At 44.1% G+C, this 57,671-nt stretch carries 54 protein-coding genes (1 of these 54 running past the window's edge); 25 read left to right on the top strand and 29 right to left on the bottom strand.

Annotated elements, in window-relative coordinates:
* From sucD to sdhC, 8 genes are all read right to left on the bottom strand, one after another.
* A protein-coding gene (sucD, locus tag F0229_RS17925; RefSeq protein WP_004734209.1) for a succinate--CoA ligase subunit alpha crosses the window boundary here: on the bottom strand, nucleotides 1-435 show its 5' end (the start). 438 nt of this gene lie to the left of the window's left edge; the window shows 435 of its 873 coding nt (coding positions 1-435); the start codon lies at nucleotides 433-435; the stop codon falls past the left edge of the window.
* The gene (gene sucC, locus F0229_RS17920; protein ID WP_010436793.1) at nucleotides 435-1,601 is read right to left on the bottom strand and encodes an ADP-forming succinate--CoA ligase subunit beta; all 1,167 of its coding nucleotides are present in this window, start codon (nucleotides 1,599-1,601) and stop codon (nucleotides 435-437) included. Before sucC ends, sucD begins: the two co-directional genes overlap by 1 nt.
* Nucleotides 1,602-1,807: 206 nt before the next feature.
* Nucleotides 1,808-3,016 carry a 2-oxoglutarate dehydrogenase complex dihydrolipoyllysine-residue succinyltransferase gene (odhB, locus tag F0229_RS17915; RefSeq protein ID WP_017056410.1) on the bottom strand — a complete coding sequence of 403 codons (1,209 nt, stop codon included), beginning with the start codon at nucleotides 3,014-3,016 and terminating at the stop codon, nucleotides 1,808-1,810.
* Nucleotides 3,017-3,037: 21 nt separating this feature from the next.
* On the bottom strand, nucleotides 3,038-5,854 hold the full coding sequence (gene sucA / locus F0229_RS17910; protein ID WP_017061946.1) for a 2-oxoglutarate dehydrogenase E1 component: 2,817 nt from the start codon (nucleotides 5,852-5,854) through the stop codon (nucleotides 3,038-3,040).
* A gap of 97 nt (nucleotides 5,855-5,951) precedes the next feature.
* On the bottom strand, nucleotides 5,952-6,665 hold the full coding sequence (locus F0229_RS17905) for a succinate dehydrogenase iron-sulfur subunit (protein WP_010436773.1): 714 nt from the start codon (nucleotides 6,663-6,665) through the stop codon (nucleotides 5,952-5,954).
* A 12-nt stretch (nucleotides 6,666-6,677) separates the two neighbouring features.
* Nucleotides 6,678-8,444, bottom strand: a complete 1,767-nt coding sequence (sdhA, locus tag F0229_RS17900; protein WP_017061947.1) for a succinate dehydrogenase flavoprotein subunit — start codon at nucleotides 8,442-8,444, stop codon at nucleotides 6,678-6,680.
* Nucleotides 8,445-8,792, bottom strand: coding sequence for a succinate dehydrogenase, hydrophobic membrane anchor protein (sdhD, locus tag F0229_RS17895; RefSeq protein WP_171733381.1), 348 nt, complete (start codon nucleotides 8,790-8,792; stop codon nucleotides 8,445-8,447). It lies immediately after the preceding gene.
* Nucleotides 8,786-9,178, bottom strand: a complete 393-nt coding sequence (gene sdhC, locus F0229_RS17890) for a succinate dehydrogenase cytochrome b556 subunit (protein WP_017061948.1) — start codon at nucleotides 9,176-9,178, stop codon at nucleotides 8,786-8,788. Before sdhC ends, sdhD begins: the two co-directional genes overlap by 7 nt.
* Nucleotides 9,179-9,595: 417 nt before the next feature.
* Here sdhC and F0229_RS17885 point away from each other — a divergent pair, with 417 nt between their 5' ends.
* Nucleotides 9,596-10,885, top strand: coding sequence for a citrate synthase (locus tag F0229_RS17885; RefSeq protein WP_171733380.1), 1,290 nt, complete (start codon nucleotides 9,596-9,598; stop codon nucleotides 10,883-10,885).
* 253 nt (nucleotides 10,886-11,138) lie between these two features.
* On the opposite strand, the gene F0229_RS17880 is transcribed toward F0229_RS17885, so the two are convergent.
* Nucleotides 11,139-11,897: a Nif3-like dinuclear metal center hexameric protein gene (locus F0229_RS17880; RefSeq protein WP_136973706.1), complete on the bottom strand. Its 759-nt coding sequence runs from the start codon at nucleotides 11,895-11,897 to the stop codon at nucleotides 11,139-11,141.
* 90 nt (nucleotides 11,898-11,987) lie between these two features.
* Here F0229_RS17880 and F0229_RS17875 point away from each other — a divergent pair, with 90 nt between their 5' ends.
* The gene (locus tag F0229_RS17875) at nucleotides 11,988-12,746 is read left to right on the top strand and encodes a DUF1853 family protein (RefSeq protein ID WP_017061951.1); all 759 of its coding nucleotides are present in this window, start codon (nucleotides 11,988-11,990) and stop codon (nucleotides 12,744-12,746) included.
* A gap of 122 nt (nucleotides 12,747-12,868) precedes the next feature.
* Here the strand turns inward: F0229_RS17875 and pgm are convergent, their stop codons facing one another.
* Nucleotides 12,869-14,515: a phosphoglucomutase (alpha-D-glucose-1,6-bisphosphate-dependent) gene (gene pgm, locus F0229_RS17870; RefSeq protein ID WP_017061952.1), complete on the bottom strand. Its 1,647-nt coding sequence runs from the start codon at nucleotides 14,513-14,515 to the stop codon at nucleotides 12,869-12,871.
* A 92-nt stretch (nucleotides 14,516-14,607) separates the two neighbouring features.
* Complete coding sequence (seqA, locus tag F0229_RS17865) at nucleotides 14,608-15,147, bottom strand: replication initiation negative regulator SeqA (RefSeq protein WP_017061953.1); 540 nt, start codon at nucleotides 15,145-15,147, stop codon at nucleotides 14,608-14,610.
* 93 nt (nucleotides 15,148-15,240) lie between these two features.
* Here seqA and F0229_RS17860 point away from each other — a divergent pair, with 93 nt between their 5' ends.
* The 3 genes from F0229_RS17860 to fldA all read left to right on the top strand — a co-directional run bounded on the left by F0229_RS17860 (nucleotide 15,241) and on the right by fldA (nucleotide 16,921).
* Nucleotides 15,241-16,002, top strand: a complete 762-nt coding sequence (locus F0229_RS17860) for an alpha/beta fold hydrolase (RefSeq protein ID WP_017061954.1) — start codon at nucleotides 15,241-15,243, stop codon at nucleotides 16,000-16,002.
* Between the two features lie 108 nt (nucleotides 16,003-16,110).
* The gene (locus F0229_RS17855) at nucleotides 16,111-16,329 is read left to right on the top strand and encodes a DUF2788 domain-containing protein (protein WP_004737900.1); all 219 of its coding nucleotides are present in this window, start codon (nucleotides 16,111-16,113) and stop codon (nucleotides 16,327-16,329) included.
* Between the two features lie 58 nt (nucleotides 16,330-16,387).
* Nucleotides 16,388-16,921, top strand: a complete 534-nt coding sequence (gene fldA, locus F0229_RS17850) for a flavodoxin FldA (RefSeq protein WP_010436745.1) — start codon at nucleotides 16,388-16,390, stop codon at nucleotides 16,919-16,921.
* A 96-nt stretch (nucleotides 16,922-17,017) separates the two neighbouring features.
* Here the strand turns inward: fldA and F0229_RS17845 are convergent, their stop codons facing one another.
* Nucleotides 17,018-17,524: a DUF4442 domain-containing protein gene (locus tag F0229_RS17845; RefSeq protein WP_017061955.1), complete on the bottom strand. Its 507-nt coding sequence runs from the start codon at nucleotides 17,522-17,524 to the stop codon at nucleotides 17,018-17,020.
* A gap of 207 nt (nucleotides 17,525-17,731) precedes the next feature.
* On the opposite strand from F0229_RS17845, the gene fcrX reads away from it, so the two are divergent.
* Nucleotides 17,732-18,178, top strand: coding sequence for a ferric iron uptake transcriptional regulator FcrX (gene fcrX, locus F0229_RS17840; protein WP_017061956.1), 447 nt, complete (start codon nucleotides 17,732-17,734; stop codon nucleotides 18,176-18,178).
* A gap of 161 nt (nucleotides 18,179-18,339) precedes the next feature.
* Here fcrX and glnS read toward each other — a convergent pair whose 3' ends face one another.
* Nucleotides 18,340-20,007 carry a glutamine--tRNA ligase gene (gene glnS, locus F0229_RS17835; RefSeq protein WP_017063407.1) on the bottom strand — a complete coding sequence of 556 codons (1,668 nt, stop codon included), beginning with the start codon at nucleotides 20,005-20,007 and terminating at the stop codon, nucleotides 18,340-18,342.
* Nucleotides 20,008-20,306: 299 nt separating this feature from the next.
* Entirely contained in the window at nucleotides 20,307-21,857 is a 1,551-nt protein-coding gene (gene nagE, locus F0229_RS17830) for an N-acetylglucosamine-specific PTS transporter subunit IIBC (RefSeq protein WP_032545860.1), read from the bottom strand.
* A gap of 475 nt (nucleotides 21,858-22,332) precedes the next feature.
* Between nagE and nagA the strand changes: the two genes are divergently transcribed.
* The 4 genes from nagA to asnB all read left to right on the top strand — a co-directional run bounded on the left by nagA (nucleotide 22,333) and on the right by asnB (nucleotide 28,262).
* Entirely contained in the window at nucleotides 22,333-23,469 is a 1,137-nt protein-coding gene (gene nagA, locus F0229_RS17825) for an N-acetylglucosamine-6-phosphate deacetylase (protein WP_017062193.1), read from the top strand.
* Nucleotides 23,470-23,471: 2 nt separating this feature from the next.
* Nucleotides 23,472-24,686, top strand: coding sequence for an ROK family protein (locus tag F0229_RS17820; RefSeq protein ID WP_017062194.1), 1,215 nt, complete (start codon nucleotides 23,472-23,474; stop codon nucleotides 24,684-24,686).
* Between the two features lie 83 nt (nucleotides 24,687-24,769).
* The gene (locus F0229_RS17815; protein WP_017062195.1) at nucleotides 24,770-26,356 is read left to right on the top strand and encodes a cation:proton antiporter family protein; all 1,587 of its coding nucleotides are present in this window, start codon (nucleotides 24,770-24,772) and stop codon (nucleotides 26,354-26,356) included.
* 235 nt (nucleotides 26,357-26,591) lie between these two features.
* A complete protein-coding gene (gene asnB / locus F0229_RS17810) occupies nucleotides 26,592-28,262 on the top strand; it encodes an asparagine synthase B (RefSeq protein WP_017062196.1) in 1,671 nt (556 codons plus the stop codon).
* Nucleotides 28,263-28,341: 79 nt separating this feature from the next.
* On the opposite strand, the gene rfaH is transcribed toward asnB, so the two are convergent.
* Entirely contained in the window at nucleotides 28,342-28,848 is a 507-nt protein-coding gene (rfaH, locus tag F0229_RS17805; protein WP_017062197.1) for a transcription/translation regulatory transformer protein RfaH, read from the bottom strand.
* 501 nt (nucleotides 28,849-29,349) lie between these two features.
* On the opposite strand from rfaH, the gene F0229_RS17800 reads away from it, so the two are divergent.
* A complete protein-coding gene (locus tag F0229_RS17800) occupies nucleotides 29,350-30,735 on the top strand; it encodes a peptide MFS transporter (RefSeq protein WP_171733379.1) in 1,386 nt (461 codons plus the stop codon).
* A 90-nt stretch (nucleotides 30,736-30,825) separates the two neighbouring features.
* On the opposite strand, the gene hemH is transcribed toward F0229_RS17800, so the two are convergent.
* The 3 genes from hemH to htpG form a co-directional block, all read right to left on the bottom strand.
* Entirely contained in the window at nucleotides 30,826-31,788 is a 963-nt protein-coding gene (gene hemH / locus F0229_RS17795; protein ID WP_171733378.1) for a ferrochelatase, read from the bottom strand.
* Between the two features lie 277 nt (nucleotides 31,789-32,065).
* Nucleotides 32,066-32,710, bottom strand: coding sequence for an adenylate kinase (gene adk / locus F0229_RS17790; RefSeq protein ID WP_017062200.1), 645 nt, complete (start codon nucleotides 32,708-32,710; stop codon nucleotides 32,066-32,068).
* A gap of 389 nt (nucleotides 32,711-33,099) precedes the next feature.
* The gene (gene htpG, locus F0229_RS17785) at nucleotides 33,100-35,004 is read right to left on the bottom strand and encodes a molecular chaperone HtpG (protein WP_171733377.1); all 1,905 of its coding nucleotides are present in this window, start codon (nucleotides 35,002-35,004) and stop codon (nucleotides 33,100-33,102) included.
* A gap of 271 nt (nucleotides 35,005-35,275) precedes the next feature.
* Between htpG and F0229_RS17780 the strand changes: the two genes are divergently transcribed.
* From F0229_RS17780 to F0229_RS17770, 3 genes are all read left to right on the top strand, one after another.
* Entirely contained in the window at nucleotides 35,276-36,187 is a 912-nt protein-coding gene (locus F0229_RS17780; protein ID WP_171733376.1) for a transcriptional regulator, read from the top strand.
* Nucleotide 36,188: 1 nt separating this feature from the next.
* A complete protein-coding gene (locus tag F0229_RS17775) occupies nucleotides 36,189-36,704 on the top strand; it encodes a regulatory protein ToxS (protein WP_050653752.1) in 516 nt (171 codons plus the stop codon).
* Nucleotides 36,705-36,839: 135 nt separating this feature from the next.
* Complete coding sequence (locus F0229_RS17770; protein WP_017062204.1) at nucleotides 36,840-37,160, top strand: SelT/SelW/SelH family protein; 321 nt, start codon at nucleotides 36,840-36,842, stop codon at nucleotides 37,158-37,160.
* 24 nt (nucleotides 37,161-37,184) lie between these two features.
* Here F0229_RS17770 and yfcE read toward each other — a convergent pair whose 3' ends face one another.
* Genes yfcE through F0229_RS17745 form a run of 5 tightly spaced genes read right to left on the bottom strand, consistent with a single transcriptional unit; the run spans nucleotide 37,185 to nucleotide 40,047 of the window.
* Nucleotides 37,185-37,730 carry a phosphodiesterase gene (yfcE, locus tag F0229_RS17765; protein ID WP_017068995.1) on the bottom strand — a complete coding sequence of 182 codons (546 nt, stop codon included), beginning with the start codon at nucleotides 37,728-37,730 and terminating at the stop codon, nucleotides 37,185-37,187.
* A gap of 47 nt (nucleotides 37,731-37,777) precedes the next feature.
* Entirely contained in the window at nucleotides 37,778-38,185 is a 408-nt protein-coding gene (locus F0229_RS17760; protein WP_171733375.1) for a CBS domain-containing protein, read from the bottom strand.
* Complete coding sequence (locus F0229_RS17755) at nucleotides 38,182-38,532, bottom strand: P-II family nitrogen regulator (protein WP_017062207.1); 351 nt, start codon at nucleotides 38,530-38,532, stop codon at nucleotides 38,182-38,184. Before F0229_RS17755 ends, F0229_RS17760 begins: the two co-directional genes overlap by 4 nt.
* Nucleotides 38,522-39,316, bottom strand: coding sequence for a DUF1538 domain-containing protein (locus tag F0229_RS17750; RefSeq protein ID WP_017066002.1), 795 nt, complete (start codon nucleotides 39,314-39,316; stop codon nucleotides 38,522-38,524). The genes F0229_RS17755 and F0229_RS17750 overlap by 11 nt, the downstream gene beginning before the upstream one ends.
* Nucleotides 39,313-40,047: a DUF1538 domain-containing protein gene (locus F0229_RS17745; protein WP_017072437.1), complete on the bottom strand. Its 735-nt coding sequence runs from the start codon at nucleotides 40,045-40,047 to the stop codon at nucleotides 39,313-39,315. Before F0229_RS17745 ends, F0229_RS17750 begins: the two co-directional genes overlap by 4 nt.
* Nucleotides 40,048-40,336: 289 nt before the next feature.
* Here F0229_RS17745 and F0229_RS17740 point away from each other — a divergent pair, with 289 nt between their 5' ends.
* The 6 genes from F0229_RS17740 (at nucleotide 40,337) to F0229_RS17715 (ending at nucleotide 45,452) form a co-directional block, all read left to right on the top strand.
* The gene (locus F0229_RS17740; RefSeq protein WP_171733374.1) at nucleotides 40,337-41,251 is read left to right on the top strand and encodes a TIGR01777 family oxidoreductase; all 915 of its coding nucleotides are present in this window, start codon (nucleotides 40,337-40,339) and stop codon (nucleotides 41,249-41,251) included.
* A 43-nt stretch (nucleotides 41,252-41,294) separates the two neighbouring features.
* Nucleotides 41,295-42,122, top strand: coding sequence for an SDR family oxidoreductase (locus F0229_RS17735; RefSeq protein WP_017061923.1), 828 nt, complete (start codon nucleotides 41,295-41,297; stop codon nucleotides 42,120-42,122).
* Nucleotides 42,123-42,518: 396 nt separating this feature from the next.
* Nucleotides 42,519-43,373, top strand: a complete 855-nt coding sequence (locus F0229_RS17730; RefSeq protein WP_017061924.1) for a co-chaperone YbbN — start codon at nucleotides 42,519-42,521, stop codon at nucleotides 43,371-43,373.
* A gap of 197 nt (nucleotides 43,374-43,570) precedes the next feature.
* Nucleotides 43,571-44,500 (top strand): SPFH domain-containing protein, encoded by a 930-nt coding sequence (locus F0229_RS17725; protein WP_017063395.1) that lies wholly within the window; start codon nucleotides 43,571-43,573, stop codon nucleotides 44,498-44,500.
* Nucleotides 44,501-44,503: 3 nt separating this feature from the next.
* Complete coding sequence (locus F0229_RS17720) at nucleotides 44,504-44,953, top strand: NfeD family protein (RefSeq protein WP_017061926.1); 450 nt, start codon at nucleotides 44,504-44,506, stop codon at nucleotides 44,951-44,953.
* Between the two features lie 319 nt (nucleotides 44,954-45,272).
* Entirely contained in the window at nucleotides 45,273-45,452 is a 180-nt protein-coding gene (locus F0229_RS17715) for a hypothetical protein (protein ID WP_017061927.1), read from the top strand.
* 76 nt (nucleotides 45,453-45,528) lie between these two features.
* Here F0229_RS17715 and cueR read toward each other — a convergent pair whose 3' ends face one another.
* The 5 genes from cueR to zipA form a co-directional block, all read right to left on the bottom strand.
* The gene (gene cueR, locus F0229_RS17710; protein WP_017061928.1) at nucleotides 45,529-45,921 is read right to left on the bottom strand and encodes a Cu(I)-responsive transcriptional regulator; all 393 of its coding nucleotides are present in this window, start codon (nucleotides 45,919-45,921) and stop codon (nucleotides 45,529-45,531) included.
* A 93-nt stretch (nucleotides 45,922-46,014) separates the two neighbouring features.
* On the bottom strand, nucleotides 46,015-46,821 hold the full coding sequence (locus F0229_RS17705; RefSeq protein WP_017068999.1) for a DUF2057 family protein: 807 nt from the start codon (nucleotides 46,819-46,821) through the stop codon (nucleotides 46,015-46,017).
* Nucleotides 46,822-46,919: 98 nt separating this feature from the next.
* Nucleotides 46,920-48,062, bottom strand: coding sequence for a porin (locus F0229_RS17700; protein ID WP_171733373.1), 1,143 nt, complete (start codon nucleotides 48,060-48,062; stop codon nucleotides 46,920-46,922).
* A 525-nt stretch (nucleotides 48,063-48,587) separates the two neighbouring features.
* The gene (ligA, locus tag F0229_RS17695) at nucleotides 48,588-50,600 is read right to left on the bottom strand and encodes an NAD-dependent DNA ligase LigA (RefSeq protein WP_171733372.1); all 2,013 of its coding nucleotides are present in this window, start codon (nucleotides 50,598-50,600) and stop codon (nucleotides 48,588-48,590) included.
* Between the two features lie 92 nt (nucleotides 50,601-50,692).
* Entirely contained in the window at nucleotides 50,693-51,736 is a 1,044-nt protein-coding gene (zipA, locus tag F0229_RS17690; RefSeq protein ID WP_065583817.1) for a cell division protein ZipA, read from the bottom strand.
* Nucleotides 51,737-51,965: 229 nt separating this feature from the next.
* On the opposite strand from zipA, the gene cysZ reads away from it, so the two are divergent.
* The 5 genes from cysZ (at nucleotide 51,966) to crr (ending at nucleotide 56,967) form a co-directional block, all read left to right on the top strand.
* On the top strand, nucleotides 51,966-52,724 hold the full coding sequence (gene cysZ / locus F0229_RS17685) for a sulfate transporter CysZ (RefSeq protein WP_029235129.1): 759 nt from the start codon (nucleotides 51,966-51,968) through the stop codon (nucleotides 52,722-52,724).
* A 237-nt stretch (nucleotides 52,725-52,961) separates the two neighbouring features.
* The gene (gene cysK / locus F0229_RS17680) at nucleotides 52,962-53,930 is read left to right on the top strand and encodes a cysteine synthase A (RefSeq protein ID WP_017061934.1); all 969 of its coding nucleotides are present in this window, start codon (nucleotides 52,962-52,964) and stop codon (nucleotides 53,928-53,930) included.
* Nucleotides 53,931-54,232: 302 nt separating this feature from the next.
* A complete protein-coding gene (locus F0229_RS17675; protein WP_004734263.1) occupies nucleotides 54,233-54,490 on the top strand; it encodes an HPr family phosphocarrier protein in 258 nt (85 codons plus the stop codon).
* Nucleotides 54,491-54,626: 136 nt separating this feature from the next.
* Nucleotides 54,627-56,351, top strand: coding sequence for a phosphoenolpyruvate-protein phosphotransferase PtsI (ptsI, locus tag F0229_RS17670; protein WP_017063391.1), 1,725 nt, complete (start codon nucleotides 54,627-54,629; stop codon nucleotides 56,349-56,351).
* A gap of 106 nt (nucleotides 56,352-56,457) precedes the next feature.
* Nucleotides 56,458-56,967 carry a PTS glucose transporter subunit IIA gene (gene crr / locus F0229_RS17665; RefSeq protein WP_004737851.1) on the top strand — a complete coding sequence of 170 codons (510 nt, stop codon included), beginning with the start codon at nucleotides 56,458-56,460 and terminating at the stop codon, nucleotides 56,965-56,967.
* A gap of 485 nt (nucleotides 56,968-57,452) precedes the next feature.
* Here the strand turns inward: crr and F0229_RS17660 are convergent.
* Nucleotides 57,453-57,671 (bottom strand): flagellin (locus F0229_RS17660; protein ID WP_253659224.1); only part of this gene is annotated, 219 nt, incomplete at its 5' end.

Raw genomic sequence — 57,671 nt, 5'->3', positions numbered from 1 at the left:
CTTCTTGTGGATGTGACCAGGCATGATACCAATCTTACACTCGTCTGGAGTGATAAGACCTGGACAGTTAGGACCGATCATGCGAACGCCAGTTTCTTCTAGCTTCACTTTAACGTCGATCATATCTGTTGTAGGGATACCTTCAGTGATCGTTACGATCAGTTCGATACCTGCATCAATCGCTTCTAGGATTGCATCTTTACAGAAAGGAGCTGGTACGTAGATAACTGTTGCTGTTGCGCCAGTTACTTCTACCGCTTCACGTACTGTGTTGAATACTGGAAGGCCTAGGTGAGTTTGACCACCTTTACCAGGTGAAACACCACCAACCATTTGCGTACCGTATGCGATAGCTTGGTCTGAGTGGAATGTACCTTGACCGCCAGTGAAACCCTGACAGATTACTTTAGTGTCTTTGTTAATTAATACAGACATTATTTAGCCTCCGCAGCAGCAACAACTTTCTGAGCAGCATCTGTTAGAGATTCAGCTGCAATGATATCAACATCAGAATTAGCAAGTACTTCGCGACCTAGGTCTGCGTTTGTACCTTCTAGACGAACAACTACAGGAACTGTTACGCCGACTTCTTTAACTGCACCGATAATACCTTCAGCGATCATGTCACAACGAACGATGCCACCGAAAATGTTTACGAGTACTGCTTTAACATTGTCATCAGAAAGGATGATCTTGAATGCTTCAGCTACACGTTCTTTTGTCGCGCCGCCGCCTACATCAAGGAAGTTTGCTGGCTTGCCGCCGTGTAGGTTTACGATATCCATCGTACCCATCGCAAGGCCTGCACCGTTAACCATACAGCCAACGTTACCATCTAGTGCTACGTAGTTCAGTTCCCACTGTGCTGCGTGTGCTTCGCGCTCATCTTCTTGAGATGGATCGTGCATTTCACGTAGTTTAGGCTGACGGTACATCGCGTTTGAGTCGATGTTGATCTTGCCGTCTAGACAAAGCAGGTTGCCTTCGCCAGTAATTACAAGCGGGTTGATTTCTAGTAGAGCTAGGTCGTACTGAGAGAACATTTGTCCAAGACCCATGAAGATCTTAACGAACTGTTTGATTTGATCGCCAACTAGACCAAGTTTGAACGCAAGTTCACGGCCTTGGTAAGCTTGAGGGCCTACTAGAGGATCGATCGCTGATTGGTGAATCAACTCTGGAGTTTCTTCAGCGATTTTCTCAATGTCCACACCGCCTTCAGTTGACGCCATGAATACAATTTTACGCGTTGCGCGGTCAACAACAGCACCTAGGTAAAGTTCGTTAGCAATGTTTGATGCTTCTTCAACTAGGATCTTTGTTACAGGCTGACCATTAGCGTCTGTTTGGTAAGTCACTAGGTTTTTACCTAGCCACTTTTGTGCAAACTCTTTAACGCCTTCTTTGGTGTCATGTAGCTCTACGCCGCCCGCTTTACCGCGGCCACCAGCATGTACTTGACACTTAACGACTTTCTTGGCTGTACTGATACGACCTGCAGCTTCGAAAGCTTCTTGTGCAGTATCACATGCGAAACCTTCTGGTACAGGCAAACCGAATTCTGCAAACAGCTGTTTGGCTTGGTATTCATGCAAATTCATTTTGATATTCCGTTTATTTTCCCTTAAGGGATTATTATTTCCATAACGACACAGTTTCCTGTGTTACGTCTGTAGGGTCTTCTCAAAACAACTGCTGTCCATTTTCTAATGGCTTTACAGTTCAATTGAAGGCCAGACGTTGAGCAGCCTAGCCTTTGAAACTTTTTACGTCTAGCTAACGGGGTTAACTAGACGTTTTAGCGATACTAAACGTCTAATAGCAGACGTGCAGGATCTTCTAGAAGCTCTTTGATGGTCACTAGGAAGCCAACTGATTCACGGCCATCGATTAGACGGTGGTCGTAAGAAAGCGCTAGGTACATCATTGGTAGAATCTCTACCTTGCCATCAACAGCCATTGGACGGTCTTGGATTTTGTGCATACCCAAAATTGCCGCTTGAGGTGGGTTGATGATTGGCGTAGACATTAGAGAACCAAATACACCACCGTTTGTGATAGTGAAGTTACCACCCATCAGTTCATCAACCGTTAGCTTGCCGTCACGGCCTTTGATTGCTAGCTCTTTGATGCCTTTTTCGATATCAGCGAAACCTAGTGTGTCACAGTCTTTAAGTACTGGAGTCACTAGACCACGTGGCGTAGATACCGCCATGCTGATGTCGAAGTAGTTGTGGTAAACGATATCTGTACCATCAATAGAAGCGTTCACTTCAGGGAAACGCTTCAGTGCTTCTGTTACTGCTTTCACGTAGAAAGACATGAAGCCAAGACGCGTATCGTGACGTTTCTCGAATTGGTCTTTGTACTGCTTACGAAGGTCCATGATTGGCTTCATGTTCACTTCGTTGAAAGTAGTCAGCATTGCTGTGCTGTTTTTCGCTTCTAGAAGACGGTTTGCAACTGTCTTACGCAGGCGAGTCATAGGCACGCGTTTTTGGCTGCGAGCCGCTGCTGGCGCTTCAACTGCTGGTGCAGATGCTGCTGCCGGAGCCGCTTTCGCTGCTGCTAGGTGTGCGTCGATGTCTTCACGAGTAATACGACCACCAACACCAGTGCCTTTAACGTCAGCTGGTTGTAGGTTGTGCTCAGCAAGCAGGCGACGAACAGCTGGGCTTAGTGCGTCGTTGTTCTCTTCTGTTAGCGCAGCTTTATGGCGCTTATCAGGAGATGCTTCTGTATCTTCAGTGGTGTCTTTCGTTGGTTCACCAGCGACAGCACCCGGCTTGATTTTAGCCAAAAGCTGCTTAGAAAGTACCGTAGCACCCTCTTCTTCGATGATAGCTTCCAGAACACCCGCTTCAGGAGCCGGTACTTCTAGAACTACTTTATCTGTTTCGATATCTACAATGACTTCATCACGTGCAACCGCTTCGCCCGGTTTTTTGTGCCAAGTAGCAACTGTTGCATCAGCCACAGATTCAGGTAAATCTGGAACCAGAATTTCAATTGTCATGTGCGTATTTTCCTTTTACTTCTAGTTCTTAAGTAGGGTCAAAGCGTCGTCAACTAACGCTTTTTGTTGTTTCAAGTGTACTGACATATAGCCAACAGCTGGTGATGCTGATGCAGGACGACCTGCGTATTGAATATCAGCACCTACTGGGATAGCAGCTCGGAAATTATGTTGGCTACTGTACCAAGCACCTTGGTTTTGTGGCTCTTCTTGACACCAAACGTAATCGACTACATTTGTGTACTGTGCGATGGCAGCTCTCACGTCCTCATAAGGGAACGGGTAAAGTTGCTCAATACGTACAATAGCGACATCGTCTTGCTCGTTCTTACGTCTTTGGTCAAGCAGGTCAAAGTAAACCTTACCTGAACAGAACACGACGCGTTTTACGTTCTCAGGAGCCAGATCATCAATTTCTGCGATAGCTGGTTGGAACGTGCCTTCTGCCAAATCTTCAAGAGAAGAAGTACACAGAGGGTGACGAAGCAATGACTTAGGTGACATTACAATCAGTGGACGACGCATTGGTCGAACAACCTGACGGCGAATCATGTGGTAAACCTGAGCTGGTGTTGAAGGAACAACAACCTGCATGTTTTGTTCAGCACATAACTGAAGGTAACGCTCAAGACGTGCAGAAGAGTGCTCCGGGCCTTGGCCTTCATAACCGTGAGGAAGCAGCATAGTTAGACCACATAGACGTGCCCACTTTTGCTCACCTGATGAAATGAATTGGTCGATAACAACTTGTGCACCGTTTGCGAAGTCACCAAATTGAGCTTCCCAAAGGGTTAGACCGCTTGGCTCTGCTGTCGCGTAACCATACTCAAATGCGAGTACCGCTTCTTCAGATAACACAGAGTCAAACACTTGGAATGGCCCTTGTTTATCATGAATGTTCGCAAGAGGAACATACGTGCTTGCATCTGATTGATTGTGCAGTACTGAGTGACGGTGGAAGAACGTACCACGACCTGAATCTTGGCCTGAGATACGAATACGCTTACCGTCGTCAACAAGTGTTGCGTATGCCAGAGTTTCAGCCATACCCCAATCGACTTGTTTCTCACCATTCACCATGGCAGTACGATCGTTGTACAGTTTATTGACTCGGCTTTGCAGCTTGTGGCTGTCCGGGTATTGACAAAGTTTGGTACCAAGCTCTTTCAGGCGCTCGATATCAATCTTGTTATCCCACTCGATGTTCCAGTCGTGACCTAGGTAAGGAGACCAGTCTACTGAGTGAAGTGCCATTGGACGCCACTCTTTAACCACAACTTCACCGTGATCAAGTGCATCACGATATTCGTTAACTAGCTGAGTTGCTGTATCAATACCAAACTCACCGCGCTCCATTAGCACGTCAGCGTAAAGCTTACGTGGTGTTGGGTGCTTCTTGATTTTTTGGTACATCAAAGGCTGTGTTGCATTCGGCTCATCGGCTTCATTGTGACCGTGGCGACGGTAACAAACCAAATCAATAACAACATCACGCTTAAACGTATTACGGTAATCCAATGCAAGACGCGCAACAAACGCAACCGCTTCTGGATCATCAGAGTTAACGTGGAAAATCGGAGCCTGAACCATCTTCGCGATATCGGTACAGTACATCGTAGAGCGTGTATCGCGAGGGTTAGACGTTGTAAAACCAACTTGGTTGTTTACAACGATACGAACCGTACCACCTACACAGAAACCACGAGCTTGAGACATGTTAAACGTCTCTTGTACTACACCCTGACCAGCGATAGCTGAGTCACCGTGGATAGTAATTGGAAGTACACGGCTACCATCATTATCACCAAGGCGATCTTGACGTGCACGTACTGAACCGATAACTACCGGGTTTACGATTTCTAAGTGAGATGGGTTAAATGCTAGTGCTAAGTGAACGTTGCCGCCTGGCGTTGCGAAGTCCGCAGAGAAGCCTTGGTGGTATTTCACATCACCAGTACCCCACGTGTCATCGTGCTTGCCCGCAAACTCGTCAAACAGGTCTTGTGGCTTTTTACCAAGCACGTTGACCAACATGTTTAGACGACCACGGTGAGCCATACCAACAACAACTTCACGCATGCCTTGTCCGCCAGCATGACGAATAATTTCTTTCGTCATTGGGATAAGAGCATCACCACCTTCCAACGAGAAGCGTTTTGCGCCTGGGAATTTCGCACCAAGATAGCGCTCAAGACCTTCAGCAGCAGTTAGCTCTTCTAGGAAAGCTTGCTTTTCTTCTTTGTTGAAAGAGGGTTGACCAGATACAGACTCTAAACGTTGTTGGATCCAACGCTTTTGCTCTGTATTTGTCATGTGCATGTATTCAGCACCAATAGAGCCACAATACGTTTGCTTTAGAGATTTGTAGAGATCTTTAAGCACCATCGTCTCTTGGCCAATGGCGTAAGAGCCGACGTTGAACGTCTCATTGAGGTCATCTTCGGTAAGAGTGTGGAAAGAAGGGTCCAGTTCATCAACTGTCGCTCTTTTCCATAAACCTAGGGGGTCTAGATTTGCTGCTTGATGCCCTCGGAATCGATAGGCATTAATAAGTTGCAGAACCTTTACTTGTTTCGCATCGACATCTGGATCACTAACTTGGACACTGTAATGCTTTGTTTCTTGAGCGAGTCGACGGAAGTATTCACGAACACGAGAGTGTGGTTGTTCCACTGTCTCTGAAGCTTGCACAGGCAGTTCTTCAAAAACACTTCTCCATTCGTCACTTACCGAATCTGGGTCACTTAGATACAGTTCATAGAGTTCTTCTACGTACGTTGCATTGGCGCCAGCCAAGTGTGAAGACTCGAGCCATGCCTTCATCACGCCGTTGTGCATATTTTCCCTTAACCAGTAGTTTTCACGTTTGCTGCGGTCTATGCCGAGCTATTAAAAGGCCGCCCCAAAACTTCTAGGGCGGCAATTTTTATATAACTTAAACCGAACGATTCACTAGCATGGTCTTGATGTGACCAATAGCTTTCGTCGGATTTAATCCCTTAGGACAAACACTTACACAATTCATGATGCCATGGCAACGAAAAACGCTAAATGCATCATCAAGATCGGACAAACGTTCGTCTGTCGCTGTATCTCGGCTATCAATTAGCCAACGGTACGCTGCAAGCAGGCCTGCTGGTCCGATGAATTTGTCAGGGTTCCACCAGAATGATGGGCATGACGTTGTACAACATGCACACATGATACATTCGTACAATCCATCTAAATGAGCACGCTCATCAGGGCTTTGTAAGTTTTCACGAGCCGGTGGCACATTGCCATCAGACACTAAGAATGGCTTCACTTTTTCGTAGTTATCGTAGAACTGAGTCATGTCTACAATCAGGTCACGAACAACGGGTAAGCCAGGCAGTGGGCGAATCACAATCTTGTCTTGGCCCGAAAGCGCAGACAATGGCGTGATACACGCTAGGCCATTTTTACCGTTCATGTTCAAACCATCCGAGCCACATACACCTTCACGGCATGAGCGACGGAATGAGATTGTTGGATCTTGCTCTTTCAACAGAATAAGCGCATCCAAAAGCATCATGTCTGAACCTTCATCCACTTCTAGAGTGTATTCCTTCATATAAGGTTTCTGGTCGACATCTGGATTATAACGATATAAAGAGAAATTCAGTTTCATGGTCATATCTCCTTAGTACGTACGTGCTTTTGGTGGGAACGCTTCACGATGGATAGGTTCCATGTTTACACCACGCTTAGTCATGCTCTCTGACTCTGGGTTGTAAAGTGAGTGGCATAGCCATTGCTCATCATCACGGTCAGGGAAATCGAATCGAGCGTGTGCGCCACGGCTCTCTGTACGGAAATTTGCAGCAACAGCCGTTGCGAATGCCGTTTCCATCAAGTTTTCAAGCTCTAGACACTCGATACGTTGAGTGTTGAACTCTGTAGACTTATCAGATAGGTGTGCATTTTTCAGACGCTCGCGAATCGCTTTTAGCTCTTCTAGGCCTTCAGCCATTGCTTTGCCTTCACGGAATACTGAGAAGTTGTTCTGCATACATTGCTGAAGATCTTTACGGATTTGCGCTGGATCTTCGCCGTCTGTGCTGTTTTCCCAACGGTTGTAACGCTCTAGTGAACGCTCAATGTCAGCTTCAGTTGCAGGTTTCGCTTCGTCTTGCTTCTTCAGTGTCTCACCTAGGTGTAGACCTGTCGCACGACCAAATACCACTAAATCAAGCAGTGAGTTACCACCTAGACGGTTGGCACCATGTACTGATACTGATGCGATTTCACCACAAGCAAAGAGACCTTGGATTTCAACATCGTTGCCGTCTTCGGTTTGCTTAATAGCTTGACCAGAAACTTGTGTTGGAACACCACCCATCATGTAGTGACATGTAGGGATTACTGGGATTGGCTCTTTCACTGGATCAACGTGAGCAAAGGTACGAGAAAGTTCACATACACCAGGAAGACGAGATTCAAGTGTCTCTTTACCTAGATGATCAAGCTTAAGCTTAATGTGTGGACCCCAAGGGCCATCGCAACCGCGACCTTCACGAATTTCAACCATCATTGAACGAGCAACAACATCACGACCCGCTAAGTCTTTAGCGTTTGGTGCGTAACGTTCCATGAAGCGTTCGCCGTCTTTATTGAGAAGGTAACCACCTTCACCACGACAACCTTCCGTTACCAATACACCTGCACCAGCGATACCCGTCGGGTGGAACTGCCACATTTCGATGTCTTGCATAGGAACGCCAGCACGAATCGCCATACCAACACCGTCACCAGTGTTAATGTGTGCATTGGTTGTTGATGCGTAGATACGACCAGCACCACCAGTCGCAAGGATTGTTGCCTTCGCTTTGAAGTAGCAAACCTCGCCCGTTTCCATACAAAGCGCGGTAGTACCTAAAATTGCACCATCTTCGTTTTTAACAAGATCCAGTGCATACCACTCAGAGAAAACCGTCGTTTTGTGTTTAATGTTTTGTTGGTAAAGCGTATGAAGCAGTGCGTGACCAGTACGGTCGGCTGCAGCTGCGGTACGAGCCGCTTGCTCACCACCAAAGTTTTTAGATTGACCACCGAAAGGACGCTGGTAAATAGTACCGTTCTCAAAACGAGAGAAAGGCAGGCCCATTTTTTCGAGTTCGATTACCGACTCAGGACCGTTTTTACACATGTATTCGATAGCGTCTTGGTCACCGATGTAATCAGAACCTTTTACTGTGTCATACATATGTTGTTCCCAATGGTCTTCATGCGCGTTACCAAGAGCAACAGTGATGCCGCCTTGCGCTGAAACCGTATGAGAACGAGTAGGGAAAACTTTAGAAAGCAATGCACAAGAAAGGCCTTGCTCAGAAATTTGCAGTGCGGCACGCATACCTGCACCACCAGCGCCGATCACTACGGCATCAAACTCACGAACAGGAATAGTCACTTACGCACCCCACAAAATAAACAGACCAGAGAAGAAATATCCAAGAAGAACTGCAACAACACCGACTTGAAGACCACCACGCAGTTTTGCGCATTTGATGTAGTCAGTTAGTACTTGCCATAGGCCGATCCACGCGTGAACCAAAACAGAAGTAAGCGCTAACATGGTGAAGACTTTAGTGAAGGTTCCACCAAAGAATTGCGTCCAAGATGCGTAAGAGATATCACCAGAGAAAGCACAAAAGCTAACTAGGTAGATAGTGTAAAGCGTCATAATGATGGCAGTAGCACGAATCAATAGATAATCGTGGACACCATTACGACCAAAAGTAAAAACGTTGTTTACCATACTAAGATCCCCGCTAGTAGAGACAATACCGCTGTTGCTGCGAATGCAACCTTAGCGCTCTTCGCGCCAGATTCCAGCTCTTCAAAGTGACCAAGGTCCATAAGAAGGTGACGAATACCACCAGCAATGTGGTAAGCCAAAGCGGTTAAAATGCCCCACAGAATAAACTTCACGAAGAAACCATCGACAATGTCGCTAGCTTCGGCAAAGCCTACTGGGGATGAGAGGGAAATGGATAGTAACCAAAGCAAAATTCCAATCGCAACAAAAGTTATCACCCCAGACACACGGTGTAGGATGGAAGCTATTGCTGTGATTGGAAAGTGGATGGTCTGTAAATCTAAATTAACAGGTCTTGTCTTTCTTTCTTTCACGGGCTTGCTCACTCAGCTCCATTGAGCATTATGGTCATTAAATAACCTTATGATATTGTTATGGACAAAATTTGATTGTAAACCTTCAAAATTTAACATTAACTTAACAAATAACTGAAGTTGAGCCTTAGATAATTGTAAAATAATTGTTAACTGCTCGATTAAGAAAGACACCTCACATTTCTTCTTAGCCTTGCATTTATAAGGTTTTAACCAAACTTTTCAGCGTCACTATACGACTGGCAACATTCTAATACAATTGATGTAACAAATAATGCTACACAGACCAGATTTTTAACGAATTTAATGTAAAAAACACTAACAAGTGCACACAAAGCTTCAGAAAAATTGACTTTCCCACGTAAGACCAGTAAAAAAATGGCACATAAACATCCTGGACGGATTAAATAATAAACAAAGGAGATTGTTATGGCGGATAAGAAAGCTACCCTTCACATTGAAGGTCAAGCGCCAATCGAGCTGCCGATTACAGAAGGTGTACTTGGTACTCCAGTGATCGATGTTCGTACACTAGGTTCTAATGGTTTTTTCACTTTTGACCCTGGTTTTCTTGCCACTGCATCCTGTGAGTCTCAAATCACTTTTATTGACGGTGGAAAAGGCATTCTTTTACATCGTGGTTATCCAATCGACCAACTTGCCAATAACGCTGATTACTTAGAAGTATGTTACATACTTCTTTACGGTGAAGCCCCATCTCGAGCTGAGTACGAAAAGTTCAAGACTACCGTGACACGTCACACTATGGTGCACGAGCAAATCGCTAGTTTCTTCCACGGCTTCCGTCGTGACGCTCACCCTATGGCTGTAATGTGTGGTGTTGTAGGCGCTCTAGCGGCGTTCTACCACGACTCACTTGATGTCAACAACGATACACACCGTGAAATTGCGGCATACCGCCTGATTTCAAAAATGCCAACACTGGCTGCAATGTGTTACAAATATTCAATCGGTCAGCCGTTTATCTACCCACGTAACGACCTAGGCTACGCAGAAAACTTCTTACACATGATGTTTGCAAACCCATGTGAAGAGTATGAAGTGAACCCTATCGTTGCTCGTGCAATGGATAAGATTTTCACTCTACATGCTGACCACGAACAGAACGCTTCTACGTCTACAGTGCGTCTTGCTGGTTCATCTGGTGCTAACCCGTTTGCGTGTATCGCAGCAGGTATCGCATCACTTTGGGGCCCAGCTCACGGCGGTGCAAACGAAGCTTGTCTGCGCATGCTTGAAGAGATCGGTAGCGTAAATAACATTGAAGAATACGTTGCGAAAGCAAAAGACAAAGATGACCCATTCCGTTTGATGGGCTTCGGTCACCGTGTTTACAAGAACTACGACCCACGTGCAACAGTAATGCGCGAAGCGTGTCACGAAGTGCTTAAAGAGCTAAACATCCAAGATCCACTTCTAGACGTAGCGATGGAACTTGAGCGTATCGCTCTTTCTGATGAGTACTTTGTTTCTAAGAAGCTATACCCGAACGTAGATTTCTACTCAGGTATCATTCTGAAAGCAATCGGTATTCCAGTATCTATGTTTACAGTAATCTTCGCGATGTCTCGTACCATCGGTTGGATTGCTCACTGGAACGAAATGCACAGCGATCCGACGAACCGTATCGGTCGTCCTCGTCAGCTATATACTGGTGAAGAACAACGTGACTTTAAAGCACTTCACGAACGTGAATAGTTGCTATAAATCATAATGTTAAAAGGGGTTAATGTGAGAACATCAACCCCTTTTCTTTTGTACGCTCTCAACCCCGTCATCCTCAAGAATGCGAAGTGAACGAATAAAATAATATCGTCATCCCCAAGAACGAGGGACGAATGAGTTGGGGATCTCCTTAAGCGAGCAGATAAACTATACAGGTTACCTGCTCAATTCTAGAGAACGACGCATACACTCGACTCGTATCGTACCCCTTATCTCGCATCTGCTCTTAAACTGGGTTATCGATATCGATAAACTCAACATCCAAGCAGTGCTCTTTTGCTAACCACTCACCTAGTGCCTTCACGCCGTAGCGTTCTGTCGCATGGTGACCTGCAGCAAAATAATGGATGTCTTGCTCGCGGGCCGAGTAAGTTGTGCGCTCAGAAATTTCACCAGAGATAAATGCGTCGATACCTTGAGAGGCTGCAAGTTCAATGTAATCTTGACCGCCGCCAGTACACCAACCTACCGTTTCAATCATTTTATCTGCGTTTTCAGGAGCAATATGTAGCGGCTTACGATTCAGTACTTGATCAATTTTTGCCGCAAACTCAGCACCGGTCATCGGTGTCTTTAATCTACCAAACATAGCAACCGATTGTGGGTGCCCTTCCAAGCCACCTTCTACTTCAATATCAAGCAGTTCAGCGAGTTTGGCGTTGTTACCAAGTTCAGGATGGATATCGAGAGGTAAGTGATAACCCAAAAGGTTAATGTCATTCTTTATCAGAGTGCGAATGCGTTTGCCCTTCATGCCACGAATTGCCTCTGACTCACCTTTCCAAAAGAAACCGTGATGAACCAACAAAGCGTCTGCGTTCAGTTCTACCGCTTTATCAATCAAGGCTTGAGAAGCTGTTACACCAGTAACGATTCGCTTCACTTCTGTCGCGCCTTCAACTTGAAGACCATTAGGACAGTAATCTTTAATCTGCTGTGGCTGCAGTTTTTCGTTAAGTAGCTTTTCTAATTGTAAGTTAATCATTTTTCTTTCCAGCTTACCTTTATAATAACGTCGTTATATCAATTTACGGGTAGAATGTCGAAAGCCCCACGATGAGTTTATGAGGAAGAGATGACAGCACTGCAACGTTTTTACCAATGGGTCATCGACTCACCGCCATTACTAGAAATCAAGCCACCGGTTTCGGATCTCAGTGCATTCTCTAGCAACCATGCCATCGACTCATCACATACTTATGAGGGTAATCCTAGATTAGGTTTCCTCTACCAATATCTATGCGAGCAAGTGATCGCTGCCTCGCCGAATTACTCGATAAAGCACGACGAGATTCAGATCAATGTGGAAGGCAGAACTCTCGGTGCAATCGACTTTATTCTTAAAGAAGAGAGCAGCCAAAAGCTGGAACATTGGGAAGTGGCGATTAAGTTTTATCTGCTCCACGAACAAACATGGTTTGGACCCAACTCTCACGACCAATTGGATAAGAAACTCGACAGGATGCTCAGCCACCAACTCGAAATGTCCTCTTCTGCCGCCTTTGTTGAGCAATATCCAGAAATCGATGTCGACTCAAAACACTTACTGATGCAAGGTCGTCTATATACCAACCCTTTCTTAGAGCAAAACATACCGACAAAATGCTTGGGCTATGACATTAACCCAAGCCAAGTAAACGGCTTTTGGTGCTATCAAGACCAGGCTCATTTAATCAGTGAACCACTGTATCCACTCACCAAAGAGCAATGGGCAGCAGGGACGGATGATTTCAGCAGTCAGCCGATCACCGAGTTCGGTGATCGCTTCGTCCATGGGCAAACAAAGTCGGGGCAATTCTGGTTTGTGATGCCACAAAGTTGGCCACACGGTTAGTCGTCTGAGCTAACTCAGTTACCTTTTCCCGCTTATACGTAACTAACACAAACAAAAAGGGTTGATGCTTTCACATCAACCCTTCTTCTATTTACTTAGCAACTCTAGTAATCGAGATTCGATTATAGGCCAGCGGCTGCAAATACTTGGTTAACAATCTCTTGAGCTTCTGCTTCGATTGCTTTCAGGTGCTCTTCACCCTTAAAGCTTTCACAGTAGATCTTGTAGATGTCTTCAGTGCCTGATGGACGCGCAGCAAACCAGCCGTTCTCAGTTGTCACTTTCAAGCCACCAATCGCAGCACCGTTACCTGGAGCGTGTGTTAAGCGTGCAGTAATTGCATCACCAGCCAACGTCTCAGCAGAAACCATCTCTGGAGATAGTTTCTTCAGCACGTCTTTCTGTGCACCATTTGCTACCGCTTGAATACGGTTGTACTTAGATTCACCGTGTTTAGCGGCAAGTTCTTCGTAGTATTCTTGTGGGTTCTTACCTGTCACTGCTGTGATCTCAGCCGCAAGCAAGCAAAGAATCAGGCCGTCTTTATCTGTTGACCAAGGCGTACCGTCTTTACGTAGGAAAGAAGCACCTGCGCTCTCTTCGCCACCAAAACCAAACTGGCCGTTGTATAAGCCATCAACGAACCATTTGAAACCAACTGGCACTTCACAAAGTTCGCGACCTAAGTCAGAAACTACGCGATCGATTAATGCACTTGATACTAGTGTCTTACCAACAGCAACGTCTTTACCCCAACCTTCACGGTTACGGTATAGGTAATCAATACAAACCGCTAAGAAGTGGTTTGGATTCATCAAACCTTTAGGTGTCACGATACCGTGGCGATCGTAATCTGGGTCGTTACCAAATGCTAGAGCGTACTCGTCTTTAAGCGCCAGTAAGCCTGCCATTGCGTATGGAGAAGAACAGTCCATACGAACTACGCCATCTTTATCTAGAGACATGAATTGGAATGAAGGGTCAACCGCTTCACTTACCAGAGTAAGATCTAGATTGTACGCTTTACCAATTTGACGCCAGTAATCAATACCGCTGCCACCCAGTGGATCAACACCAATCTTGATGTTTGCTTTCTGGATCGCTTCCATATCCACGACGTTAACCAAATCAGCGACGTATGGCGCGACTAGGTCAACTTCTTTTACTAGCTCAGACTGTTTAGCCTGTGCGATAGGCGTACGCTTAACACCTTGCATTTGCTCAGCAATGATCACGTTCGCACGGTCTTCAATCGCTTGAGTCAGTTCAGCTTCAGCTGGGCCACCGTGTGTCGGGTTGTATTTAATACCGCCGTCTTGAGGTGGGTTATGTGAAGGCGTGATAACAATGCCGTCGGCTTTTTTGTCATTCACTAGGTTGTGCGTAAGAATCGCGTGCGAGATACCAGGTGTTGGAGTAAAGCCGTTGTTTTCTTGAATAATAACTTCAACACCGTTCGCTACAAGCACTTCGATAACCGTAGAGAACGCAGGCTCAGATAGAGCGTGAGTATCTTTACCTAAGAAAAGAGGGCCAGTTGTACCTTGCTCGGCACGAACTTCAGCAACCGCTTGTGCAATTGCTAGAATGTGGTTTTCGTTAAATGTTGATTTGTCTGCTGTACCGCGGTGACCTGAAGTACCGAAAAGTACTTTATGATCTGGGTTCGTAGCATCCGGTTGCTGTAAGAAATAGTTAGCAACTAAAGCCGGGATATTATGAAGATCTTCCTGCTGAGCTTTCTGCCCAGCACGAGGGTGCATAGCCATTTTTCGACATCCTTATATATAAAATTTTAAAACAAAAAAACCTCATAATATCTTCTTATCCATGGATATTATGAGGTTTAAATCAGATTTCGTTAAATTGAACCTGTTACTTTTTCTATCAATTCTGCTTGGAAATTCATGCGGCTCATAAGCTGCTCAACCATCTGTCTTTTTCGGCTTGTATTGTTATTAGTAATAACCCAAAAAGGACTTTGTGGAATAGCTTTAGGCTTAGTCGTGTTGCCGTTTGCTAGCAACGTCGCTTCGTTATCTGCAAAGTAAACGCGCTTACGGCCTTTTACTTGAGTTGCTTCTGAAAAGCTTAAAGGGTCGATTTTATGCAGTGTTGATAACACAAGCATGAAACGATCAATGGCTTTCTTTAGTGATGCAAACTCATCTGATATTAGTAGTGAGCGCATTTCTTTAACGCCATCGAACTTCTCTGGAGTAAAGCCTACCTCTTTGCTAACAACGATACCTTTTGGCTCAACGATCTCTTCGATCGGAGCCATGCCTTGGCTATCAACCTGTAACAAGCGGCGCAGAATATCTGAAGCGCTTTCGCCAATACGTTCTGTCTGACCCGCAATAAAACGGTATAGGTCCTCATCAACCTCAATTGTTTTCATTCGCTTTTCACAATCTCAATGTTTAAACTCTGGGGGATTATAGCGAGATCCGCGCGGATACTCTACGTCAAACCCACCATGAATAAGATAAAAATGTCAGTACAGCTCAACTATAAAATTGAAGGTGAGGGTCACACCATTGTTTTGATCCATGGATTATTCGGTAATCTGGACAACCTTGGCTTGCTCGCTAGGGATCTAAAAGCCGATCATCAGGTACTTAGTATCGATCTCCGCAACCACGGTCAATCCTTCCATAGTGACACTCATAACTATCAAGCGATGGCACAAGACGTGGCTCAACTGCTGCATGATCTTAAGTCAGAAGACGTCACTGTGATTGGTCACTCGATGGGTGGCAAAGTAGCGATGGCACTGACACAACATCTTGCGCTGCATAAATTGATTGTCTTGGATATGGCTCCGGTCGCGTACACTCAGAGTCGCCACGACAACGTATTCGCAGGCCTGCAAGCCGTGATAGAAGAAGAGCCGACTTCACGCTCAGATGCACTCAAGGTTCTCGCAAAACATATCGAGATCGATGGCGTTCGCCAGTTTTTAACCAAATCTTTGTTCAAAACAGAGCAAGGCATCATGGAATGGCGCTTCAATGTTGCTTCGTTATTGAGCAACTACCCACATATTATTGGTTGGGAACCGATCGAGAAAACCTCGGTCAAAACCTTGCTCATTAAAGGTGGGGATTCAGATTACCTCACCGCAGAACATCAAGCAGCCGTTCAGCAGCAATTTTCTAACGCAAAAGCGCATGTCATTGCCAACACAGGTCACTGGCTGCATGCTGAAAAACCAGCAGAAGTACTTAGAGCAATTAGAAAATTCATCGCTTAACTGCGCTTTTTCGTGCAGATAAATGAGAGCTGTGTAATTACTGCAGATTAACTTTATCTCACAACAGTGATATAGTGCGCCCAAGCAAAATTGGTATATAAGGTTCCCATGCTTTACGACTACATGAACATCATCGAATCTGTTGGTTTAGATCTCCTGTTTGCCGCGATTTTCTTTTTAATCGGTATGGCAATTAAGGACGTTCTCAAGCAGGGAAATGTTCCTCCATTTGGTCGTCGCATCGTATGGTTAGTACTTTTCCTTGGCTGTGCGGGTTTTATCGCCAAAGGGATAATCCAACTAAGCTGGGAAGGAACTGGGATCTAACGATTCTCTTCCGAACTTTATTACACCGACAACAGACAAAATGAAAGGTAATGATTCTATGGCAAGTGTAGGTCTCTTCTTTGGTAGCGATACAGGTAACACTGAAGCTGTTGCTAAGATGATTCAAAAGCAATTGAGCAAACAGCTCGTTCACGTTCAAGACATTGCAAAAAGCAGCAAAGAAGATATCGATAACTTCGATCTACTGCTGCTTGGTATCCCTACGTGGTACTACGGCGAAGCACAATGTGATTGGGATGACTTTTTCCCAGAGCTAGAAGCTATTGATTTCTCAACTAAGCTTGTTGCTATCTTTGGTTGTGGCGACCAAGAAGATTACGCAGAATACTTCTGTGATGCTATGGGTACTATCCGTGACATCGTTGAAGCGAAAGGCGGTACTATCCTAGGTCACACATCAACTGAAGGCTACGAATTCGAAGCATCGAAAGGTTTAGTTGAAGGCGATGACAGCCAATTCGTTGGCCTATGTATCGATGAAGACCGTCAACCTGAGCTAACTGATGAGCGCGTATCTAACTGGGTTAAACAAATCCACGAAGAGATGTGCCTAGCAGAGCTAGAAGACTAATTCTCTAGTGGTTGTTAATTGTTACAGTTAATAACCATTATGTAGATATGAAAAAACCTCCTTATAGGAGGTTTTTTGCTATTTAAAATCTATTAATTAGCACTCAGCCTCTAATGCTTCATCATCATCTCTAAATTGCGGCTTCTTTCTTACATAGAGGGTGCGTTGAATTTCTGAAACCACATTACCCTGCTTATCTTTCACGTGAATAATAAATTCGGGGAAGCACTTTTCACCGAGTTGCGTCTGACGATAGATATCGTCAAGCTGCCCTTGCCTTATCTCAAAATCTGCATACAAGTCCGATTGCCCCGGCTTGATGAAGTTAATGCTCGCTTCTTTATCCCAAACATAATATCGTTCACCTAAAATTCCCATTAACATCAATGAGTAAACGGGATCGGTAAGAGAAAAGATACTGCCGCCATATTGAGTACGATTGGCGTTCTTATTCCACCAGCGTAGCTTAAGTACTGTCTTAACAACCCTAAAGTCAGTGCTAATGTGGGCTATTCGAATACCCGCTCCCCAAAAGGGAGGCCAAATATTAAGAGCAAATTTTACAATGTTGGGTTTATATATTTTTGCGAGTTGCTTATTCATAACAACATTCCATGTTCATATCAGAAACACCGTCACCTTGACTGGTCGTACCTCCACTATAAGTGAGATACTTCCAATTTACAAAACAGATTGTGATGTCAGTAAGTAACCCTTTGAAGTTCGTGGTTTATTGTTATGCCTGACTAAACTATAATGGTATTAATATTGAATTCTGTTAATTGCTGCAGATCATCAACAGGAAAGTATATGTCAGACAATAATCAAGCGCTAAAAGATGCAGGTCTTAAAGTGACCCTTCCACGGCTCAAAATTTTAGAAGTATTACAACAGCCAGACTGCCAACATATTAGTGCTGAAGATTTATATAAGAAGCTTATCGACCTAGGTGAAGAAATCGGTCTTGCAACCGTTTATCGAGTACTTAACCAATTCGATGACGCTGGCATTGTAACTCGTCACCACTTCGAAGGCGGCAAGTCTGTATTTGAACTTTCTACACAGCACCACCACGACCACCTTGTATGTTTAGATTGTGGCGAAGTGATCGAATTCTCTGATGACATCATCGAAGAAAGACAGAAAGAGATTGCTCAGCGTTACAACGTGCAACTAACAAACCACAGTTTGTACTTGTACGGCAAAAGCATTAACGGAGATTGCAAAGGCAATCCAGACGCGCATAAAGCGAAGTAGTAATACAGAACGCTGGCTTAGGCCGGCGTTTTTTATATGGTCACTACATAAGACGATTAATCGCAACTTATTCTATAATTGACGACTTTATTCAGATACAAAAAACCGGCTCTAAGCCGGTTTTTTATTGGGTCGTTTTTAACAAACTAAATACTCAAGCATTAAGCTTCAGTTTTACCCCATGTGTCACGTAGACCAACCGTGCGGTTGAAGACTAGTGCATCTGCTTTAGAGTCTTTCGAATCCACACAGAAGTAACCTGTACGTTCAAACTGGTACGCTTGCTCTGCCACACCTTCTGCTAAGCTAGGTTCAACAAAACCATTTAGCGTAACAAGTGATTCAGGGTTTAGCGTTGCAGCGAAGTCATCAGCAGCGGCTGGGTTTGGCACTGTGAATAGACGATCGTACAAACGAATCTCAGCAGGCAGTGCTTTATCAGCAGATACCCAGTGGATAACGCCTTTCACTTTGCGGCCATCTGCAGGGTTCTTACCCAATGTTTCATTGTCGTAAGAACAGAAGATAGTCGTAATGTTGCCTTCTGCATCTTTTTCGATACGTTCAGCTTTGATCACGTAAGCACCACGCAGGCGAACTTCTTTACCTAGAACCAAACGCTTGTACTTTTTGTTTGCTTCTTCACGGAAGTCATCACGCTCAATCCAAACTTCACGTGTAAATGGTACTTCACGAGTGCCCATTTCTGGCTTGTTTGGGTGATTTGCAACCGTTAACGTTTCTACTGTATCTGCTTCGTAGTTTTCGATAACGATCTTAACTGGATCCAGAACAGCCATTGCACGAGGTGCATTTTCGTTCAGATCATCACGGATGCAAGATTCAAGTGAACCGAACTCAATCATGTTCTCTTGCTTAGTTACACCAATACGCTTACAGAATTCACGAATCGAGCTTGAAGTAAAACCACGACGACGTAGGCCAGAAATAGTAGGCATGCGTGGGTCATCCCAACCTTGAACTAGGTTTTCAACCACAAGTTGGTTCAACTTACGCTTAGACATCACTGTATATTCAAGATTCAGGCGGCTAAACTCGTACTGACGAGGTTGGCAGTCAATCGTGATGTTATCTAGAACCCAATCGTACAAACGACGGTTATCTTGGAATTCAAGCGTACAGATAGAGTGCGTAATACCTTCCAGCGCATCAGAGATACAGTGAGTAAAGTCGTACATTGGGTAAATGCACCACTTGTCAGCCGTTTGATGGTGGTGAGCAAAACGAACACGGTAGATAACAGGATCGCGCATAACCATGAACGAAGAGCTCATGTCGATCTTAGCACGTAGACACGCTTTACCTTCTTCAAAGCCACCGTCACGCATTTTTTCAAACAACGCTAGGTTCTCTTCAGGGCTGCGGTCACGGTATGGGCTCGCTTTACCAGGCTCTTTTAGCGTGCCACGGTACTCACGGATTTGATCAGGACTTAGCTCGTCAACATACGCTAAGCCTTTATTAATTAATTCCACAGCATAAGCGTAAAGCGTATCGAAGTAGTTTGATGAGTAACAAATATCACCAGACCATTCGAAGCCTAACCAGCTTACATCATTCTTAATTGACTCAACGTATTCAACGTCTTCTTTTTCAGGGTTTGTATCATCGAAACGAAGATTACATTGTCCCTGGTAGTCCTGAGCAATACCAAAGTTCAAGCAAATAGATTTAGCGTGACCAATGTGCAGGTAGCCATTTGGCTCCGGCGGGAAACGAGTATGCACGCTACTGTGTGTACCATCCGCTAAATCTTTATCAATAATTTGGCGAATGAAATTCGATGGACGAGCCTCAGCTTCACTCATCTATAGCACCTCTATGTATTTAGTATTGTCAGAGAAAGTTATCTTTCGTCCCCAAGAAAACGGTCGCTTATAGCGCCAGTCAAAGATAGAAAGATCATTGTTGCTAATCATCCACAATTCTTAGCCTTTGCACAATAAGAACCGTCCGTTAATTGCGATTATTTCTGCTATTCGATGAAGAATAGAACGAACCGTGTTCGCTGGTCTTAAACTGCAGGCACAAAAAAGCCTCCCGTGTGGGAGGCTTTCAATTTGACACTTACTTAAGAGTAACTTTACGTCTTAATTAAGTACTTCCCTTACTGTGGAAGTTTTACATCAGATAGGTCTTCGCCTGCACCAATAGCTTTCATTTCGCCAGCTACGATTTCAGCTAGTGGGCCTAGGATAACCTGTAGGTTGTTTTCACCTAGTTTAACCACACCTTTAGCACCAAGTTTCTTAAGAACAACTTCATCTGCAACAGAGCGGTCTTTAAGAGTTAGACGTAGACGAGTGATACAAGCGTCGATTGAAGTTAGGTTGTCGTGACCACCTAGAGCTTTCAGGTATTGACGTGCAAGGTCGCCCTTTGGTGCTTCGCCAGCAGGAGCTGCAACAGCTTCGTCATCATCTTCACGACCTGGCGATTTCAAGTTGAAAGCGCGGATTGCGAAAGAGAAAGTGAAGAAGTATAGAGCACCGAAGCCAAGACCGATTAGTAGTAGTACGAATGGTTTAGTTGCTAGACCCCAGTTCAATACGAAGTCGATAAGACCAGCAGAGAAACCGAAACCGTGCAGAGTACCAAACATGTTAGCAACTACTAGAGACAAACCTGTAAATACAGCGTGCATTGCGTATAGAGCAGGAGCTAGGAATACGAACATGAATTCTAGCGGCTCTGTGATACCTGTTAGGAATGAACAGAATGCAACTGAGAATAGTGCACCACCAACTTGGCTACGTTTTTCAGCAGGAGCAGCTAGGTACATTGCAAGTGCAGCACCTGGTAGACCGAACATCATTACTGGGAAGAAACCGTTCATGAATACGCCAGCGCCTTTATCGCCGCCGAAGAAACGGTGTAGGTCGCCAGATTTAACTGTTTCAGTTACTTCTTTAACAGTTGCAACAATTTCTGGGTTAACTGAGTTAGCAAATTCAAATGTGTACTCTTGACCAACAACTAAAGTTTTAGCTAGTGCTGGGTCAACACAAAGTTGAGAGAAGCCTTCTGCAGCAACTACGATCTCTTGACAAGAGCCCATACCGAACCAGAAGTACGAGTTCAGTACATGGTGTAGACCTACTGGGATAAGTGCACGGTTAAGAGTACCGTAAACAAATTGACCGATAGCGCCAGACGTTGAAACTGCGTGAGCAAGTGCATCTAGACCAGATTGAACAGCAGGCCATACAACACCAAAGATTGCGCCAGCAACTAGAGCAAATAGACCAGCCATAATAGGAACTAGACGTTTGCCAGAGAAGAATGCTAGCCACTCTGGAAGACGAGTCGCGTGGAATGCATTGTAAGAGTGACCTGCGATGATACCTGCAAAGATACCGCCGAAGAATGACATATTTACACTAGCATCGATGTTTGTTGCGGTTGCTGTCAGAACAAAGTAAGCAACTGCACCAGCAAGACCTGCTGCGCCGTTACCGTCTTTAGAAAGACCAATAGCTATACCCAAACCAAACAATAATGGTAGTTGACTGAAGATTGCGTTACCAGCAGATGCCATGAATGCGATATCGAGTAAGTCTGGTTGACCCAGACGTAGCAGCAATGCCGCAATCGGAAGCGTTGCGATTGGTAGCATTAACGCCTTACCAAGCTTCTGCGCATATCCTAGAATATTCACCAGTTGTTTCCCCCTATAGGATTTTTTAGAATTCGTTTGAGAAACTTATTTTAGTCGCTCAATTTAGTCCTATTCAGTGTATTCAATTAATTTTGCCCCGCAAATTAAAACCTTACCATTTGTGATCCTAATCACCAGTTTTTACCAAATCCAGAGGTTTTTGCTAGCGAGATCATAAAACTTATTTTATCATTCAAAAAAATGGACATTTATGGATAAAATCCAAATCTAATCATTAGGCAAAAAGATGGTAACTCCGGGCTTATAGAGCACCGTGAATAATCATTATTGATGGACCTAAATGTATAATAAAAATCAATTGTTCATATATTTTTCAACAACTTAAATCGCTTCTCATTTTGAAGCCGTTTGCCCATAAAAGATAAATCGTTACGTAAATGATGCTCGCAAACTAAGTCCGCATTTAGGTAACGAACGAATTTAAAAGATCTCACGAAATAAGGATTAGCTGACTATGTACGCGCTAAGTAACTGTAAAATTTACACTGGTAGTGATGTTCTAACCGATCATGCTGTTGTAATCGAAAACGAACTGATCAAAAAAGTCTGTCCTATCTCTGAATTGCCAGAAGGAATCGAGCTTCGCGACCTAGACGGAGCAAACCTAAGCCCAGGTTTCATTGACCTACAACTGAATGGTTGTGGCGGTGTAATGCTTAACGATGAGATCACTGCAGAAACCATGCAGATCATGCACAAAGCAAACCTGAAATCTGGCTGTACTAGCTTCCTACCAACGCTTATCACCTCTTCAGACGAAGATATGCGTGCGGTTATTACGGCAGCTCGTGAATACCATAACCAGTACCAAAACCAATCTTTAGGTCTGCACCTTGAAGGCCCTTACCTAAACGTTGCGAAAAAAGGCATCCATAGCGTCGATCACATTCGTAAATCTGACAACGAAATGATTGAGCTTATCTGTGAGAACCGTGACCTTGTTGCAAAAGTAACATTGGCTCCAGAGCTTAACGACCCTGAACACATCGAACGCCTGCACAAAGCTGGCGTTGTCGTTTCTATCGGCCACACCAACGCAACTTACGCAGAAGCGCGTCAAGGTTTCGAATCTGGTATCACGTTCGCCACTCACCTGTTCAATGCAATGACGCCGATGGTTGGTCGTGAGCCTGGCGTTGTTGGCGCGATTTACGATACTCCTGAGGTTTACGCTGGCATTATTGCCGACGGCTTCCACGTTGATTACGCAAACATCAGAATTGCGCATAAAATCAAGGGAGAAAAGTTGGTATTAGTGACGGATGCCACAGCTCCTGCAGGTGCTGACATGGAATACTTTATTTTTGTCGGTAAGAAAGTATATTACCGTGATGGTAAGTGTGTTGATGAAAACGGCACACTGGGCGGCTCAGCTCTGACTATGATTGAAGCAGTTCAGAATACAGTTGAGCACGCTGGTATCGCTTTAGACGAAGCTCTTCGCATGGCTACGCTATACCCAGCTACGGCTATCGGTGTAGAAAGCAAGCTAGGTCGAATCAAAAAAGGCATGGTTGCAAACCTAGCTGTATTTGACCGAGACTTTAACGTTAAAGCGACTGTTGTTAACGGACAATACGAGCACAATTAAGTATGAATGGCGGACAAATAGGTAACGTAGACTTAGTTAAACAACTAAACAGTGCGGCGGTATACCGACTTATAGACCAACAGGGGCCTATCAGTCGTATACAAGTGGCTGATGTAAGCCAACTCGCACCGGCAAGTGTTACAAAAATTACCCGCCAACTTTTAGAGCGCGGCCTAATTAAAGAGGTTGCGCAGCAAGCGTCTACTGGCGGTAGACGCGCTATCTCCCTAACCACAGAAGTAGAGCCTTTTCATTCTGTTGCTGTGCGTTTGGGTCGAGACTACATTCAAATAAGCCTGCATGACCTTGGTGGTCGTGAATTGGCTTTCCAACAGCAAGACCTGAATTATTCAGACCAATCAGACCTTACCCAAGGCTTGGTCAATAACCTCAAAGCTTTCATTGCTGAGCATCAACCAAAGATCGATCAACTGATTGCTATTGGTGTCACGCTTCCAGGCTTGGTTAACCCAACGACCGGTGTTGTTGAGTACATGCCGAATACCGACATCGATAACCTCGCATTAAGCGACATTATTCGCGATACATTCCATGTTGCTTGTTTTGTTGGTAACGATGTTCGTGGAATGGCGCTTGCTGAGCACTACTTCGGTGCAAGTAAAGATAGCCAAGATTCTATTTTGGTCAGTGTTCACCGTGGTACAGGTGCAGGTATTATCGTTAATGGTCAGGTTTTCCTAGGTCATAACCGTAATGTGGGTGAAATTGGTCATATCCAAATTGATCCGCTAGGCGAGCAATGCCAATGTGGTAACTTCGGCTGTCTTGAAACAGTAGCGGCAAACCCAGCTATCGTTGAACGCGTGCAGAAGCTGATTAAACAAGGCTATGAGTCTTCTTTAACAGAGCTTGAGCATATTACGATTCAAGACGTTTGTGACCACGCGATTAATGGTGATGAGCTAGCCAAGCAAAGCTTAGTTCGAGTAGGAAACCAGTTAGGTAAGGCTATCGCGATGACGATTAACTTATTTAACCCTCAAAAAGTTATCATTGCTGGTGATATTACCAAGGCACAAGAGATTGTTTTTCCTGCAATTAAGCGCAATGTAGAGAATCAGTCGTTAACGACTTTCCATAGCGGCCTGCCTATTGTAGCATCACAGATCGATAAACATCCTACGATGGGAGCTTTTGCTATGATTAAGCGCGCCATGCTTAACGGCGTGTTACTGCAGAAGCTTCTCGAAGACTAGAGAAAACAATTCTGATTTTCCGCGGGCCGTGTTTGTATAAACACGGCCCGTTTTTTTAAGCTAGGGAACTACAACAACAAGTTATGGAACTTATATTAATATCCACTGCGTTTATCGCAGGATTTATTGCTTTAAAGTGTCACCTTCCCCCATTAGTTGGTTTTTTGGTTGCAGGCTTTGGGCTTTTTGCCTTTGGCTTTGAAACCAATGACACCATCATTACTTTAGCTGACCTTGGTGTCACGCTGCTTCTATTTACTATCGGCTTAAAGCTCGATATCAAAACCCTACTCTCTAAAGAGATCTGGGCTGGCGCGACAATCCACAACCTTTTGTCCACTCTGTTTTTCGCCGTCGCCCTGTTTGGCTTTAAGTTCTTAGGTATTTCATCGCTAGCTGCCATGTCGGTAGAACAGATCGTTCTGCTCGGTTTTGCTCTTTCATTCTCTAGTACTGTATTTGCGGTTAAGACTCTGCAAGAGAAAGGCGAAATGAATGCGACCTACGGAACGTTAGCGATTGGTATCTTGGTCATGCAGGATATCTTCGCCGTAGTATTCTTAACGGCTTCTACGGGCAAAATACCTGAGTGGTATGCAATTGCTCTGTTTGCCCTCCCCTTATTACGCCCACTGTTCTACAAAGTGCTCGATTGGGTTGGTCACGGTGAGATGCTGGTTCTTTCCGGCATCTTCTTCGCATTAGTCGTCGGTGCTGGTTTATTCCATTTGGTTGGTGTGAAACCAGATTTGGGGGCTCTTGTTCTAGGTATGTTACTTGCTGGTCACCCAAAAGCCTCAGAATTATCAAAGTCGCTGTTTAACCTTAAAGAACTTTTCCTTGTCTGTTTCTTCTTGAATATTGGTCTGTCAGAGCAACCAACCATTCAAGGCTTTATGCTCGCAATCTTGTTCTTGCTGATGCTGCCAGTGAAAGGTGTTCTCTACTTCTTGGTACTCAACCGCTTCAAGTTCCGTGTTCGAACGTCTCTACTTGCCTCGCTATCACTGTTTAACTATAGCGAGTTTGGCCTCATCGTTGGTGGTCTCGCCTTCAAGATGGGTTGGATGTCGGGTGATATCTTAGTTGCCGTTGCCATTGCAGTTTCACTGTCTTTTCTAATCGCTGCTCCTTTAAACCGAGCTGGTCATAAGCTTTATCAGCAGTCAGGTAAATGGCTAAAAGAGCATGCGTCAGAAAAGCTTCACCGACGTGATAAGCGAATTGACCCTGGTCGTGCCCAAGTGCTTATTCTAGGTATGGGCCGAATTGGTACCGGTGCTTATGACGAATTACGTACTCGCTATGGCAAGGTCAGCCTAGGTGTAGAAGTGCGTGAAGAAGCCGCGCACAACCACAGAAGCCAAGGCAGAAACGTGATTTCTGGCGACGCGACTGACCCAGATTTCTGGGAGCGAATTCTAGATACAGCAAACGTAAAGCTGGTGATTTTGGCAATGCCTCACCACCAAGGTAATCAAACCGCTTTAGAACAATTAAAGTCACGTAACTTTAAAGGCCAAATTGCGGCTATTGCTGAATATCCCGATCAACTCGAAACACTGAAAGAGAATGGCGTTGATGCGGCATTTAACATTTACAGCGAGGCTGGTAGTGGTTTTGCTCGCCACGTTTGCGAACAGTTAAATCCAAATATCAATAAAATCTAGTATTAGACAGTGTTCAACTAAACCTCTCAAAACTGCCTATTTTTCGCACTTTTGAGAGGTTTTTGTTTAAAAAACCAACCGCAATTAAACATCACACACCAAAAGCACATAAAAATTAGATAATTTCTAACAGAACACCCTTTATATTATTTTTTTGCTCACATCCGGTTGCTTTTTTTAGCCAGAATGGCAAATTGAATGCAGTTGATTTGGAAATTATTTAAAAGGAAGTTCTATGTGTTCAGTATTTGGCATTCTCGACATTAAAAGTGATGCCGCAGCACTTCGCCCTATTGCTTTAGAAATGTCTAAGAAGCTTCGTCACCGTGGCCCAGACTGGTCTGGTATCTATGCTGGTGAAAAAGCAATCCTTGCTCATGAACGTCTTGCTATTGTTGGCTTGAACAGTGGTGCTCAACCACTATACAGTCAAGACAAAAAGCACATTCTTGCAGTAAACGGTGAAATTTATAACCACAAAGAACTTCGTGCACGCTATGAAGATAAGTACCAGTTCCAGACCGATTCTGACTGTGAAGTTATCCTAGCGCTATACCAAGAGATGGGTGCAGACCTTCTAGAAGAGCTTAACGGTATTTTCGCATTCGTTTTATACGACGAAGAGAAAGACGAGTACCTAGTGGGCCGCGACCATATTGGTATTATCCCGCTTTACCAAGGTTACGATGAGCACGGTAACTACTACGTGGCTTCAGAGATGAAAGCATTGGTTGAAGTATGTAAGACGATCAGTGAATTCCCTCCTGGTAGCTTCTACTCTTCGAAAGATGCAGAACCTCAACGCTACTACATCCGAGATTGGAACGAGTACGCTGCGGTACAAGGCAACAGCACAAGCAAAGAAGAACTGACTGAAGCGCTAGAAGCAGCAGTTAAACGTCAGCTAATGACTGACGTTCCTTACGGTGTACTTCTATCTGGCGGCCTTGATTCATCAATTACTTCAGCCGTCGCAAAACGCTTTGCTGCAATGCGTATCGAAGATGATGAGCAATCTGAAGCTTGGTGGCCACAACTGCACTCATTCGCTGTTGGCCTTGAAGGCGCACCAGACCTTATCGCTGCTCGTGAAGTTGCGGACAAGATCGGTACTGTGCACCACGAGATGACTTACACCATTCAGGAAGGCTTAGATGCCATCCGTGATGTTATCTACCACATCGAGACTTATGATGTAACGACGATTCGTGCATCAACGCCAATGTACTTGCTTGCTCGTAAGATCAAAGCAATGGGTATCAAAATGGTATTGTCTGGCGAAGGTGCTGATGAGATCTTTGGTGGTTACCTGTACTTCCATAAAGCGCCAAACGCGAAAGAGTTCCACGAAGAGACAGTACGTAAGCTACTTGCTCTAAGCATGTTCGACTGTGCTCGTGCAAACAAATCGCTAGCGGCATGGGGTGTTGAAGGCCGTGTACCATTCTTGGATAAAGAGTTCATCGATGTCGCAATGCGTCTAAACCCTGAAGACAAGATGTGTGGTAACGGTAAGATGGAGAAGCACATCTTGCGTGAGTGTTTTGAAGACTACCTACCAGATTCAATCGCATGGCGTCAAAAAGAGCAGTTCTCTGATGGTGTTGGCTACGATTGGATTGATACATTAAAAGCAACGGCTGAAGCAAAAGTAACGGATCAACAAATGGAAGCTGCTAAGTTCCGTTTCCCTTACAACACGCCAACAACCAAAGAAGGTTATGCTTACCGTGAAATCTTTGAGGAGCTATTCCCTCTAGAATCTGCGGCAGAGTGTGTACCTGGTGGTCCTTCAGTTGCTTGTTCATCAGCGAAAGCGATTGAGTGGGATGAGTCATTCAAAAACTGTGTCGACCCATCAGGCCGTGCAGTACAAGCCGTTCACAACGATGCTTACAACGCTTAGAGCGTTTTGAACAAATCCTAAAGACTAAAAAAGGCGCATTATGCGCCTTTTGTTTTAAGCCTATTTTTTATTACTACAGTTATGCGCGAGCTTGTAGTGCTTCGTTCTCAATACTAATTGGAACGACTTGGCTGATCATTTTCACCAGCATAATCGATCGAGCCTCACCGTCTTTCTGATCGAAAATAGCTTCAACCCCGGCAAACTGGCCACTCTGAATCTTGACTACCTGTCCAGATTCAAACTCAACACAACAATCTTCCACTTCGTTACTGCAGCACTTCTCAAACTCTTTAAGTTCAAACACCAAGTCTCCTTGGACCTCGTGCGGCAGTGAACCGAACTTAATAAAGTCCACAACGCCACGTGTTGAACGAACGGTCGTGAAGCTAGGACCTTGCTCATAATCGAAGCGAACAAAGATGTAAGACGGAAACAGCGGTTCTTTGACCTGCTTTTCTTTCCCTCTCACCACCTTTTTGACTTCTATTTGAGGGTAAAAGCACTCTACCCCCTGATTCTCTAAGTGCTGCTGAGCGCGTTTTTGATCACCACGCTTACAGTAAAGCAAATACCAACGTTTCATTTAACTAGCCATTTTATATTTTTAGATATTTTACCACATGCCTAAAACGGTTGAATCGCCATTAATAAAATGAATCGTTGCTAACGAAAAATAATGCGTAGCAGACCAATTTATCAACAAAAAGTTATAGGTGTCGGAGTGGTTAAGCATTGTACAGAGATCATTTAGAGATCAAAAGACTCATTGTTGTAAGCATATGTATACCCCACCTAATGAGCACACCACTCCCTTTAAACTCAAAATGATACACCAGAGCAATGCATCTAAAGATTTTTATTCAACACGACTTTAATAAAGGTTATTAACCAACCAGCTCAAATCTGGAAAATTAGTTTGCAGCACACTTAAAATGGGCAACATTAAAAGTAAAGATGATTAATATCAATACCTTAGCTAAACCAAGTTGTCGTAACCATAAAATACGTCTATTGCAGACTTTTATCCCACTGTGTATACATGAATGACTATAAAATCTTTTAATACCTAAAATTAGTAAAACTTATGCCAAGCAACCACAACATCTTTGGCCACCCTAGAGGCCTATTTCTACTTTTTAGCACAGAGCTATGGGAACGTTTCTCTTACTATGCGATGCGCGCCATCCTTGTCTTATTTTTGACTGACACTACCCTCAACGGTGGACTGGGTTGGTCAACGAAAGACGCACTCGATCTCTACGGTATTTACACCGGTTTAGTCTACATCACACCATTAATTGGTGGCTGGATTGCCGATAACTACCTAGGTCAGCGTAAATCAATTCTGATTGGCGGTGTATTAATGGCACTTGGCCAATTTACACTGGCTCTACCTAACGGCTTCATCGGTTTAGACCAAGTGAACGCGCTGTACCTTGGTTTAGCACTGCTAATCAGTGGTAACGGTATGTTTAAGCCGAACATCTCAACCATGGTTGGCGATCTGTACCAAGAAGGCGATAACCGCCGTGACGGTGCTTTCACCATTTTCTACATGGGCATCAACTTAGGTGCGCTGCTTGGTGGCTTAATTTCAGGTGCTGCTGTCGATTCATTCGGTTGGAAAGCAGGTTTCCTAGCCGCTGGTATTGGTATGGTTATTAGCTTGATCATGCAAGTGACAATGGCCCAGTCTTGGTTGGGCAACATCGGTTCTGTACCTGCTGCTGCAAGAGCGAAAGCACTAAACAATTCTAAAGAAAAAGCGCCACTGACCAAAGAAGAGTTCGACAGACTAAAAGTGATTCTTATCATGGGTCTGTTCGTGATTGTTTTCTGGGCGGGCTTTGAACAAGCTGGCGGCCTAATGAACATCTACACTCAACAATATACTGACCGTATGATTGGTGGCTTTGAAGTTCCTGCTGCGTGGTTCCAATCTTTGAACCCATTCTTCATCATTACACTTGCTCCAATCATTGCTGCGTTCTGGGTGAAACTGGGTAAGCGTGAACCCAACTCTCCTGTTAAGTTTGCAATGGCATTGTTCTTCTTAGCACTGGGCTTTGTGTGCATGATGGGCGCGGTAATGGAGCAAGGCGGTGACCTAACCGTGAAAACATCAATGCTATGGCTAGTCGGTGCTTTCTTCTTCCATACCCTTGGTGAGCTTTGTCTATCGCCTATTGGCCTGTCGTTGGTCACTAAGTTAGCTCCGCTTCGCCTAGCATCATTGATGATGGGTGCATGGTTTGGCTTCAATGCGGTGGCAAACTACGTGGCAGGCCTGGTCGGTTCTCACGTTGGTGAGCTTGGTGCTATGTCAATCTTCAGTGGTATTGCTATCACAGCAACGGTGAGTGCCATATTACTGCTGCTTTGTGCTGGTAAGCTTGTATCATGGATGCATGGTGTAGAAACCAACATGACGCTTGAAGCAGAACCAAAAGCAGAAACTTCGGTCGCTTAATAGCTAGATCGATTTCAAGAAGAAACATCAAGATCAAAAAGGGCTGCTCAATGAGCAGCCCTTTTGTTATCTATTCAATCGCCATATCAGTTAGCGATGAAGCGCCACTAACTCTGCCATCATATCGATGTGCGAATCTCTGTCGTTCAGACACATAATGTAGCTAAAGTCCGAACCACCAGCGTCAATGAAAGTCTCTTTACACTGGTCTGAAATCTCTTCCAACGTTTCCAAACAGTCAACCGAAAAGGCAGGTGCCATAATGTCGATCTTCTTGATGCCTTTACTCGGCAGTGATTCAAGTGTCTCGTCAGTGTATGGCTTCAACCACTCTTCTCGACCAAATCGCGATTGGTATGTCATGGTGATATCGTCCGCTGACAAACCTAACTCTGCCGCAAGCAGCTTTGTTGTCGCTTCACAATGCTGAGGGTAGATATCGCCTTCATCAGCCAGTCGCTTCGGAATACCGTGGAAAGAACACACTAAATGATCGGCTCTGCCATTTTTATCCCAATGACTGCGGACGCTTTCAGCCAATGCTTTGGCATAGCTTGGGTGCGCGTAGTAGTCGCGAATAAAGCGATAGCTCGGGATAACTGGCATCTGCTTAAAGGCTTTGGTTAAACCATCAGAAACCGCCGCTGTGGTTGTACCAGAGTACTGCGGATATAAGGGCAGTACGATGATGTCCTCAACGCCCTGCTCCATCAGTTGCTCAACACCAGTCTTTAGGCTTGGGTTGCCATAGGTCATACCCAGTGCAACAGGCATCTCTAGCTTCTTCTGGAGCTTTTCAGCTTGTCTTTGAGAGTACACAAGCAGTGGTGAGCCTTCATCCATCCAGACAGACTGATACAGCTTAGCAACTTTAGGCGAGCGAATCGGTAAAATCACCCCATGTAATATAGGACACCAAAGCCAACGCGTTAGGTTTACAACTCGCTTGTCGTGTAAGAATTCACTCAAAAATCGACGAACGCCAGCGGGGGTCGCCGAATCTGGAGTTCCTAAGTTCACCAGTAAAACACCCTGCTTTTTATTATTTTCCATAGATACCTGAGACCAATATGTGATTTTCTGGAAAGTAATATACTAATCTGCATAAGTTTAAGATCATTGCGCCTCAATGAAAGTCTGAATAATCACTCTTCATATGAGATACACAACATCCACTCTCAATTGCTAGCCACTGCCATCGGGTCTGAACCGTTCTGAATCATGTGCAATCAAATTATCTAGATTGGTATCGTACTAAAAATTGAAACAAAAAAAGCGACCCTTAAGGTCGCTTCCAATATATCAAATTCTAAAACTGGCTGTTAGCCAATTATGCTAGTGCTTTCTCAAGTTCTGCACTAACTTCAGCAACTTGCTTAGTACCATCAAACTTAAGGTACTGAGTGTTGCCTGCTTCAGCTTCTTTACCGTAGTAAGAGATTAGCGGAGCTGTTTGATCGTGGTATACACCTAGACGTGCACGAACTGTTTCTTCTTTGTCGTCATCACGTACCACTAGGTCTTCACCCGTTACGTCATCTTTACCTTCTTCTTTAGGCGGATTGTACACAGTGTGGTATGTACGACCAGAAGGAAGGTGAGCACGACGACCAGCCATACGCTCAACAATCACATCGTCAGCTACGTCAAATTCAACAACGTAATCAACAGCGATGCCCATTTCTTTTAGGCCATCAGCTTGTGGGATTGTGCGTGGGAAACCGTCTAGTAGGAAACCTTTCTCACAGTCATCTTGAGCGATACGCTCTTTGATAAGACCAAGGATAATTTCATCAGAAACTAGCTGACCAGCGTCGATTACTGATTTTGCTTGCTTACCAAGCTCAGTACCCGCTTTGATAGCAGCACGTAGCATGTCACCAGTTGAAATTTGAGGGATACCAAATTTGTTCATGATGAAGTTAGCTTGAGTACCTTTACCCGCGCCAGGAGCACCTAGAAGAATGATGCGCATGTTTAATCCTCTTATAAAATTATGATTTATACCGAAGCTCACTATCCCTCCATTCTTGCTCATTTTTAGGATGAACAGAAAGCGTTAAGTAACCATTGAGGCTAAGCAAAACTGTGAACAGAAGCAAAACGGTAAGTTTCGGTATAACGTTTAAAAATCATACAACTGGAGATAGTCGCTTCTTAGCCCCAGCTGATTAGGTCGAGCATTCTATCACATTAATATTCAATTTGGCTGAATTTACGACTAAAGAATGCATCGACAACATTTGTTGTGACGATAACGGTGACGTTGACCACGTTAGGTCAATTTTCAACGACGTTCATAAAAAAAAGCCCGCATTTGCGAGCTTTTTATTGTAATTGTTGGCTTAACCTAAAGTCGAAAGACTAACGCTTTGTTAGTAGCTCGTTGATTGCACCCAAGAATTGTGACGGATCTTCCATTGAGCCCTTTTCAGCCAGCATCGCTTGACCTAGTAGCAACTCAACCCAACGACCAAACGCTTGCTCGTCTGCTTCGTCAGCCATCTGTTTAACCAGTGCGTGCTCAGGGTTAATCTCGAAGATGTACTTCACTTCCGGTGCCGCTTGACCCGCAGCTTCAAGAAGCTTCGCCATTTGCGTGCCCATTTCGAAGTCGTCAGTCACAACAACCGCAGGTGTTGTTGCTAGCTTGAAGGTCGTACGAACTTCTTTAACACGACCACCTAGGTAAGATTGAGTGCGCTCTACAACAGATTTGAACTCTTCTTCTGTCTCTTTTTGCTTCTCTTTCTCTTCTTCACCTTCAAACTTGCTTAGATCTAAGCCAGCCTTTGTGATCGATTGGAACTGTTTGCCGTCGAAATCGGTTAAGTAGTTCATTACGTACTCATCGATGCGATCGTACATCAGCACCACTTCAATACCTTTTGCTTTAAACTGCTCCAAGTGCGGGCTGTTTTTAGCTGCTGCGTAGCTATCTGCTGTTAGGTAGTAAATCTTATCTTGGCCTTCTTTCATACGCTCAACGTAAGATGCTAGGCTGATTGTCTGGTCTGCAGAATCAACTTCTGTAGACGCGAAACGAAGAAGACCTGCGATCTTCTCTTTGTTTGCCATGTCTTCCGCTGGGCCTTCTTTCATTACAAGGCCAAACTCTTTCCAGAATTCTAGGTACTTTTCGTTGTCATTTTTCGCCATGCGCTCAAGCATTGTAAGTACACGCTTAGTACATGCACCACGAAGAGACTGAGTAACCTTGTTATCTTGAAGGATTTCACGCGATACGTTCAGTGGTAGATCGTTTGAGTCAATCAGACCGCGTACGAAACGCATGTAAGATGGCATGAACTGCTCTGCGTCATCCATGATGAATACACGCTGTACATAAAGTTTCAAGCCGCTCTTGTGGTCACGGTTCATCATATCCCAAGGTGCTTTTGCTGGGATGTAAAGCAGGCTTGTGTAATCGTTCTTACCTTCAACCTTGTTGTGGCTCCAGGTTAGTGGATCAGCAAAGTCGTGAGATACATGTTTGTAAAACTCTTGGTACTCTTCTTTCTCAATGTCTGACTTGTTACGAGTCCAAAGCGCTTGAGCTTTGTTAATCTGTTCCCAATGTTTCTCTTCGGTGTCTTTACCTTCGTCATCTTTAACCGCAGTTAAGATAGAAACAGGAATACCGATGTGGTCAGAATATTTACCAATCACTTCACGCAGACGCCACTCATTTAAGAACTCTTTACCGTCTTCACGCATGTGCAGAACGATGTCAGTACCACGAGACTCTTTAGTGATGTCTTCGATTGTGTAATCGCCTTCACCTGCAGAGTGCCACTGAACAGCTTCATTGTTCGGTAGGCCAGCTGCACGTGTGCGAACCGTTACCGCGTCTGCGACGATGAATGCAGAATAGAAACCCACACCAAATTGACCAATCAGTTGAGAGTCTTTGCTTTGGTCTTCAGACAGCTTTGAGAAAAAGTCTGCAGTGCCTGACTTAGCAATCGTACCTAAATGCTCAATAACGTTGTCGCGGCTCATACCGATACCGTTATCAGAAATGGTTAACGTGTTTGCTTCCGCGTTGAAAGAAAGTTTTACACCTAGATCTGCATCACCTTGGTAAAGGTCACCGTTCGATAGAGCTTGAAAACGAAGCTTATCAGCCGCGTCAGATGCGTTAGAGATCAGCTCACGTAGAAAGATTTCTTTATTTGAATACAGTGAGTGAATCATTAGATGAAGTAGTTGTTTTACTTCAGATTGAAAGCCACGAGTCTCTTTATTTTGCGTTGCCGTTTCGCTCATTTTTACTCCAAAACATCTATACTTTATGTTGAATAATCATAGGGGCGTAACACTTGATGCCACTCTTCTGTTCATTAACATGAGGATGACAAATGTAAATTCAAGGTCAAAAATCATAAAAACACTGTTTTTTTTATCTGTTTTTATTATCCTTGAGCCTGATAAATATAAAAGAACATAAAATAAGCCATGATTTGGTGAAGAATTAACGGAACTTCACCTGAGATTTGTCTATTTCGCCCCCCAAAACAATCCAAAATAGAAGAATTCAATGAGTAATATCGGCACAAAGTTTATTCTCGCACAACGGTTCGTATTCGACCCAAACAGCAATTCACTTGTCGATCAAATGAGCGACGGTGAAGTCGTACGTCTTGGTAGCAATGAAAGCCGCATTCTCTTGATGCTGTCAGAAAGGCCTAATGAAGTTATCACTCGTAATGAATTGCATGAGTATGTTTGGCGAGACCAAGGCTTTGAGGTGGATGACTCAAGCTTAACGCAAGCCGTATCGACTCTGAGAAAGATGCTCAAAGACTCGACTAAATCTCCTGAATTCGTAAAGACAGTACCGAAGCGCGGTTACCAATTTATTGCGACCGTTGAGCGCTCTGCGCCACTGTCATCAAATGATCAGCCAGTAGCCGCTGAAATTGCAGAAAATGACGTTGAACCTATCCTAACGTTTGCAACGCCGGCAGCGACTGAACAAGCAATCACTGACACATTTGAACCTGAGCCAATTACAAAAGTTCAACAAACTAAAGTGGCAGTAGAACCAGCAACCGCTCCTGTTGTAGCTCCGGCTAAAAGCACCAATAAATGGTTAACATTTTGGTTACTGCTTGCCGCTTTCATCATGCCGATTCTCGTTTTAACGTTTACTACCCCGGTGGAGTCCGAGTTCACGGTTTTGACTGAAGTGGATGGTGTAAAGGTTCAATCACCGGTTAACCACCCAGACCTCAGCAGTTGGCTGCCAGCAATAGAAAAGTGTGTGTTAAGTTACAACACGAGTCACACTGGTGTGTTAAAGCCGGTTGAAGTGATCGCTACAGGAGGACAAACCAATAACCTTGCCCTCAATTACATTCACCCGCAAGATTACTCGAGCGAAAATGTAACCCTAAGAATTTACGCAAACCAGTCGGATGTAAACGACATTTGTAACGGTGGTAAGTAACATGAAATTAAAAGTATCGATTATCTTACTGGTTCTATCGGCATTTTTGAGCGGTTGGTTATATTGGAGCAGCGATGCAAAAGTAGAGCGCTTACTCACTCAGCATGAATGGCAGTCGAGAATGGTGACGCTGATTAGCGATAACAAGCAAGCTGACTCAATAGGCCCACTTCGTAGAGTTGAACTATCATCGAATGCGAAATACCTACCAAATGGTACATATTTAAGAATGTCAGTGGTTAGACTTTACGGTAATCAAACTGAGCCTGCGAATGTCATCAACATCTCTGAAACGGGTCAGTGGGATATTAACGATAACTACTTACTGGTTTCGCCAACGGAGTTTAAAGATGTGACCTCGGCTCAGCGCCAAGACTTTTCAGAAGAACAGCTAGAGCTGATCACTCAAGTCATTAAGATGGACGCAGAGCAAAGCCGCCGCATAGATATTGTTAACCCGAAGGCACTGCTACTGACTAGCTTAAATCATGGTTCTACCGTATTGTTTTCAAACTAAGATTGGATCGCTATTTACTGTTTATGAATAGCTGAATACCATGAAACGGTAAACCAATAGAAAAAAGGGGCATGAAGCCCCTTTTTTGTTAGCCGTTGGTATCAAATTACGGATGTAGCATTTTAAGGATTAACCATGAAAACGGAACAACCTAATCTGGCGCCAGCGAAAGAGACAGCAACAAAAGCCACAATCGCGATACACTATTGCCGTCAATGCAATTGGATGCTTCGCTCTAGTTGGTTATGCCAAGAGCTACTGCATACCTTCAGCGAAGAAATTGAACAAGTGAGCTTACACCCAGACACAGGAGGCAGGTTCGAAATCTTTTGTAATGGTGTGCAGATTTGGGAAAGAAAAGCAGATGACGGTTTTCCAGAGGCGAAAGTTCTGAAGCAAAGAGTACGAAACATCATTGCTCCAGACAGAGATCTCGGCCACGTGGACTCAAAATAAGCCTTTCACAGCCGATCCAATGATTTAAAGCTGACCACTCACGAGAACATCACCTTCAAGGCTAATGACTTTGAAGGTATTGTTTTCATAGATGCCATAGCTTGCCGCGTGTCCCTCTCGTGGGAATGTCACCGAGCTAGGGTTAAAGATAAAGATGTCATCTTGGTATTCGGCGACAGGAATATGGGTATGACCGTGTGCAATGATATCGCCCGCCTTCAACGCAGGGCGTTTATTGGTGTTGTACAAATGGCCATGCGTTAGGAAGATACGCTGGCCTGATTCTAATAGCACCCACGAGTAATCCATCATCATTGGAAAAGACAACAACATCTGATCCACTTCGCTATCGCAGTTACCACGAACGGCAATGATCTCTTGAGAAAACGCATTCAACTTATCTGCAACCGCCGGCGGGTTGTATCCTTCTGGAATCGGATTTCTTGGTCCATGATTCAGAATGTCACCCAATAGAACTAAATATTGCGCACCAGATGCTTGGTAGAGTTCTAATACCTTTTCTGTTGCTGGCAGCGAACCGTGTAGGTCTGAAGCAAAAAATAATTTCACACGTACTTCTCCATAAAATTTATGAGCCTATTGTACGTATCTAAATGCTACACGTCATCTCTCGCCATACTATTGATCACGATATTATTGTAACTAACCATACCGACTATCTTGTTATCACGAACTACTGGCGCACGACTGATACCAAAGCGTTCAAACAGGCGAGCGCAATACTTTACGTTCATCTCAGCAGACACGCTTAGCGCTGGCTTGGTCATGATCTCATAAACATTGGTTCGCTTTGGAGATCGGTTCTTAGCCAGTACTTTCTTGGCAATGTCATTCATCAATACGATGCCGTATTCGTCATCTTCGTGGCGTTTATCGACAATGATTGCCTTCACTTTGTGCTTTTTAGCCATCTCTATCGCTTCTAACACCGTGGTTAGCCCATCGATAATCACATACGTATTGGCCATGACATCGCCTACTCGGATCTTTTCACTGGTACTCATAGCTCATCCTCCACAACCTTTGTTAACGTCTCGACTTGATGCGCAACCCCGACTGCGTCTTCGATATCGATCTGCACCGCTATACCTTGTCCTGACTCCTGGTCAAACTCACCGACTTCGCCAATAGTTTCAAGAATATGCCTCGCTAAGTGTTCCTCAACCACAAACAGCAACACATCTTTTTGTACCTCTAGCGTTAGGCCAAAGAAGGTGGTTTTTTGGTTTAAGCCTTGCCCTCTGGCGTTGTTAATCACCGTTGCTCCAGTCGCGCCCGCATCACGCGCGGCATCGAGCACAGTGTCGGTCTTGCTCTCTTCTACAAACGCTAAGATAAGTTTAAAGCGCATCTTTGCTCTCCTTAGAGGTGTGTAAACGGTTTAACCATTGTGTTATTTGGGCATAGCCCATCACTGAAATGATGGGAAATAAGCTGGCAAAGGCGATCAACCCAAAGCCATCAATAACAGGGTTTCTTCCTGGTACGGTTGAAGCGAGTCCAAGCCCGAGCGCCGTCACTAAAGGGACTGTCACCGTTGATGTAGTGACGCCACCCGAATCGTAGGCCAATGGAATAATGAGTTTTGGGGCGTAAAAGGTTTGAATGACCACGACGACATAACCAAAAATGATGTAGTAGTGGATCGGGTCACCCGCAACGATACGGTAGCTGCCCAGTGAGATACCGATAGCAACGCCCAATGCCACGGCGATCCTCAGCCCATTGACGCTGATACTGCCACCGGAAACTTGGTTCGCCTTAATCGCTACAGCAATCAAAGAGGGCTCGGCTATCGTGGTGCTGAAACCAATACAAAACGCAAACAGGTAAACCCAGTAATAATCAAACCAAACCAAAGCAAGACCAGAACTGATCTTAAACTCAGTCAAAAAGCTTGGCTCGGTGAGTTGCATTGCCATCGTCTCCCCTAGAGGGAATAACGCGAGCTCCAATCCCATCAAAAAGAGTGATAAGCCAAGAATGACGTAGAAGAAACCGATCAGCACTTTGGCTAGGTTATTGACTGGCTTTCGTAATACCGCCAACTGAAAACCGAAGATGATGATCGCAATCGGGATCACATCCATCACAGTGCCGAGAAAGGTGTCGATAAATTGTTGAACACTGATCATGTCACCACCATCCCGTACACCATGACAAACATCATCGGCAGCAACGAAGCAAACGCGATCAACCCAAAACCATCTATCATCGGATTACGCCCTTTAATTGCCGAGGCTAAACCCACCCCTAACGCAGTTACTAATGGGACGGTGATCGTCGATGTCGTTACTCCACCAGAGTCATACGCAATTCCAATGATGTTTTCCGGAGCAAATGCAGTGAGCACGACCACTCCAATATATCCACCGATGATCATGTACTGGATTGGCCAACCTTTTAAGATTCTCAGCACACCGAGTAAAATAGCGATACCGACTGACAGTGCCACAGTAAAGCGCAGGCCATTGGCATACTGCTCCATTTCATCTAACGTATTGGGGATTACACCTCCCTCAGCTGCCACTTCTGCGGCTTCGGCAGCGACTGCGGTTAACGCTGGCTCGGCTATGGTGGTACCAAAACCCAAACAAAAAGCGAAGATCAATAACCAGAACACACTCCCCTTTCTGGCAAATGCTTGAGCCATCGATTCGCCAATTGGAAACAACCCCATTTCAAGGCCAAAGATAAAGAAAGTGAGTCCAAAAACGACGAGCACTAAGCCAGTCAGAATAGATAAAAGATGAGGAAGTGGCTCTTGTAAGACAGCAAGCTGGAAGAAAGCGATTACCGCCACGATTGGCAATAGATCCCTCAGGCTACCTAACATGGATCGAAACAAAGCAAGCACCGCCGTCATCGCAATTCCTTGTCGCTGATTATGAATTAATAATAATCATGGCAAATCCTTATCATTGCTTATGTGACAAATATTACGCAGTTGGTAACATATCCGAGTAAAGTGCATAAGTGTGATGACGGTACACATCCTGACTTGATGAATTTAATTTCACTCCTTTGTAAATTGAAAAAGGCGTAATTTGGGCATCACACGATTGAAACCTTATGATCGTTATAGTGATTTTTTCGTATTGATTGGCGACTAAAAACAAGCCATGTCTATAATTATGTTTAATAGGGAGATTGGTATGAAGATATTGTTAACGGGTGGTACTGGATTTATTGGCTCTGAATTGGTCAAGAGTTGGAACACTGACGACGTGACATTGCTGACGCGGAGTCCTGAAAATGCCAAGCAAAACCTAAATCACCTCAACCAGAACAACCTTCATTACATTCAATCCCTTGATGAGCTCAGTGATCTCAATGACTTTAATGTGGTGGTCAACCTCGCGGGTGAGCCGATTGCCGATAAGCGTTGGAGTACAGAACAAAAAGAGAGGATCTGTAACAGCCGCTGGCACATCACTGAAAAGCTGGTCGAATTAATTCATGCCAGTAGCAACCCGCCACACGCTTTTATTAGCGGTTCAGCCGTGGGTTACTATGGCGATCAACAGCAGCACCCGTTTGACGAGTCACTGCAAGTAGAAGATGAAAGCTTTCCTCATAAAGTCTGTGCCCACTGGGAAGAGATAGCCAAGAGAGCACAATCAGAAAGCACACGCGTGATACTACTGCGAACAGGGGTTGTACTTGGCGAGAATGGCGGCGCACTCAAGAAGATGCTATTGCCTTATAAACTCGGCGTCGGTGGTCCAATAGGTTCAGGTGAGCAGTACATGCCATGGATTCACATTCTCGATATGGTGAGAGCCATCAATCACTTGTTGTCACTCCCCCACGCTCAAGGGGAATTCAATATGTGTGCCCCTCACCCTGTGACCAACAAACTGTTCAGCAGCACGTTAGCGAAACAATTAGGCAGACCGCATTTCTTATTCACGCCGAAATGGGCAATGTCGATTCTCATGGGGGAATCATCTTGTTTGCTATTTGACAGCATTCGCTCCAAGCCGAAGAAACTCACTGAGATGGGATTCATCTTTAGTTACTCAAGAATCGAGCCAGCACTAAAAAACTTGTTACAACATCAAGACTAATTCTTTACCCTAGAGCGATAGAGACTCTAATAAAGGATTAAGTGTGAACAAGTCGATTCTAATTACCGGTTGCTCAACAGGTATTGGCTATACATGTGCTCATGCACTTCAAAAGCGTGGTTTTCATGTCATTGCATCTTGTCGTGATCCACAAGATGTTCAACGCCTTCAAGATGAAGGCCTCACCTGTATTCAATTAGATCTTTCCAACCAAGAAAGTATTGAGCATGGCGCCAAGCTTGCTATTGATCTCGCACCTAATGGATTGTATGGATTATTCAATAACGGTGCTTACGGTCAAGCAGGGGCACTAGAAGACTTACCGACCCAAGGACTCAGAGAACAATTCGAAACCAACTTCTTTGGTTGGCATCATCTCGTCTGTCAGATCCTTCCGCACATGCGCGAGCGTGGCGAAGGTCGAATCGTACAAAACAGTTCCGTATTAGGTTTTGCAGCCATGAAGTATCGTGGTGCTTATAATGCTTCTAAATTCGCGATTGAGGGTTGGACAGATACCTTACGATTAGAACTGCATGGCAGCGGTATACAGATCTCATTACTGCAACCAGGGCCAATTGAGACTCAATTTAGAACCAATGCCTTGAAAGCGTTCAATAAATGGATCAACATTTCTGGCAGCGCCCACCAAGACGCTTACCAACAACAAAAAGATCGACTCGAAAAAGAATCATCGAATAACGCTTTTGTCCTGCCTCCAGAAAGTTGTATTGAGCCGGTATTCCATGCTCTCACCGCCGACAAACCCAAGCTAAGATACCGAGTTACGACCCCGACTAAAGTGTTCGCGGTATTGAAAAGGATTCTACCGAGTCGCTTGCTAGACCCTATTTTGAGAAAAGCTGCATAAATTACTAACTTTGAATGCAGAGTCGCAAACTTTAATGTAACGATGTAATTTTTCCGTAACAATAAGATGTCATGATTATCCTATCCCATCAGTTATTCCCAATTGATGGTTCTACTCTGGAAATCTCATGACTTTAAACCGCCTTAATTGGGTAGGTGTGGGTCTGGCGATCACGTTGTTTATTCTGTTTTGAGTATCTCACGCAACGCCTCACTGACTACCTCGATGATAACGCTATGCCTTCCATGTTGAGATAACAATTATATCAACATCGAAGCATAGCGTTTTTCTATTTTTGGTTCTTTTTATCCGAGATAACCGAGTTAGATCTTGAAGTTACCGACTAACCCCCCCATATTTGCAACGTATCCACAAAACAAACCTCAAGGAACGTAAATGCAATCTCCGCATATTGTTGAACTTAATGAGCAGAACTTTCGTCAAGTATTAGAAGGTTCGATGCAGACCCCTGTACTCATCCATTTTTGGGCACCAATGAGCCAAGAGAGCGCCCAAGTCATTCCTGAACTGCAAACTTTAACTCAGCAATACAACGGTGCCTTCACCTTAGCCCTGCTCAATTGCGAACAAGAGCAAGCTATTGCTAGCCAGTTTGGTGTTCAAGCACTGCCCACTATTGCACTGTTTGTTAATGGTCAGCCAGTCGATGGGCTCGGTGGCCCTCAAAGCATAGAAGCTATTGTCGATATGCTCAGCAAACACCTTCCTAGCCAAGATGAACTTGCTTTGCGTCAGGCTCTTGAGCAAATGCAAGCTGGCGAGCACACACAGGCACTAGCAGCAATGCAGCAACTTCCAGCAGAGCTGACGAATAAAGGTGAAGTAAAACTGGCGATCGCAGAGTGTTTGTTAGAAACGCAACAATTTGACCTTGCTGAAACTCAGCTAGCAACTATCCCTCTTGAGTACCAAGACAACTACTACAAAGGCTTAGTTGCAAAGCTTGAACTTCATAAACAAGCAGCAGACAGCCCTGAAATACAAGCATTAGAAGCAGCTCTTCAGCAAAATCCGAGCGACGCTAAAACAGCATCTGAATTAGCATTGCAATATCACCAAGTGAACCGCAGTGAAGAAGCTATGGATCTATTATGGTCTTTCCTAGCCAAAGATCTTAATGCTCTCGATGGTGACATGAAGAAAGAGTTCATGGACATCTTGAGTGCGCTTGGACAAGGTAACCCAGTTGCCAGTAAGTACCGTCGACAACTGTACTCTCTGCTTTACTAGTTAAACCTAAAAAGCCGTAGATTAAACATCGAAAATTGACAATTCAATCAATTAGTTTATCGCATAATAGAATGTAAAATGGGCCATAAAATCAATATTTTATGGCCCATTTCTCGTTTATAAATTTGCTCAGAATTTAAATATGAGCCAGTATCAATACTGAACTATCAAAAACTCAAACTTGCAAAGGATTTTGTATGCCTATTGATACCTTGATTACTATCGGCGTCTTTACTGCCGTCGCACTGTTATTTATCTTCGCTGGCGTAAAAACCGTTCCACAAGGCAACAACTGGACCGTTGAACGCTTCGGGCGATACACACACACCCTTAAACCGGGTCTTAACTTAATCATTCCATTTATTGATAAAGTTGGACAGCGCATCAGCATGATGGAGCGTGTTCTCGACATCCCAGCACAAGAAGTCATCTCCAAAGATAATGCAAATGTGGTTATCGATGCGGTTTGTTTTGTTCAAGTTATCGACGCGCCTAAGGCAGCTTATGAAGTGAATGACCTTGAACATGCGATCCGTAACTTAACCCTCACCAATATCCGTACTGTGCTTGGCTCGATGGAACTGGATGAGATGCTGAGTCAGCGTGACATGATCAATACCAAGCTACTGAACATCGTTGATGAAGCGACAAACCCTTGGGGCGTAAAAGTCACCCGTATCGAAATTAAAGACGTACAGCCACCAGCAGACCTTACTGCTGCGATGAATGCCCAGATGAAAGCCGAGCGTAATAAACGTGCTGATATCTTAGAAGCAGAAGGTGTACGACAAGCTGAGATCTTGAAAGCAGAAGGCCACAAGCAATCAGAGATCCTGAAAGCAGAAGGTGAGAAGCAAGCGGCAATATTGCAAGCAGAAGCCCGTGAGCGTGCCGCAGAAGCAGAAGCTAAAGCGACAGAAATGGTATCAACGGCAATTGCTCAAGGTGACATGCAAGCGGTCAATTACTTCATTGCACAAGGTTACACCGACGCATTGAAATCTATAGGCCAAGCTGAAAACGGCAAGATCATCATGCTACCACTCGAAGCAACTGGCCTTATGGGTTCTGTAGCGGGTATCGCGGAGATGTTTGCACATAAGAATGACAAAGGTAGTAAGGACTAACTTATGGTCGAATTACTAGAACAAGTAAACCACTGGCATTGGTTAGCTTTTGGTCTAGCATTGTTAGCGCTTGAGCTAATTGGAACCGCTGGTTACTTTTTATGGATAGGCATATCTGCCATGCTGGTCGGTGCCCTATTAGGAGCATTACCAATTGGTTGGCAGATGCAATGGCTGTCCTTTGCTAGCTTCTCTCTTATTACCACTTGGTTGTGGTGGAGAAGACAACTCTCGAATGACAAGCAATCGGATGCAGGGCGAGAGTTAAACCAAAGAGAAAAGCAATTGGTAGGTCAAACCGTTATTTTAAGTGAAGACGTAAAGAAAGGTAGCTGTCGAATTAAGTTCGGTGACTCTTCTTGGTCAGCAAAGGCCAGTCAAGATATTCCATCTGGCACCGAAATTAAGATTGTCGCTTTAGACGGAATAGTTCTAATAATAGAACCTTTATAATCAAGTGCTATATGGAGCCTGCATTTTCAATAAATGCAGGCTTTTTCTATTTTTGAACCTTAATAATATTCGAATTATCATTGCGATAGATTGAATTGAAAAAAAAATAAGTTCTTACTTCGTAAAGCTAAAAAGTTTGATTGAGCTAAAAAGGTATAAGAAAGCCAGATTTCTTACCCAATATATATATGAATAGTTAACCTTACTCTCGCTTATTTATAATCATTAAAAATGTTAAGTCCGTCCAATTTTTGAAATTTTCTTTTCCTTGTCCATACTTTCAATTATCTCAATTAGAGATAAACCTAATGGAGTTTGTATGAGACATTTTTTAATAATTCTAACGGCTATTTTCAGCTTGTCATTTGGAAGCGCTCTAGCGAGCAGTCAGTCTCCTGGTAACGGAAACATGGGGCCTATCGTTAAGTGTTCAGATGGTAACGCAGTCACTCATGTACCACTGTTGATCTGTAAACATTACGGCGGAAAGGTGCTGTGATAGGTGCTGTGATAGGTGATTAAAGTCAGGCTAGTAATGAAATTGCTGCCTGACGATTATTTAGAACTGGAATAACCTAACTGCGGCCAGATAGATTATTCAAGATAGGACATTCCGTTGAAGTATCTCCAGGGCAGTCATGTACCCAAGATTGTAGCTGCACCTTCATCTTGTTTAACTCCGCAAGCTTCAACTCTATTTCATCTAACTTCTGAGTAGCCTTCTTCTTTACTTCGTAGCTTTGTCTGTTGGGATTCATTGCCAACTCAACCAGTGACTTACACTCATCGAGAGTGAAACCAACCATTTTAGCTCTCAAAACGAACTCTAACTGTTCGATATGAATCTCGCCATATTGCCTGTAACCATTTTCTGATCGGTGCGGTGGGCTCATCATGCCTTTACTTTCGTAAAAACGAATGGATTTCGCTGTTGTACCAACACGCTTCGCTACTTCACCAATATTCACAATCTTACCTGTAAGCCTAAAATGAAAAACCGCAGTACTGCTGTTATACAATACTGCGGCTGAAAAACATAGCTAGGGTGTAACGTTAGAAACTTACTCTTGTTCTAACAACCAAATCATAGTTTGAGATTTTTCTTCACTGTCTAGCTTATTGAACCAGTATGAAACCATTTCGATCTCTTTTGAGCCTTCTAGTAATGCTGGGTTAGCGTTCTTACGGTTCTTGAATGCCCAATCTGTTACTGCAGATTGCTCTTCTTTGGTTGCTTCACCATACCAGTAATTCACCATCTCTTGTGCTTGTGATGCTTTTGGCTCTTCAGCAACTACTGCTGCTACTGGAACAGCCGCGACTGGAGCAACCGCGATAGCTGTATGATTATTTGCACCGTTATAAATTGTGTCGATATACGCCTTTGGTACGATAAAAGTCGTGCTCATGACTGAGTTTTGGCCTTCAAGCGTAAATTCTAAATTCTTTTGTCTTGCTTGCTGAATATCAGCGTCACTTAATGGAAACTTAATATATTGAGTCTTAGTACAGTGCTCGCTGCAGCTTTCTCTTGGTACTTGTCTATCTTCTAATTCTATCGTTTTACCAAAAAAACTAACCGTTTCGTACTCTTTGTAACTTTGGAAGTAACTCACGTCCATAGTAATTGAAGATTCTGGGGCAGTATTTGGTGTTACTTCTTTATTGTATGTAAAGTAAAGCGACGACTTGAGAATGTCTGCGCCTACATTTGCTCTATTTTCTGCTACGTAAGATTGACCGGTTACTTTAATGTAACCACCTTTGGGCTGCACATCCGCCACTGAATCTGCAAAATTACTTTTTGAATCGAGTGAACTACAAGCTCCCAAAAATAATGATAATACAACTACACTAACTTTATTCATTATGACTAATTCCTTATGTTCACTATGGAAAAACGCTGGCAAAATAATTTACCAGCGTTTTGATTTTATTTAACTATTTTTAAGCTGATAACTTTAGCTTAGAAACCGTACTCAAGACCAACGCGAGTTACGATATCTGTATCAGCGTCACCAACAGTACGACCCGCAACACGTAGGTAAGGTACGAAACCGTTGTGAACAGCCATTAGCTGACCAGAGATAGTGTTGCTATCTGAGTTAGCGTCTTTCTTACCGTTTGTTTCAGACTCAAGGTTAGCTGCGTAGCCTAGTTTGAAACCGATTGGACCATTCCAGTATTGGCCAATAACCGAGTAAGAATCTTGAGTTACTTTACGGAGACCGTTATCTAGCTCTTCGCCTTTATATGCTGCAGCAAAACCGAAACCTGCTGGTAGGCTAGCTTCGAAACCAACGATGTATGCGAATGTGTCATCATCGTACCCAGCCTCACCTTTAGTCTTAAGATAAGTATCACCTACGTTTACAGCGTTGTCGTCTGCATCTTTAATACCTGTTGTGTTAGCAATTGCCCATTCATCCTGAGTTGCCGCAACTACACGAGTACCAGATTCAACCGCACCCATTAATGTTACTTTCTCGAAGCTGTACTTAGCACTTGCGCCAACAAAGTTTGCGTCACGAGTTGCTGCACCACCACCGTTGTCGTTATCGTCACGACCAACAGAAGCTGCAAAAGAGAAACCGCCAAATTTAGCTGAATCGTAACGAACTTGGTTAGATTGACGATCGTAGTGACCGTTGATGCCGCCCCAATCGAATACAGAACCTAGACCAGGGTTAGAGAATGGCCAGTCGACGATTTCGTATAGTGGAGTAAGAACACGACCCACACGCAGGTTACCCCAAGAGCCAGAAGCACCAACGAACGTATCACGGAAACCAAGCACACCGCCTGAAACGCCGCCATGACCCCAGTCTGTGCTATCTACGTAGCCAGATTCAATCTGCATTGTGATTAATACGTCATCAAACATCTCTTTATGAGCACGGAAGCCGATACGAGATTCATTCTCTACAGCGTAACCAGTACTAGAGTCGTTGTTGTCAGTTGTGTTGTAGTTAACTAGAGAGATAGCTGCAACACCGTATACGTCAACGTTGAAATCAGAGTTGATACCAACTTCTTTCGCCATTACGCCTGTCGATAAAAGTGCAACGGATGCACCTAGTAGAGTACGTTTGAAAATTTTGTTTTCCATGGAATAAAACTCCTAAAAATGGATATAGCTGTTTGAATATTCCCCGCCTAAAGTTGGCCGCCGTAGAGAGAAATACCTTTTCTTGTTTGAGAACCCTAAACTCTGAATTCTCTATTTCCTTTCTGGTTATACACATCATGTGCATCCATGGCATTAAGACTAACTTCGCCCTCAAAAAGATCAATGAGAACTTAATTTTCATCTAAAAAAATATGAGTTGGTGCAAATTTAATAGGTACTTAGTGATCCAGATCGATAAATAGAAAAATCCTCACCAAAACAAAATCAATACCAATAAATTCAACAACTTGAGGTAATTATCACTTTGTGAAAATAGATATGACTCGCATTTTTGATACAACTACAATGGTATTTCATTAATGTTGAGCAGCGTCACTGTCCTGATTTTAGAGTTCGTATAGGAACAAAATTCTCAACAATTAAAAAGACATCTAATTTGCAGCAGACACAAAAAAAGCACTCCCTTTAAAGGAGTGCTTTTGAGCTTTTTTTACCTTGGTTTACTTACGAAATAAGTGCAATTAGATCTTCTTCTGTTCTTATTTCGATACCTAAATCTTGTGCTTTAGTCAGTTTAGAACCAGCGGCTTCACCCGCGAATAAGATATCCGTTTTCTTAGACACGCTGCCTGTAACTTTTGCACCTAACGCTTGGAGTGCCGCTTTCGCTTCACTTCGTCCCAATTGAGACAGTGAACCCGTTAGCACAACCACTTTGCCCTCTAGAGGTAATTCTTGGTCATCTGGCGCATCTTCAATCACAGGCCAGTTCACACCCAGTTCGATAAGCTGTTCAACGACCGCTCTGTTTTTCTCTTGTGAGAAGAAGCTGGTGATATGGCTAGCAACGATGTCACCAATATCTGACACTTCAACTAATTGTTCATGCGTTGCAGCTTGAACCAGTTCCAGCGTCTTAAAGTGTTGCGCTAAGTTCATCGCTGTCGCCTCACCGACTTCACGAATACCGAGTGAATAGAGGAAACGCGCTAACGTCGTGTCTTTAGCTTTATTCAACGCACTCACGACGTTCTGTGCCGATTTAGGACCCATTCGGTCAAGAACAGTAATCACGCCAGCACTTAGCTTAAATAAATCAGCAGGTGTTTCGACCATTTCACGGTCCACAAGCTGCTCAATAACTTTCACGCCCAGTCCATCAACGTCTAGCGCCTTTCTAGAAACAAAGTGCTTAAGCGCTTCTTTACGTTGAGCCTGACACACCAAACCGCCTGTACAACGCGCTACAGCCTCGCCTTCAACGCGTTCTACTGCAGAGTTACATACAGGGCAAGCATCAGGGAAAACAATGTCTCTAGCCGTTTCAGGGCGACGATCTAGTACAACAGCCACAATTTGCGGAATAACATCACCTGCACGGCGAATAATAACGCTGTCGCCTACCTTCACGCCTAAACGCGCAATCTCATCGGCATTGTGTAAAGTGGCATTGCTGACCGTCACGCCACCAACGAAGATAGGTTCAAGTTTAGCAACCGGCGTAATAGCGCCAGTACGGCCCACCTGAAATTCAACGTCATTGAGCAGTGTAATCTCTTCTTGAGCTGGGAACTTATAAGCAATTGCCCAACGTGGCGCTCGTGCAACAAAGCCAAGTACTTCTTGAGCCGCGATATCGTCGACTTTGATAACAACGCCATCAATCTCGTAAGCCAGAGCATCACGACGAGTCATAATATCTTGGTAATAGGCTTTCACGTCTTCGAGAGAGCTCAGTTGCTTAGTCTCGGGGCACATAGGTAAGCCCCAACCTTTAAGCTGTAAAAAGCGTTGGTAGTGACTATTTGATAGCTCAGCGCCTTGTACAACACCGACACTGTATGCGTAGAAAGCTAGCGGACGTTTCGCAGTAATACGAGAATCAAGCTGACGCAGGCTACCTGCGGCGGCATTACGTGGGTTAACAAATACTTTCTCGCCTTTCTTCAACGCCATCTCATTCAACTTATCGAAACCCGCTTTTGGCATAAACACTTCGCCACGAACTTCAATACGCTGCGGCCAGCCTTCACCTTGTAACTTAAGTGGGATAGAGCTGATCGTACGCACGTTTTCAGTGATGTTTTCACCCGTCGCACCGTCACCACGTGTCGCAGCCTGAACTAAAGTACCATTCACATAGAGTAGGCTAACGGCAAGGCCATCAAGCTTAGGTTCACAACAGAAAGTCTTGAGGTTAGCGGTTGGCGCTCTATCAGACATTCGCTTATTGAACGCATCCAAATCTTCATCAGAGAAAGCATTGTCCAGAGAAAGCATTGGGATCTCATGAGTCACTTGAGTGAAACCATCGAGAGGCTGACCACCAACACGTTGGCTCGGAGAATCTACCGTCACTAGTTCCGGGTTCTCTTCTTCGATCTTTAGCAATTGCTGCATTAATCGATCGTACTCGACATCAGGGATCTCAGGGCTATCTTCTACGTAATAACGAACGGCGTGATAATGCAGAGTTTCTCTTAACTGCTCTAAGGTAACTTGAATCGATTCTTTCATATCATTCTCTATCGTGATTGAAATATCAAAAAGGGCTCCCTTAGGAGCCCTTTTCTATAAATATAGATTATTTACAAGGCTAAACAATACGGCTAGGCATTCGATGCCGTCATAAAGTCTCTGATTTGCTTGCGGTAGTCAGATAAACGGTTTGGTGTCATTAAGTTGCGTGACTCATCCAACACGTTTCCGCCCATATCGTCAGCAATTTTCTGCGCCGCACTCAGCATCACATTGAAGTTTTGATCAGCTTGACCATAACAAGGCAACGTCATAAAGAACGAAATACCTTTAGTCGTGAAGTCAGCAGGATCATCATGTTCTAGCGTTCCTGGCTGCATCATGTTTGCAACGCTGAAAATAACCTTTGGTGCATCTGTAGATTGTGCAAAGCAGTGGTAAATAGACATCTCACCATAAGTTAAACCGTTGTTCTCCATGCTGCGGAAAAGTTCAGTCCCAACGAATGGGATCTCTCCAGCACAGTGAACATTAAGAACGATCACTTCTAAACCAAGTTCTTCATCTGGTTTTGCTTCTTCAACAGTCGCACTTTGCGGAGTCACGACTTCTTTCGCAACAACGGGCTCTCTTTGAGTAAGCGTTTCGTTTGGAACGACTGGCTCATCAACTGTTTCAGAAGGCTCTTCAAACGAACCGTACTGCACTTTAAAGCCGGCATGGTTTTCTTTTTGCTCGTCAGTCAACTCAAAGCTTGGAACTTCAGGCTCAACGTCCTTCTCTTCCTCAATCACTTCAGGTTCACTTTCAACCTTAATTGGGTCTTCTACGCTGAAAGAAGGAAGATCATTCAATTCGATGTCATCTTCGTAAGCTTCTTTCGCTTGTGGCGCTGTTAGCGGGTCTGAGTCGATCAGCGGATCAGTCTCAGAGGGTGAAACAGCAAAATCCGGCTCTTTACGTTCTTTTCGGATTATCTCAAAATCATCTTCTGGGGCGAATGAACGATTTGGAATAGTTTCGGCTTCATCTAAGCTGTCGTTATCAAGCTTACCGAGCGGCTTATCTCCAAACTTTGCTTTCCCTTCTTTTTTACTCGTCCATAGACCATGGAACAATAATGCGGCGATAGCTAATGCGCCAACAATAATGAGTACAAATCGCAATTCCTGCATTTTTCGCTCTCAGCTTTCTTAGTCAACTAGCTATAAACACGCTGTCACTAAGTTGGGTTAATTTGGCTAATCTCACTACTCTATCAAAAGTAGCCACTGTTTTAGAACAACTTAATACAATTAGTTCCTTACATGGTGTGATTTTCACCACGCTTTTTTTCTTAATTTCGGTCGAGTACACTAGACATGTTTGCTATTTAACCAAATTCACATGTGACCTAATTTAAATATGACTATTGAATCTGTTCCCCGCTCCGGCTTTGGCTATTTTATTTTCGGAATAAAAATCGCTTTATCACCGAGCATTCGTAAGTTTGTATTAATGCCACTTATCGCGAACGTGTTACTCGTAGGTGGTGCCTTGTTTTATATCTTCTCCAACCTAAACACTTGGATTGAAGGTTGGATTGGTGCATTGCCAAGTTTCTTGTCGTGGTTGTCATACATTTTATGGCCATTACTTGTGTTAACCGTCTTGGCCACATTCTCATATTTCTTTAGTACGCTCGCTAACTTCATTGCCGCACCGTTCAACGGTTTACTCGCGGAAAAAGTTGAAGAGTTGTTGAGCGGTAAAAAAGTTAATGACGATGGTTTACTTGATGTTCTCAAAGATACCCCACGTATATTAGCGAGAGAATGGCGCAAGCTTGTCTACATTCTGCCAAAAGCGATCGGTTTATTCCTACTTTTGTTAATTCCAGCACTAGGGCAAACCGTTGCTCCGTTTTTATGGTTCATTTTCACAGCATGGATGTTAGCGATTCAATACGCCGACTACCCGTTCGATAACCATAAAATCAAATTTGATGACATGAGAAACAATTTGAAACAAAAACAAGGCAAGAGCTACAGCTTTGGCGCGCTTGTTTCTGTGTTCACCACAATTCCAATTCTAAACCTGATCGTAATGCCCGTTGCCGTTTGTGGCGCGACAGCAATGTGGGTTGCTGAGTTTAAAGACCAAGCTCTACGTTCTCGTCTATAGTTCTCGTCTCTAACCCTTTCTACACTTCCTAGTTTCGCCTATCTTTTTGAAGTTCTGATTTCAATAAAGATAGGCGTCAATTCTGCTACATATCTATATGATATAACTTTTTAATCCTTTTACCTTTTTTTCAACTTGTTTAATCTAAATTCAAGCTGAACAAACATCGAAAGACACTAGACGGTAAAGTGATTGATATACTACGTTTAGTTCTGTCATTAAATGAAGGAATATCGCATGAGCAAGATCTACGAAGACAACACCCTAACGATTGGTAACACACCTCTAGTCCGCCTTAACAAAGTAAGCAAAGGTAACGTCCTAGCTAAGATCGAAGCTCGTAACCCAAGCTTCAGTGTTAAGTGCCGTATCGGTTCTAATATGATCTGGGAAGCAGAAAAAGCAGGTACTCTGAAGCCAGGTATCGAGCTTGTTGAACCTACTAGTGGTAACACTGGTGTTGCTCTTGCATTCGTAGCTGCGGCGCGCGGTTACAAGCTAACACTAACGATGCCTGAGTCAATGAGCCTAGAACGTCGTAAGCTGCTTAAAGCGCTTGGCGCAAACCTTGTGCTAACTGAAGCACCAAAAGGCATGAACGGCGCGATTGCTAAAGCAGAAGAGATTGTTGCTTCAGACCCAGACAAGTACCTACTACTTCAACAGTTCAACAACCCTGCTAACCCACAGATTCACGAGCAGACGACTGGTCCTGAAATTTGGGAAGCAACAGACGGCGAAATCGACGTGTTTGTAGCGGGTGTTGGTACGGGCGGTACTATCACTGGTACGAGTCGTTACATTAAAGGTGAAAAAGGCAAAGCGATTACTTCAGTCGCGGTTGAGCCGGCTGAGTCTCCAGTGATTGCACAGGCACTTGCAGGTGAAGAAATCAAACCAGCTCCACACAAAATTCAAGGTATCGGTGCAGGTTTCATCCCTGGAAACCTAGATTTAGAGATTATTGACCGTGTTGAATCGGTAACTTCTGAAGAAGCGATTGAGATGGCTCAACGCCTAATGAAAGAAGAAGGTATTCTTGCAGGCATCTCATCTGGCGCGGCAGTTGTAGCAGCAAACAGAATCGCCGAACTACCTGAATTTGCAGGAAAAACTATCGTTACTGTACTACCAAGCTCTGGTGAGCGTTACCTAAGCACAGCCCTATTTGCTGGCATCTTTACGGAAAAAGAGAACCAACAATAATATGTGGTCAAATCAATTTTTCGTCCAAAAAAGCCCCGTTTAGGGGCTTTTTTGTTGATCCCTGCCCCACCTTTGGTAATATCAGGTCTGTTTTATTTTTCGCTTCAAAATAAAAGAAGCAATAAACAAATTCTGAAAGTCATGAGTACTCAGCAAAAGACGACCATGGCTGGATAAAAATTTATAACCAGTCTAAGTTCTAACACGAACATGGCGTACTAGCCTCTAGCGCATTTGGGCTAAAGCAGTTAAGCTAATCTGGTTACAAACTTACAAAAAATAAATTAATTGGGGTATATAAAATGTACGAGAAGCAAGTAGAAATCACAGCAGAAAACGGTCTTCACACTCGTCCAGCTGCACAGTTCGTTAAAGAAGCAAAATCTTTCGACGCTGACATCACAGTGACTTCTAACGGCAAAAGCGCTAGCGCGAAAAGCCTGTTCAAACTACAAACTTTAGGCCTAGTAAAAGGTACTAACGTTACTATTTCAGCTGAAGGTCCTCAAGCTCAGCAAGCAGTAGACCACCTAGTTGCTCTTATGGATCAACTACACTAATACGGTCTCCTTCTTTCAAAGCCATTTTGCATAGCAAAGTGGCTTTGTTCGAAATAGATAGGAATAAGCGCGACATTAGTCGACGACTTAAAGTCACACACTCTCCCGTTTACAGTTGAACAACTAAGGTAAGGCTATGATTTCAGGCATCCTAGCATCTCCTGGTATTGCTTTCGGTAAAGCACTACTACTTCAAGAAGATGAAATTGTCCTAAACACTCAATCTATCTCTGACGACCAAGTTGAAGCAGAAGTACAGCGTTTCTTTGACGCTCGTAACAAATCTTCTCAACAGCTTGAAGTTGTTAAGCAAAAAGCACTTGAAACTTTTGGCGAAGAAAAAGAAGCAATCTTTGAAGGCCACATCATGCTGCTTGAAGATGAAGAGCTAGAAGAAGAGATTTTAGCACTCATCAAGAAAGAAAAAATGCACGCAGACAACGCGATCCACACTGTGATCGAAGAGCAAGCTTGTGCGCTTGAATCTCTTGATGATGAGTACCTAAAAGAACGTGCAACTGATATCCGCGATATCGGTACTCGTTTCGTTAAAAATGCTCTAGGCATCAACATTGTGTCTCTATCAGACATCAGTGAAGAAGTTATCCTAGTAGCTTACGACCTAACGCCATCTGAAACTGCACAAATCAACCTAGACTACGTTCTTGGTTTCGCTTGTGACATCGGCGGTCGTACATCTCATACTTCAATCATGGCACGTTCTCTTGAGCTTCCAGCTATCGTTGGTACTAACGATATCACTAAGCAAGTTAAGAACGGCGACATGCTTGTGCTAGACGCGATGAACAACAAAATCATCATCAACCCTTCTGAAGCTGAATTAGCAGAAGCTAAGAAAATCAAAGCAGATTTTGAAGCAGAAGCGGCTGAACTAGCAAAACTAAAAGATTTGCATGCTGAAACTCTAGACGGTCACCGTGTAGAAGTTTGCGGCAACATCGGTACAGTAAAAGACTGTGACGGTATCCTGCGTAACGGCGGTGAAGGCGTTGGTCTGTACCGTACTGAATTCCTATTTATGGACCGTGACGCGCTTCCTACTGAAGAAGAGCAATACGTTGCTTACAAAGAAGTAGCAGAAGCAATGGAAGGCGAGTCAGTGATTATCCGTACTATGGATATCGGTGGCGACAAAGACCTACCATACATGGACCTTCCACAAGAGATGAACCCTTTCCTAGGCTGGCGTGCAGTACGTATCAGCTTGGATCGTCGTGAAATCCTACGTGACCAACTACGTGGTATCCTACGTGCATCTGCACACGGTAAACTACGCATCATGTTCCCAATGATCATTTCTGTTGAAGAGATCCGTGAACTGAAAAAAGCAATCGAAGAGTACAAAGTTGAACTTCGCGCTGAAGGCCTAGCTTTCGATGAAGAAATCGAAATCGGCGTAATGGTTGAGACTCCAGCAGCTGCTGCAATCGCACACCACCTAGCGAAAGAAGTTTCTTTCTTCTCTATCGGTACTAACGACCTAACGCAATACACTCTTGCGGTAGACCGTGGTAACGAAATGATTTCTCACCTATACAACCCGCTATCTCCTGCTGTTCTTACAGTAATCAAACAAGTGATCGACGCATCACACGCTGAAGGTAAGTGGACTGGTATGTGTGGTGAGCTTGCTGGTGATGAGCGTGCAACGCTACTTCTCCTTGGTATGGGTCTAGATGAGTTCTCGATGAGCGGTATCTCTATCCCTAAAGTTAAGAAAGTAATCCGTAACTCTAACTTCGCTGAAGTTAAAGCTATGGCTGACGAAGCACTATCTCTACCAACAGCTGCTGAAATTGAAGCTTGCGTAGAAAAGTTCATCGCTGAGAAAACTCAGTAATCGCCAATAGCTTAATAACGTTAGACGGCTAAAAATAGTCGTCTAATTTGTTAGATTGGTATAGTATATTCTACAGAATAAAACTAAACGTTAGGAGCATGACACAATGGGTCTGTTTGACAAACTGAAAAAGCTTGTATCTGATGACAGCGCTGATGCTGGTGCAATCGAAATCATCGCACCTCTTTCTGGTGAAATCGTAAACATCGAAGATGTGCCAGATGTAGTTTTCGCTGAAAAAATCGTTGGTGACGGCATCGCGATCAAACCAGCTGGCGACAAAATGGTAGCTCCAGTTAACGGTACTATCGGTAAGATCTTCGAAACTAACCACGCATTCTCTATCGAGTCTGACGACGGTGTTGAGCTTTTCGTTCACTTCGGTATCGATACTGTTGAACTTAAAGGCGAAGGCTTCACTCGTGTAGCTGAAGAAGGTCAATCTGTTAAAGCTGGTGACACTATCATCACTTTCGACCTAGCGCTTCTAGAAGAGAAAGCGAAATCTACGCTTACTCCAGTTGTTATCTCTAACATGGACGAAATCAAAGAGCTGAACAAGCTTTCTGGTTCTGTAACTGTTGGCGAAACTCCAGTTCTTAAAGTAACTAAGTAATCTCGATTACTTATCTGCTTTAATTAAAACGCTACCTAAGGGTGGCGTTTTTTGTGCCTGCTATATAGTTCTAATGCCAGATTACCAGCCGCTTTAGCCTTATACCTAACAACTACAAATCCCCTTCTTCTTTGGGCCTCTCACGAACAGAGATCCCTGACATCTCGCTCGGTTCGATTCTGGGATGACGATTAAACACTATGGTTTAAGCCTGAGTGATTGTTACTCAAACCGACCTCTTCTATACAGTTAGCTATAGAGTCACCAATACCCAACTCCCGTCATTCCCTACAGTGAGGCACGAACGTGATAGGGAATCTCGCTTTCCAATCAACTACCAACACCACAACTCCCCTCTCTTCTCCAAATTTCAGGCAATAAAAAACCCAGCCGAAGCTGGGTCTGTTTAGCGCTCATCTCTCACCACGAGCTAATTTGTGGAAGCCTAACGTCAACACTATTGGTCAACGTGGCTTTTCAATCGATTAACCTAGTAGGCTAAGTGCCGAGTTCGGTGCTTGCTTCGCTTGAGCAAGAATCGAGCTTGAAGCTTGAGAAAGGATCTGAGACTTAGTCATCTGAGTCGTTTCTTTCGCGAAGTCGGTATCTTTAATACGGCTCTTAGATGCGTTAACGTTCTCGTTAATGTTGTCTAAGTTGCTGATAGCGTGGTCGAAACGGTTTTGGAAAGCACCTAGCTCAGC

This window comes from Vibrio sp. AIC-3 (genome assembly GCF_013114515.1).
GTDB lineage: Bacteria > Pseudomonadota > Gammaproteobacteria > Enterobacterales > Vibrionaceae > Vibrio > Vibrio crassostreae_C.
This window is presented reverse-complemented; position numbering and strand designations above follow the sequence as displayed.

Bases quoted from the DNA above. Each gene is read 5' to 3' on its own strand.
- F0229_RS17770 (WP_017062204.1), top strand. From the start codon at position 36,840: ATGAAAACGGAACAACCTAATCTGGCGCCAGCGAAAGAGACAGCAACA.
- F0229_RS17705 (WP_017068999.1), bottom strand. From the start codon at position 46,821: ATGAATAAAGTTAGTGTAGTTGTATTATCATTATTTTTGGGAGCTTGT.
- F0229_RS17730 (WP_017061924.1), top strand. From the start codon at position 42,519: ATGCAATCTCCGCATATTGTTGAACTTAATGAGCAGAACTTTCGTCAA.
- F0229_RS17725 (WP_017063395.1), top strand. From the start codon at position 43,571: ATGCCTATTGATACCTTGATTACTATCGGCGTCTTTACTGCCGTCGCA.
- odhB (WP_017056410.1), bottom strand. From the start codon at position 3,016: ATGACAATTGAAATTCTGGTTCCAGATTTACCTGAATCTGTGGCTGAT.
- F0229_RS17780 (WP_171733376.1), top strand. From the start codon at position 35,276: ATGAGTAATATCGGCACAAAGTTTATTCTCGCACAACGGTTCGTATTC.
- seqA (WP_017061953.1), bottom strand. From the start codon at position 15,147: ATGAAAACAATTGAGGTTGATGAGGACCTATACCGTTTTATTGCGGGT.
- adk (WP_017062200.1), bottom strand. From the start codon at position 32,710: ATGCGCATCATTCTTCTAGGTGCTCCTGGCGCGGGTAAAGGTACTCAA.
- hemH (WP_171733378.1), bottom strand. From the start codon at position 31,788: ATGGAAAATAATAAAAAGCAGGGTGTTTTACTGGTGAACTTAGGAACT.
- F0229_RS17815 (WP_017062195.1), top strand. From the start codon at position 24,770: ATGGAACTTATATTAATATCCACTGCGTTTATCGCAGGATTTATTGCT.
- sucC (WP_010436793.1), bottom strand. From the start codon at position 1,601: ATGAATTTGCATGAATACCAAGCCAAACAGCTGTTTGCAGAATTCGGT.
- pgm (WP_017061952.1), bottom strand. From the start codon at position 14,515: ATGGCTATGCACCCTCGTGCTGGGCAGAAAGCTCAGCAGGAAGATCTT.
- ptsI (WP_017063391.1), top strand. From the start codon at position 54,627: ATGATTTCAGGCATCCTAGCATCTCCTGGTATTGCTTTCGGTAAAGCA.
- F0229_RS17820 (WP_017062194.1), top strand. From the start codon at position 23,472: ATGAATGGCGGACAAATAGGTAACGTAGACTTAGTTAAACAACTAAAC.
- F0229_RS17860 (WP_017061954.1), top strand. From the start codon at position 15,241: ATGTCAGTACAGCTCAACTATAAAATTGAAGGTGAGGGTCACACCATT.
- F0229_RS17760 (WP_171733375.1), bottom strand. From the start codon at position 38,185: ATGAGTACCAGTGAAAAGATCCGAGTAGGCGATGTCATGGCCAATACG.
- F0229_RS17800 (WP_171733379.1), top strand. From the start codon at position 29,350: ATGCCAAGCAACCACAACATCTTTGGCCACCCTAGAGGCCTATTTCTA.
- asnB (WP_017062196.1), top strand. From the start codon at position 26,592: ATGTGTTCAGTATTTGGCATTCTCGACATTAAAAGTGATGCCGCAGCA.
- F0229_RS17750 (WP_017066002.1), bottom strand. From the start codon at position 39,316: ATGATCAGTGTTCAACAATTTATCGACACCTTTCTCGGCACTGTGATG.
- F0229_RS17720 (WP_017061926.1), top strand. From the start codon at position 44,504: ATGGTCGAATTACTAGAACAAGTAAACCACTGGCATTGGTTAGCTTTT.
- F0229_RS17755 (WP_017062207.1), bottom strand. From the start codon at position 38,532: ATGCGCTTTAAACTTATCTTAGCGTTTGTAGAAGAGAGCAAGACCGAC.
- ligA (WP_171733372.1), bottom strand. From the start codon at position 50,600: ATGAAAGAATCGATTCAAGTTACCTTAGAGCAGTTAAGAGAAACTCTG.
- F0229_RS17775 (WP_050653752.1), top strand. From the start codon at position 36,189: ATGAAATTAAAAGTATCGATTATCTTACTGGTTCTATCGGCATTTTTG.
- rfaH (WP_017062197.1), bottom strand. From the start codon at position 28,848: ATGAAACGTTGGTATTTGCTTTACTGTAAGCGTGGTGATCAAAAACGC.
- glnS (WP_017063407.1), bottom strand. From the start codon at position 20,007: ATGAGTGAAGCTGAGGCTCGTCCATCGAATTTCATTCGCCAAATTATT.
- sdhD (WP_171733381.1), bottom strand. From the start codon at position 8,792: ATGGTAAACAACGTTTTTACTTTTGGTCGTAATGGTGTCCACGATTAT.
- F0229_RS17905 (WP_010436773.1), bottom strand. From the start codon at position 6,665: ATGAAACTGAATTTCTCTTTATATCGTTATAATCCAGATGTCGACCAG.
- fcrX (WP_017061956.1), top strand. From the start codon at position 17,732: ATGTCAGACAATAATCAAGCGCTAAAAGATGCAGGTCTTAAAGTGACC.
- F0229_RS17880 (WP_136973706.1), bottom strand. From the start codon at position 11,897: ATGATTAACTTACAATTAGAAAAGCTACTTAACGAAAAACTGCAGCCA.
- F0229_RS17745 (WP_017072437.1), bottom strand. From the start codon at position 40,047: ATGACGGCGGTGCTTGCTTTGTTTCGATCCATGTTAGGTAGCCTGAGG.
- cysK (WP_017061934.1), top strand. From the start codon at position 52,962: ATGAGCAAGATCTACGAAGACAACACCCTAACGATTGGTAACACACCT.
- zipA (WP_065583817.1), bottom strand. From the start codon at position 51,736: ATGCAGGAATTGCGATTTGTACTCATTATTGTTGGCGCATTAGCTATC.
- F0229_RS17700 (WP_171733373.1), bottom strand. From the start codon at position 48,062: ATGGAAAACAAAATTTTCAAACGTACTCTACTAGGTGCATCCGTTGCA.
- F0229_RS17875 (WP_017061951.1), top strand. From the start codon at position 11,988: ATGACAGCACTGCAACGTTTTTACCAATGGGTCATCGACTCACCGCCA.
- htpG (WP_171733377.1), bottom strand. From the start codon at position 35,004: ATGAGCGAAACGGCAACGCAAAATAAAGAGACTCGTGGCTTTCAATCT.
- F0229_RS17845 (WP_017061955.1), bottom strand. From the start codon at position 17,524: ATGAATAAGCAACTCGCAAAAATATATAAACCCAACATTGTAAAATTT.
- F0229_RS17715 (WP_017061927.1), top strand. From the start codon at position 45,273: ATGAGACATTTTTTAATAATTCTAACGGCTATTTTCAGCTTGTCATTT.
- F0229_RS17885 (WP_171733380.1), top strand. From the start codon at position 9,596: ATGGCGGATAAGAAAGCTACCCTTCACATTGAAGGTCAAGCGCCAATC.
- sucA (WP_017061946.1), bottom strand. From the start codon at position 5,854: ATGCACAACGGCGTGATGAAGGCATGGCTCGAGTCTTCACACTTGGCT.
- nagA (WP_017062193.1), top strand. From the start codon at position 22,333: ATGTACGCGCTAAGTAACTGTAAAATTTACACTGGTAGTGATGTTCTA.
- crr (WP_004737851.1), top strand. From the start codon at position 56,458: ATGGGTCTGTTTGACAAACTGAAAAAGCTTGTATCTGATGACAGCGCT.
- F0229_RS17740 (WP_171733374.1), top strand. From the start codon at position 40,337: ATGAAGATATTGTTAACGGGTGGTACTGGATTTATTGGCTCTGAATTG.
- F0229_RS17855 (WP_004737900.1), top strand. From the start codon at position 16,111: ATGCTTTACGACTACATGAACATCATCGAATCTGTTGGTTTAGATCTC.
- fldA (WP_010436745.1), top strand. From the start codon at position 16,388: ATGGCAAGTGTAGGTCTCTTCTTTGGTAGCGATACAGGTAACACTGAA.
- cysZ (WP_029235129.1), top strand. From the start codon at position 51,966: ATGACTATTGAATCTGTTCCCCGCTCCGGCTTTGGCTATTTTATTTTC.
- F0229_RS17675 (WP_004734263.1), top strand. From the start codon at position 54,233: ATGTACGAGAAGCAAGTAGAAATCACAGCAGAAAACGGTCTTCACACT.